Here is a 51,784-nt window from a genome sequence, read left to right on the forward strand (position 1 = left end):
CCTCGGCTCCCGGGTGCTTGACCTGCCCCGGCGGGGGACCGAGGATCATGAGTCATGACGCAGGGACAGGGCAGCACGGTTGACGGGGTGCTGCGGCGCAGCGCCCGGCGCACCCCGGCGCGGATCGCGGTCGAGTACGGCGACCGGGCCTGGACGTACGAGGAACTGGACGCGGCCGTCTCCCGCGCGGCGAGCGTCCTGCTCGCCCAGGGACTCGCCGCCGGCGACCGGGTCGGCTCCTACGGCCACAACTCCGACGCGTATCTGATCGGCTTCCTGGCCTGCGCCCGCGCCGGCCTCGTGCACGTGCCGGTCAACCAGAACCTGACCGGCGACGACCTCGCGTACATCGTGGGCCAGTCCGGCAGCTCCCTGGTCCTCGCCGACCCCGGTCTCGTGGACCGGCTCCCCGCCGGCGTCCGCACGCTGCCCCTGCGCGACGCCGAGGACTCGCTCCTGGCCCGGCTCGCGACGGCGCCCCCGTACGACGGCCCCGAGCCGCGCACCGAGGACCTGGTGCAGCTGCTCTACACCTCCGGGACGACCGCGCTCCCCAAGGGCGCGATGATGACGCACCGCTCCCTGGTCCACGAGTACCTGAGCGCGATCACCGCCCTCGACCTCAGCGCCGGCGACCGCCCCGCGCACTCCCTGCCGCTGTACCACTCCGCGCAGATGCACGTCTTCCTGCTGCCCTACCTCGCGGTCGGCGCCACCAACCTGATCCTGGACGGGCCCGACGGGGACCGGCTGTTCGACCTGATCGAGGCGGGACGCGTGGACAGCCTCTTCGCCCCGCCGACGGTCTGGATCGGCCTGTCCCACCGCCCCGACTTCACGACCCGGGACCTGTCCGGGCTGCGCAAGGCCTACTACGGCGCGTCGGTCATGCCGGTGCCGGTCCTGGAGCGCCTGCGCGAGCGGTTGCCGGGGCTCGGCTTCTACAACTGCTTCGGCCAGAGCGAGATCGGCCCGCTGGCCACCGTCCTGGCACCCGACGAACACGAGGGCCGGATGGACTCCTGCGGCCGTCCGGTGCTGTTCGTGGACGCCCGGGTGGTCGACGAGGACGGCAAGGACGTCCCCGCCGGCACGCCCGGCGAAATCGTCTACCGCTCACCGCAGTTGTGCGAGGGCTACTGGGACAAGCCCGAGGAGACCGCCGAGGCCTTCCGCGACGGCTGGTTCCACTCCGGGGACCTCGCGGTGCGGGACGCCGAGGGTTACTTCACCATCGTGGACCGGGTGAAGGACGTCATCAACTCCGGTGGTGTGCTGGTGGCTTCACGCCAGGTCGAGGACGCCCTGTACACCCATGAGGCGGTCGCGGAGGCCGCGGTGGTCGGCCTGCCCGACGAGCGGTGGATCGAGGCCGTCACGGCGGTCGTCGTCCCGCGCGGCGAGGTGACGGAGGACCAGCTCATCCGGCATGTGAAGGAGCGGCTCGCCCCGTTCAAGGCACCCAAACGCGTCCTGTTCGTCGGCGAGTTGCCGCGCAACGCCAGCGGCAAGATCCTCAAGCGCGAGCTGCGCGACCGCTTCAGCGGCTAGCCGGGGCCCGCCCGGGCAGCAGCGCGTCGGCGAGCAACCGCCAGTGCGGCAGCGCCGATTCACCGGGCCCGACCCCGATCACCTGGACGGCCACGTGGTCGGCACCCGCGTCGACGTGGCCCTGCAGCTTCCGTACGACGGTGTCCGGGTCGCCCCAGAACACCAGGTCGTCCACGAAGCGGTCGCTGCCGCCGCCGGAGAGGTCGTCGTCCGTGTAGCCGAGCCGGTGGAACTTCGCGAGGTTGTACGGCGTCGCGAGGTAGCCGCGCAGATGCTCGCGCGCGAGGGCGCGGGCGCGGACCGGGTCGGACTCGAACAGCACGGCGTGCTCCACGGCCAGGAAGGCGTCCGGGCCGAGGATCTCCCGCGCCTCGGCGGTGTGGGCCGTGCTCACGTGGTAGGTGTGGGCGCCCTCGGCGCGGTCACGGGCCAGCTCCAGCATCTTCGGCCCGTACGCGGCCAGCAGCCGCCGGACCGGGGTCTCCGGGTCGGGGTTGGGAGTCTCCAGGGTGTCCAGCTCGTCCAGGTAGGCCGACATGGCGGCCAGCGGCTTCACGCCCGGCCGGGGGTCGCCGCCGAAGCCGAGGCCGAGCACGTGCCGGCCCGGGTAGGCGTCCGCGAGCAGCGTGGCGGCACCCTTCGTCCAGCGGGCCTCGCGGGACCAGATCCGGGCGATGCCGTTGACGACGCTCAGCCGCCGGGTCGCGGCGAGCAGCAGCCCGGCGTGCGTGAACGCGTCCCGGCCGAGCGCCTCCGGAATCCACAGCGCCCGCCAGCCCAGGCCCTCCAGCCGCTGGACGGAGTCCCGGACCCGGGCGGCCGGCTGGTGCTCGAAGTCGAAGGTGTAGATCCCGTACGTGCCGAGGTCCATCGGTGTGCTCCCTTGTTTCGTCGATTCGGAATATCGCAGATTATCGATGTGAGGCGCAAGTGGGGACGCCCGCACCGGCTGGGCCGTTCGGGTGACGCAAGATCGATTCGGCGGCGGCCGGGCCGCACCGGACGGCCCGGCCTCGGGAAGGATGACGCCCGCACGTTGTCGCTCCTTGTGAAGGGACACCCGTTCCATGCGTCTTCGTACCGCCGCGGTCGCCGCCTTCGGCGCCCTCGCCCTGGTCCTGACCGTCCCCGCCTCCGCCTCCGCCGCGGAGGGAGAGTTCCAGTACACCTACACCGGCCTGGACGGCGCGCCGCGGATCGGGCTGCTGGAGGATCCGGAGAACGGGGAGTGCGTCACCCTTCCGGAGGTGGCCGACCCGGGCGCCGCCTCACCGGCCCACTCGCCGCGCAACCGCACGGACGCGCCCGCCGTCGTCTTCACGGAGCCGGACTGCGCGGGCGACTCGTTCACACTGCGCCCGCACACCGGCTACGGCAGCGAACGGCTCAAGCTGCGCTCCGTCCTGTTCCTCTGACGGGGGCCTGCTAGAGCGTCTGCCCCAGCTCCGTGACGAGGTCGGCGATGCGCTGCTCGTCCCGCTTGTAGTGGGTCCACTTGCCCACCCGGGTCGCGCGGACCAGACCCGCGCGCTGGAGTTCCGCCATGTAGGCCGACACCGTCGACTGTGCCAGCCCGGCCTTGGCCTGGATGTGGCTCACGCACACACCCACCTCGGCCGGGTCGGCGATGGCCGCCTCCATCGGGAAGTGCCGCTCCGGCTCGCGCAGCCAGCGCAGCATCTGCAGCCGCATCGGGTTGGACAGCGCCCGCAGCGCGTTGACCAGGTCCGGGTCCGGGGTGGGGGCGGTGTCCGTCATGGTTGCGGAGTATAGGCGCCGCCGACGTTTCGAGGTACGTCGATACGACCTGCCCGTCCGGGCCGACGCCGCGCGTCTCTCAGCCCGCCTCGCGCGGTCGCAGGTCCACGATGCGGCGGATCTTGCCCACCGACCGTTCCAGCGACTCCGGCTCCACGATCTCCACATCGACCGACACGCCGATGCCGTCCTTGACCGCGGCGACGATGGTCCGGGCCGCCGCCTCCCGCACCTCGGCCGGCGCGTCCGGGCGGGCCTCGGCCCGGACGGTCAGCGCGTCCAGCCGGCCCTCCCGGGTGAGGCGCAACTGGAAGTGCGGCGCCACACCGGGCGTGCGCAGCACGATCTCCTCGATCTGGGTCGGGAACAGGTTGACCCCGCGCAGGATCACCATGTCGTCACTGCGCCCGGTGATCTTCTCCATCCTCCGGAACACCCGGGCCGTGCCGGGCAGCAGCCGCGTCAGATCGCGCGTCCGGTACCGGACGACCGGCATGGCCTCCTTGGTCAGCGAGGTGAACACCAGCTCTCCCCGCTCGCCCTCCGGCAGCACCTCACCGGTGATCGGATCCACGACCTCCGGGTAGAAGTGGTCCTCCCACACATGGAGACCGTCCTTGGTCTCCACGCACTCCTGGGCCACACCCGGACCGATCACCTCGGACAGTCCGTAGATGTCGACGGCGTCGATCGCGAACCGCTCCTCGATCTCCCGCCGCATCTGCTCGGTCCAGGGCTCGGCCCCGAAGACGCCCACCCGAAGCGAGGTTCCGCGCGGGTCCACGCCCTGCCGCTCGAACTCGTCCAGCAGCGTGAGCATGTAGGAGGGGGTCACCATGATGACCGACGGCCGCAGGTCCTGGATCAGCTGCACCTGCCGGGCCGTCATGCCGCCGGACGCGGGGACGACCGTACAGCCGAGGCGCTCGGCGCCGTAGTGGGCACCCAGACCACCGGTGAACAGCCCATAGCCGTACGCCACATGGACGACGTCCCCCGGCCGGCCGCCGGCCGCCCTGATCGACCGCGCCACCATGTCGGCCCACATGGAAAGGTCGTTGTCGGTGTAGCCGACCACCGTGGGGCGGCCCGTGGTGCCGCTGGAGGCGTGCAGCCGGCGGATCCGCTCCCGGGGCACGGCGAACATGCCGTACGGATAGTTCTCCCGGAGGTCGGCCTTGGTGGTGAAGGGGAACCGGGCCAGGTCGGCGAGCGAACGGCAGTCCTCCGGGCGGACGCCGGCCTTGTCGAAGGACTCCCGGTAGAACGGCACGTTCTCGTACGCGTGCCGCAGTGTGGCGCGCAGCCGCTCCAGCTGCAGCGCCCGCAGCTCCTCGGGTCCGAGCCGTTCGCCCGCGTCGAGCAGGTCCGTCACATCCGCCATCGCGACGTCTCCCTCACCAGCAGCACCAGCCGGCCGACCGATCATTCGGTCGACCCGTTCGGGGTCAGTAATGCAGGCCACGCGGCCGGAAGCAAGAGGGCGGCGAGGATTTTCCCGGCCGTGTGATCTTCCCGCGGTGTGATCGCGCAGCGGCGTTGCGCGCCCGGGGCGTCCACCCCGATGATCACGGCATGCCGGCCTTCGCCACGACCGACGGCACCCGGCTCGCCTACCACCTGCGGGGTGAGGGCGAGCGCTCGCCGTGCTGCCCGGGGGCCCCATGCGCGCCTCCGCCTACCTCGGGGACCTCGGCGGGCTGACCGCCCACCGCCGGCTGGCCCTGCTCGACCTGCGGGGCACCGGCGACTCGGAGGCGCCGGCGGACCCGGCGACGTACCGCTGCGACCGGATGGTCGAGGACGTGGAGATATGGCGGGCCCACATGGGCCTGGAACACATGGATCTGCTCGCCCACTCGGCGGGTGCCGCACTGGCGATGCTCTACGCGGCCCGCCACCCGCACCGGATACGGCGGCTGCTGCTGATCACCCCGAACCCGTCCGCCCTCGGCATGCGGGCCACGCCCGAGGACCGGCTGGCCGCGGCCCGGCTGCGCGCGGACGAGCCGTGGTTCGCAGCGGCGTTCCCCGCCTTCCGGGCCTGGCTCACGGGGCAGGCGGAGTTCGACGACGTGTTCCTGCCGTTCTTCCACGGCCGCTGGGACGACACCGCCCGCGCCCACGCGGACGCCGAGCCGGCACAGACCAACGAGGAGGCGGGCGAGCGCTACTTCGCCGACGGCGCCTTCACCCCGGACGCGACCCGGACCGCCCTCGCCGCCCTGACCGCGCCGGTCCTCGTGTACGCCGGCGAAGTCGACGGCGGTCCGTGCCCCGCCCTCGCCCGCCGCACCGCGCAGGCCTTCCCGAACGCCGAGTGCGCCGTCCAGCCCGGCGCCGCCCACTACCCCTGGCTGGACGATCCCGAGCGCTTCGTGCGCCGGACGCTCGCCTTCCTCGACCGGTGACGGGCCTCAGCGCGGCAGCGGGCCGTACGCCCCGAGGAACCGGTCCCGGAACGCGTCCATCGCCCAGACGGGGGCGTCCGCGGCCGGCTTGAGCCCCTCCGTCCAGCCCCAGCCGGAGATCCGCTCCAGCACCTTCGGGTCGCGGGCGACGAGCGTCACCGGCACGTCCTTGCGGGGGTCGCCCCCGGTGACCGCCGGGACGGGCTGGTGGTCGCCGAGGAAGACCAGGACGGTGCGCTCGTCGCCGTACCGCTGGAGGAAGCCGATGACGCTGCGCAGCGAGTACGCGATCGCCTCCCGGTACCCGGCACGCACGCTCTCCGGGCCCTTCCGGACCCCCTCGGCCTGCTCGCCGTCCTTCCTCATACGGCGGAAGACCGAGCCGTCGCCCAGGCTCCGCCAGTCGGTCATGCGGGGCACCGGCGCCCACGGATGGTGGCTGGAGGTCAGGATGATCTCCGCCATCAGCGGGCCCCGGCCCCGCCGCCCGAACTCCAGCCGCCGGAAGGCCTCCAGGGTGAACTGGTCCGGCACCTGCGACCAGCCGAAGGCCGGGCCGTGGTAGCCGAGGCGGGCGCGGTCGTGGACGTGGTCCAGGCCGAAGAAGGTGCCCTCCGGCCAGGCCCGCCCCACCCCCGGCATGATGCCGGCCGTCCGCCAGGCGCCGGCCGTCCGGAAGGCGCCGGTGAGGGTGCTCCGGTCGCTGGAGGTGAGGGTGCGGAACCGCTGCTGGTTGCTGATCCACAGCCCGGACAGGAAGGTCGCGTGGGCCAGCCAGCTGCCGCCGCCCGTCACCGGCGAGCGCAGCCAGCCGCTGCGCGCCCCGAACCCGGCCGCCCGCAGGGCCGCGGTGCCCTCCCGCAGGACCGCGCCGATCCGCGGGGCCGTCGCCGGATCCTCGACCGCCGAACGGCCGTAGCTCTCGATGAAGGTGAACAGCACGTCCTTGCCGCGCAGCCCCGTCAGCAGCCGGCCGGGCGGGGTGTGCGCGAAGGCGTCGTGGGCGGCCTCGCGCCGGAAGACCCGCGCGTCCGCGAGGGAGGTACGGACCTGCCGGACGCGCTCGCCGACGAGGTCCGCGTCGATCGTGGCCGCGACCGGTACCCCGTCGGTGCGCAGCCCGAAGGTGACACAGGTGATCCACGCGAGGGCCAGCGCCAGGGTGACGCGGGCCGCGCGCCGCCGGTGACGGGTCATCACGGTCGTCAGCCGGACCGACGCCAGGGTGGTCAGGGTGAGGACGGCGAGCACGAGGACGACGGCCCCGGCGGCGGCCAGCAGTTCACCGGTCCGGCCGGAGGTCTCCCGCAGATAGTCCGCCGCGTTGCCCAGCAGCCCCCAGTCCAGCACCGGGTCGAACGGGCGCAGCAGCACCTCGTGGAAGCCCAGGTCGAGGCCCTTGAGCAGGGCGAGCAGCCCGGTCAGCAGGCCGCCGGCGGCGGCGCACAGGGGCCGCGCCCGGGCCGGCAGCGCGAGCAGCAGGGCGGCGAGCGCGATGCCCTCGGCCGGCAGGCGCAGGAACGCGCCCGGGGTGAGGCTGTCCAGCCGGTTCGGCAGCAGCAGCGCGCCGAGCAGGAGAGCGGCGGCGAGAACGGTCGCGCAGGCGGCCGCACAGCGGGCGAGACGGACGTTCCGGCGGCCGGGCCGGGCGCCGTCCGGCAGGTGACCAGGCGTGAGGTGGGACACCGGAGGTCCTTCCGTGCGGTCCGTCGGCCGTCACCGTGTGTCAGTGAACGGCGCGGTCGTGCGCACAGAGTAATCACCGTTGGCGGTGTCGACCGCCAGGGACACCACCGGGCTACGGCTGCTCCGCCGCCACCGCCACCTCGCGCGCCCACCGGTAGTCGGCCTTGCCGCTCGGCGACCGCTGGACGGCGTCCGTGATCACCAGCTGGCGGGGGACCTTGTACCCGGCCAGGCGGGTACGGCAGTGGCTCTGGATGTCGGCGAGCGAGGGGCTCGGCGCTCCCGGGCGCAGCTGCACCACGGCCGCCACATGGCTGCCCCACCTGCGGTCCGGCACACCGGCGACCAGTGCGTCGTACACATCCGGATGCGCCTTGAGCGCCTGCTCGACCTCCTCCGGGTACACCTTCTCGCCGCCCGTGTTGATGCACTGCGAGCCCCGGCCCAGGACGGTGACCACGCCGTCGGCGTCGACCGTCGCCATGTCGCCGAGCAGCACCCAGCGCTGCCCGTCCTTCTCGAAGAACGTCCCGGCTGTGGCCCCCGAGTCGTTGTAGTAGCCGAGGGGGACATGGCCGCACTGCGCGACCCGGCCCACCTCGCCGGGGGCCACCGGCTCGTGCGTCGCCGGGTCCACCACGCGGGTCCGGGAGTTCACCCGGATGCGGAAGCCGCGCTCGGGCCCCGCGTCCTCGGTCGCGGTGCCGTTGAAGCCGGACTCGGAGGAGCCGAAGTTGTTCAGCAGCACCGCGTTCGGGAGCAGCTCGCGGAACTGCCGGCGCACCGTCTCCGACATGATCGCGCCCGACGACGAGACGCTGAACAGCGACGAGCAGTCCGTCCCCTTCAACGGACCGGCGAGCGCGTCGATCAGCGGCCGGAGCATCGCGTCCCCGACCAGCGACATGCTGGTGACCCGCTCCCGCTCGACCGTCCGCAGCACCTCCTCCGGCACGAACTTGCGGTGCAGGACGACGCGTTGGCCGAAGTTGAAGCCGATGAACGCGGTGAGCGTCGACGTGCCGTGCATCAGCGGGGGAGTGGGGAAGAAAGTGATCCCGGCGCCGCCCGCGGCGACCCGCTGCGCCAGCTCCTGCGGTGCCTTCACCGGCTCCCCGGTCGGCGCCCCGCCGCCCAGCCCGGCGAAGAACAGGTCCTCCTGACGCCACATCACCCCCTTGGGCATGCCCGTCGTACCACCGGTGTAGATGATGAACAGGTCGTCCCCGGAGCGTGCGGGGAAGCCCCGCCCGGGCGCCCCGGCCGCCTCCGCCTCGGCGAACGGCACCGCCCCGGGCACCGCCTCAGCGGCCGGTGCGCCCACCCGCAGCAGATGCCGCAGTTCGGGCGCCCGCGGCAGCGCCCCCGCCACCCGGTCCTCGAACTCCGCGTCGTAGACCAGCGCGGCCAGGTCGGCGTCCCGGTAGAGGTACACCAACTCCTCTTCGACATAGCGGTAGTTGACGTTCACCGGGACGATCCTGGCCTTCAGGCAGGCCAGCACCGTCTGCAGGTACTCGACCCCGTTGTACAGGTGCAGGCCCAGGTGCTCGCCGGGGCGTATGCCGCTGTCGAGCAGGTGGTGTCCGATGCGGTTGGCGGCGGCGTCCAGCTCGGCGTAGGTCAGCCGGCGCTCCGCGCCCGTGCCGGGATGGTCGAGGTGGACGAGCGCCTCTCGGTCCGGGACCACGTCCACGACCGACTCGAACAGGTCGGCAAGGTTGTACTCCACCGCTCCTCCTGACCTCGACAGGGCCTGGCTCTCCGATGGTTCGCCGGTCATCAGAGCAAAGGGCGGCACAACTGTGAAGCCTCCGCGCGAAAGAATCTGACTGTCTGTCAGAAAACCCTTGAAGTGCCTCGACGCCTCCTGCAACCTGTTCTCGTTCTGGCAGAGGGGAGACGGGTCATGGGTGGGACGGAACACCTCACCGTGCGGCGCGAGGGCGCCACGCTGGTGCTCACGCTCAACAGGCCGGAGGCGAAGAACGCGCTCTCGTTGCCGATGCTGGTCGGTCTGTACGACGGCTGGATCGAGGCCGACGCGGACGACTCGGTCCGCTCGATCGTGTTCACGGGGGCGGGGGGTTGCTTCTGCGCGGGCATGGACCTCAAGGCGCTCGCCGGGAACGGCATGGAGGGGGAGCACTACCGCGACCGGCTCCAGGCCGATCCCGACCTGCACTGGAAGGCGATGCTCCGCCACCATCGCCCGCGCAAGCCGGTGATCGCCGCCGTCGAGGGGTACTGCGTCGCGGGGGGCACCGAGATGCTTCAGGGCACGGACATCCGGGTCGCGGGCGAGTCGGCGACATTCGGGCTCTTCGAAGTCGGACGAGGCCTGTTTCCGATCGGCGGCTCCACGGTCCGTCTGCAACGGCAGATCCCCCGCACACACGCCCTGGAGATGCTGCTCACCGGCCGCCCCTACAGCGCCCAGGAGGCCGCCGGCATCGGCCTGATCGGCCATGTCGTCCCCGACGGCACAGCCCTGGCCAAGGCCCTGGAGATCGCCGAACAGATCAACGCCTGCGGCCCGCTGGCCGTCGAGGCCGTCAAGGCGTCGGTCTACGACACCGCCGAGATGACCGAGACCGACGGCCTCGCCGCCGAACTCGAGCGCGGCTGGCCGATCTTCGACACCGCCGACGCCAAGGAAGGCGCCCGCGCCTTCGCGGAGAAACGGCCGCCCGTCTTCACACGTTCCTGACGAGGGAGTCACCGTGCCCGAAGTCCTCAAAGCCCCCCTGGTCGTCGAGTTCCCGTTCACCCGCTCCCTCGGCCCCGTCCAGAGCGCCTTCCTCACCGGACTGCGTGAACGCGTCGTCCTCGGTGTGCGCACCACCGACGGCCGCACCCTCGTCCCGCCCGTCGAGTACGACCCCGTCACCGCCGAGGAGATCCGCGAGATGGTGGAGGTCGCGCCCACGGGCACGGTCACCACCTGGGCCTGGAACCACGCCCCCCGCCGCGGGCAGCCCCTCGACACGCCCTTCGCCTGGGTCCTGGTACGGCTCGACGGCGCCGACACCGCTCTTCTGCACGCCCTCGACGCCCCCGGCCCCGGCGCCGTCCGCACCGGCATGCGCGTCCGCGTCCGCTGGGCCGCCGAGCGCACCGGCGCCATCACCGACATCGCCTGCTTCGAACCGTACGACGGACAGGCCGTCGAACCGGGCGGTCACAGCGGCGCGTTCGAGAACCCGCTCACCGGCATCGTCGCCCCCGCCCGCCTCGACTACACCTACTCGCCCGGCCGCGCCCAGTCCGCCTACATCACCGCCCTCTCCGAGCGGCGTACCGTCGGCGAACGCTGCCCGTCCTGCCGCAAGGTCTACGTCCCACCGAGGGGCGCCTGCCCCACATGTGGCGTCGCCACAGCAGAACAGGTGGAAGTAGGTCCCCGGGGCACGGTCACCACCTTCTGCATCGTCAACATCAAAGCGAAGAACCTCGACATCGAGGTGCCGTACGTCTACGCGCACATCGCCCTGGACGGCGCCGACCTGGCGCTGCACGCCCGCATCGGGGGCATCGCCTACGACCAGGTGCGCATGGGCCTGCGCGTCGAACCCGTGTGGACGGAAGGGGCCCGCTACCCCGACCACTACCGGCCCACCGGCGAACCCGACGCGGACTACGACACGTACAAGGAGCTGCTGTGACCAGCGAGGAAGCCCCCGGCCCCCGGGACATCGCCGTCGTCGCCTTCGCGCAGACCGACCACCGGCGCTCCACCCAGGAGTCCTCCGAGGTCGAGATGCTCATGCCGGTCCTGCACGACGTCCTGGCGCAGACCGGCCTGAGGACCTCCGACATCGGCTTCACCTGCTCCGGCTCCAGCGACTACCTCGCCGGCCGCGCCTTCTCCTTCACCCTCGCCCTCGACGGCGTCGGCGCCTGGCCGCCGATCTCCGAGTCGCACGTCGAGATGGACGGCGCCTGGGCGCTGTACGAGGCCTGGACCAAGCTGCTCACCGGAGACGCCGACACCGCGCTCGTCTACTCCTACGGCAAGTGCTCGCCCGGCTCCGTGCGGGATGTACTCACCCGCCAGCTCGACCCGTACTACGTCGCCCCCTTGTGGCCCGACGCCATAGCCCTCGCCGCCCTGCAGGCACAGGCCCTCATGGACGCCGGACACACCGACGAACCCGCGCTCGCCGCCGTCGCCGCCCGCAGCAGGGCCGACGCCACCGCCAACCCCCACGCCCAGCTCACCGGCCACGTACCGCAGGGCGACTACGTGGTACGGCCGCTGCGCACCGGCGACTGCCCGCCCGTCGGCGACGGCGCCGCCGCCGTGATCCTCGCGGCGGGGGAGCGGGCCCGCCGGCTGTGCGCGCGGCCCGCCTGGATCCGGGGCATCGACCACCGCATCGAGGCCCACGCCCTGGGCGTACGCGACCTCACCGACTCCCCTTCCACCCGGCTCGCCGCCGAGAAGGCGGGCGCCTTCGAACGGCCCGTCGACACCGCCGAGCTGCACGCGCCGTTCAGCGCGCAGGAGGTCGTCCTGCGCCGGGCGCTGCGCCTGGACGACAGCGTGTGCGTCAACCCCTCGGGCGGCGCCCTCGCCGCCAACCCCGTCATGGCCGCCGGACTCGTCCGCATCGGCGAGGCCGCCGCCCGCATCCACCGCGGCGCCTCCGACCGCGCCCTCGCCCACGCCACCTCCGGCCCCTGCCTGCAGCAGAACCTGGTCGCCATACTCGAAGGGGATCCGCGATGAGCAAGGAACCCGTGGCCGTCGTGGGGATCGGCCAGACCAGGCACGTCGCCGCCCGCCGGGACGTGTCGATCGCCGGCCTCGTCCGCGAGGCCGCACAACGCGCCCTGGACGACGCCGAGTCGACGTGGGCCGACATCGACGCCGTCGTCATCGGCAAGGCGCCCGACTTCTTCGAGGGCGTCATGATGCCCGAGCTGTACCTCGCCGACGCGCTCGGCGCCGTCGGCAAACCCATGCTGCGGGTGCACACCGCGGGCTCCGTCGGCGGGTCCACCGCGCTCGTCGCCGCGAACCTGGTCGCCGCCCGCGTCCACGGCACGGTCCTCACCCTCGCCTTCGAAAAACAGTCCGAGTCCAACGCCATGTGGGGCCTGTCCCTGCCCATCCCCTTCCAGCAGCCCCTGCTCGCCGGAGCCGGCGGCTTCTTCGCCCCCCATGTGCGCGCCTACATGCGACGCAGCGGCGCCCCCGACACCATCGGCGCCCTCGTCGCCTACAAGGACCGGCGCAACGCCCTGAAGAACCCCTACGCCCACCTGCACGAACACGACATCACCCTGGAAAAGGTGGTGGCGTCACCCATGTTGTGGGACCCCATTCGCTACTCGGAGACCTGTCCGTCCTCCGACGGCGCCTGCGCCATGGTCCTCACCGACCGCGCCGGAGCCGCCCGCGCCCCCCGGCCGCCCGCCTGGCTGCTCGGCGGCGCCATGCGCAGCGAACCCACCCTGTTCGCCGGCAAGGACTTCGTCTCCCCGCGGGCCGGCAAGGACTGCGCCGCCGACGTCTACCGGCAGGCCGGCATCGCCGACCCGCGCCGGGACATCGACGCCGCCGAGATCTACGTGCCGTTCTCCTGGTACGAGCCCATGTGGCTGGAGAACCTCGGCTTCGCCGAAGAGGGCGAGGGCTGGAAACTCACCGAGTCCGGCGTGACCGAACTCGACGGCGACCTGCCCGTCAACATGTCGGGCGGGGTGCTGTCCACCAACCCCATCGGCGCCTCCGGCATGATCCGCTTCGCCGAGGCCGCCCTCCAGGTGCGCGGCCAGGCCGGGGAGCACCAGCTGGACCGCGCCCGCCGGGTGCTCGGACACGCCTACGGCGGCGGCTCGCAGTTCTTCTCCATGTGGCTCGTGGGCTCCGCGCCCCCCGACTCCTGACCGCCCGGCCGGCCAGGCCCGCCCGGCCGGCCAGGCCCGTCCGGCCAGGCCCGGCCGCAGAGGCAGGTCCGGACTCCGGGAAGGTCGTCCCCACGTGCCCTGTCCGCGGTAGCAACCGGTCGCTAGGCTGGCCCGCGGACGACGAACCGGGAGGAGCACGGACGTGGCCGAGAGCATCACCCAGCAGCAGCCGCTCATGGGCTGGGACAAGCCGGAGCTGGACCTCAGCAGGGCCGAGTGGCAGTCCAGCAGCCGAGGTCTGGGCGATGTCCAGATCGCCTTCGTCGAGGGCTTCATCGCGATGCGCAACAGCGGCCGGCCGGAGAGCCCGTCCCTGATCTTCACCCCCGCCGAATGGGGCGCCTTCGTCTCCGGCGCGCGCGAGGGCGAGTTCGACCTCACCTGAACCGGGGGTGTTGCGACCGGATTCCCGGACACGCGACCGACAGCGCCCTGCCGGGGACCAGACCTGAGCGAGGCTGGCCACAGTAAGGGGAAGGTCGTGTTCCGGAGGTGAGGAAGGATGAGCGCTGCGCCGGTCATCGCCGCGGTCGACGGGTCCGCGGACAGCCTGCGCGCCCTGGACTGGGCCCTGGACGCCGCCCGCCGCCGCGCGGCACCGTTGCGGGTGGTGCACGTACGGCAGTACGCCGCCTGGGGCCAGGCCGACGTCCTGGTCGCCGGGCCGCCCGACGCGGAGGGCGACCCGGTCCTCGACGAGGTCCGCACCCGGCTCGCGGACCGTGCCGGGGACCAGGCCGTGGAGTACGTCGCCCTGGAGGGCGTACCGGGGGCCGTCCTGCCCGAACTGGGCAGCGACGCCCAGCTGTTGGTGCTCGGCTCGCGGGGCCGCGGCGGTTTCGCCAGCCTGCTGCTCGGCTCCAACGGCCTCGCCGCCGCCCGGGACGCCGAGTGCCCGGTGGTGGTCGTGCCCCGGCCCGGCCGCGAGGTGCACGGGGAAGGGCCCGCCGAGCCCGGGCCCCGGGTGGTCGCCGGCCTGCACGCCGACAGCCCCGACGAGGGCGTCCTCTCCTTCGCCTGCGCCGAGGCCGCCCGGCGCGACGCCCGGCTGCAGGTGATCGCCGCCTACCCGTGGCCGCTGCAGACGTGGTCCGCCCCCGGCCAACTGGTGCCGCCCCTGGTCGACCAGGACGCCGTGGAGCACGAGACCCGCGTCCTCGCCGAGGGCTTCCTCGCCCCGCACCTGGAGCGCCACCCCGAGGTCCGTGCCTACGTCGAGGCGCTGCCCGGCGACGCGGCCGGCCACCTGGTCGCCGCCTCGAAGGACGCCGACCTGGTCGTGGTCGGCCGGCACCGGCGGAGGCTGCTCGCCCCGGCCCGCATGATGGGCTCGGTCACCCAGGCCGTGCTGCTCCACGCGGCCAGTCCGGTCGCGGTGGTGCCGCCGGCCCCGCCGGAGGAGTGAGGCCGGCGTCTCCTAGCAGAGCGCATGGCTGCCCGCAATCCGTCCGGCGCCGCCCGGGACACCGACGGCTGTGGTGCGCGGCGCCATGGTGGCCGGACACACCCGAACCTATGGTTCCGCCACCCCCGGTGCTCCAGGCGCCGTCCCCGCGCGGGAGCGGCCGGGATCCGTGTGTCCACCGAAGGAGCCGCCATGCCCCTGCCCACGTCCAGCACGGCACCCGGAGCGCCACCCCGCGCCCGCCTCCTGCTCCGCCTCCTCGCCGTCCTCGCCGTCGTCCTCGGCACCGCACTCGCCGCCCCCGCACCCGAGGCCCGCGCCGCCGTCACGCTCACCCGGGTGACCGGCTTCGGAACCAACCCGGGCGCCCTCACCATGTACGTCTACCGGCCCGCCACCCTGCCGGCCCACCCACCAGTCGTGGTCGCCCTGCACGGCTGCACCCAGAACGCCCAGGTCTACGCCGACAACTCCGGCCTCCCCCGGCTCGCCGACCAGGACGGCTTCCTGCTGGTGCTCGCCGAGACCGGCACCGCCAACAACCCGAGCAAGTGCTTCAACTGGTTCCAGTCCGGCGACAACCGGCGCGGCCAGGGCGAGGCCCTGTCCGTCCGGCAGATGGTGAGCCACGCCGTCACCGCCTACGGCGCCGACCCCCAACGCGTCCACGTCACCGGACTGTCCGCCGGCGGCGCCATGACCGCCGTCCTGCTCGCCACCTACCCCGACGTGTTCTCGGCGGGCGCCGTCGTCGCCGGCCTGCCCTACGACTGCACCCGGGACAACAGCCCCTACACCTGCATGAACCCCGGCGTCGACCTGAGCCCTGCCGACTGGGCCCAGCGGGTGCGCGACGCCTACCCGTCGTACACCGGACCCTGGCCGCGCACGGCCATCTGGTACGGCGACCAGGACACCACCGTCGTACCGCGCAACGCCACCGAACTGCGCGACCAGTGGACGGCCCTGCACGGCCTGACCCAGACACCCACCAGGACCACGGTCATAGGGCCCGACGCCACCCGGCAGGACCAGTACCTGGCCGCCGACGGCACGGTCGCCGTCGAGGTCGACCGGGTCCCGGGCATCGGGCACGGCACCCCGGTGGACCCCGGCACCGGCAGCGAACAGTGCGGGAGCACCGGCGCCCCCTACTTCCTCGACTCGATCTGCTCCAGCCGCTGGATCGCCCGGTTCTTCGGCCTGGACACCACCGACCCGAGCGACCCGGGCCCCGGCGACCCGGGGGACGACGGCACCGCCGTCTGCTGGACGGCGAGCAACTACGCCCAGGTACAGGCGGGACGGGCCACCACCAGCGGCGGCTCCACCTACGCCAAGGGATCCGGCCAGAACATGGGCCTGTACAACACGTACGTCACCCACACCCTGAAGGAGTCACCCACGGGCTACTTCACCCTCGCCGACAGCGGCTGCCCCTGACGGGGAGCCGGGCACCGAAACAGCAGCCGCCATGGTGGCCGACGCCCCCTAACGGGCCGTCATCATGGCGGCTCCACACATGTCGTGAACCCCCACACCAGCCCTAGCCTCCAGCGCGTCCCCAACCGCCGGAGGAACCGCATGCTTCCCCACCCCACCCCACCGCTCGTCCGCCGCCCACGGCCCGCCCGCCGTACCCGCCGTACCGCCCTGGGCGCGCTCTCCCTCGCCGCCGCCTGCTCCCTCCCGGTCACCCCCGCCACCGCGGCCCCGGCCGGCCCGGGGACACCGGTCGCCCACTGTGCGGAGCAGGCCCGGCTGCACGTGCCCGGCGCCGCCCGCCAGCAGGCCGACTGCCTGGACGAGCTGACCACCGCCGGGACCGTGGCCACCGGCCACACCGACCCCGCCGACTACGCGGGCCTCACCCCCAGGGACCTGCCGACCCCCACGGGCGTCCCGGGCATCCAGATCGACGGCTACTTCCCGGACCGCTCCACCACCAACACCAACCACGGCTGGCACCACGACTCCCAGTTCGTCATCCGCCTGCCCGACCACTGGAACGGCGGCCTGGTCGTCGCCGGCACCCCGGGCAACCGCGAGCAGTACGCGAACGACCGGGCGATCGCCGACTGGGTGCTCGCCCGCGGCTACGCCTACGCCGCCATCGACAAGGGCAACACCGGAACCGCCTTCTTCCGCGACGGCCGCCGGCCCGGCGACGCCATCGCCGAATGGAACACCCGCCTCACCCAACTCACCCACGCCGCCCGCACCGTCGTCACGCAGCGCTACCACCGGCCCCCGGCCCGCACCCTCGCCACCGGCCTGTCCAACGGCGGCTACCTGGTGCGCTGGCAGCTGGAGAACCACCCCGAGCTGTACGACGGCGGAGTCGACTGGGAGGGCACCCTCTGGCGCGCCGACGGCCCCAACCCGCTCACCTCCCTGCCGGCCGCACTGCGCCACTACCCCGCCCACGCCGCCGGCGGACCCGGCGCCGCCGAGGCCCGGGCGGCCATGCACCGGGCCGGCTTCCCGGCCGGCTCCGAGTTCCTGTGGCCGTACCACCACCAGGTCTACTGGGACCTCACCCAGCGCATCTACCGCGAGGAACTCGACCCCGGCTACGACGGCGCCACCGAGGCGGGCACCCCGTTCTGCGCCTCCGGCACCCCCGGCTGCGACGCCGACTACGACTACGCGGCCCGGCCCGCCGCCGTCCACCGGGCGGTCGGCCGCATCGCCCTCACCGGCCGCATCGGCAAGCCCCTGATCACCGTCCAGGGCACCCTCGACGTGCTGCTGCCGATCAGCGAGGACGCCGACTCCTACGCGCGCATGGTCCACGAAGCCGGGCGCGGCTCACTGCTGCGCTCCTACCGCATCGAGGACGGCACCCACACCGACGCCCTGGCCGACGCCTTCCCCGGCCGGCTCCGCCCGATGGTGCCCTGCCACCGCTCGGCCTTCGAGGCCCTGGAACGCTGGATCGCGGGGACCGGCGTCCCGCCGGCCGACCACACGGTCCCGCGCCCGCCCGACGCGGCACCGGCCACGCTGCTGACCAGCTGCCCCTTGAGCTGAGCGGACCCGCACATGATCGACGACCCCGTCACGGCACTTCCCGCGGAGCCCACGTACCATGGCCGCATGTCGTTCCTCCGCCGCCGCAGCGCGACCCCTGCCGGACCCGACTTCGACGTGCTGGCCATGGACCCGGGCGACTGGCCGGGCAACCTCGGCGCGGGCCTGCTGCCCGCCCCCGACGGCACCTGCCAGGGCGTCTTCCTGCGCTACGACCTGTTCGGCGGACGCGGCCCCGCCATGATCATCGGCAATCTGCCGGAGGGCTCCCCGGCCCGCGACGTCGCCGAGGGGGAGATCCCCTTCGAGGTGGGCCAGCTGCTGCTGGCGCTGGAGAACGACGAGGAGGTCACCGTCGTCGGCGTCGAGGACACCCCGGTGCTCCAGGGCGACAACCTCCTCATCGTGCGGCGGCTGAAGCTCTCCGAGAGCCGGATCTCCTGCGTCCAGTTCGACCGCAGCGACGGTGTCCTGGTGACCATCGCCGCCTGGGACCGCCCCATCACCGACGACCTGTACGCCCTGCTGAAGCCGCTCCCGGCGGAGCTTTTCCAGCAGGGCTGAGACACGGCAGGGCTGAGAGCAGGACCGGGAAGCCGCCGTTCGGGCTAGCGGGCGGCGGCTTCGAGCGTCACGTCCGCGGCCCGGACGAACCCGACCCGGTGGCCGTACTGGATCTCGTAGTACAGGTCCTTGCCCACGACGACCCGGTGCGAGTCGGGGGTGAAGGTGACCGCGTAGTAGTACTCGCCCGGCACCTCGTCACCGACCACGTACCTCTGCCCGGCCGGGATCGTGTACGGCAGCGGCACCACCGACTGCGCGGGCACGCCCGCCGGATAGGCCTCCTTCTCCGGATAGGCGCGCCCGTACACCGGAACGCTCGCCAGGCCTTCCCTCGGCGTCACCACGAGGCCGTGCGCGGGCACGGCCGCCGGGTCCTTGAGCGGGTTGCGGAACCAGGCCTTCTGCCCCAGGTACCAGATGGCCGTCCAGTCGCCCCAGCGGTCCGCCACCGCGTAACTCTGGCCGGTGGAGACCCGCGAGGACAGATCGTTCACCCCGTCCGTCGGGTCCGTCTTCAGACCGATGTCCTTGACCAGCGGGGCGGTCACGTCGTGGTCCGTGTACAGCCGCACCTCGCTGGAGCCGTGCGCCGCGCACGGCTCGCCCTTGGTGGTGCAGCCGGTGTAGACGGGCCGGTTGGAGGCGTAGTCCGGCAGGATCGTCACCACCCCGGAGCGGGGGCCGGCCGTGCGCCGGAACGGGTGGCCCAGCAGCTGGAAGTAGTGCCGCCAGTCCCAGTACGGGCCGGGGTCCGTGTGCATCCCCGGGATGGTGGACGCGGTCGGCCCGGGCACGTTGTCGTGGCCCAGGATGTGCTGCCGGTCCAGCGGGATGTCGTACGTCCGGGCCAGGTACCGCACCAGCCGTGCCGAGGACCGGTACATCGCCTCCGTGTACCAGGCGTCCGGCGCGGCGAGGAAGCCCTCGTGCTCGATGCCGATCGACTTGGCGTTGACGAACCAGTTGCCCGCGTGCCAGGCGACGTCCTTCGCCTTGACATGCTGGGCGATCAAGCCGTCGGTCGAGCGAATCGTGTAGTTCCACGACACATAGGTGGGATCCTGGATCAGCTTCATGACCCCGTCCCAGGCACCTTCAGTGTCATGGATGACGATGTACCTGATGCTCTGCGAGGCCGGGCGGTCGCCCAGGTCGTGGTTGCCGTAGTCGTTGTCGCCGAACTCCTCGTACGGCGCCGGGACCGACGCGCAGGACACCGACTTCGGGCACTCGGTGCCGTCCGCCGGCAGCGTGCGCAGCCCGGCCCGCCGCAGCGGGGCGGTGTCGGCGGTCAGCTCCGGCCGCGGGGCCAGAGCCACCAGCTGGCCGTCGTCCGTGGTGCGCTCCTCGCCCGTGCGCAGCACGTCGTACACATCGTCGGCGTACGCGGCGGCGGTCGCCGTGTCGTCGGCGCCGGAGAACCGGGCCACCGCGCCGTACCAGTCGGCCGGGTCGGCGCTCAACGGCTCGCCCAGCTCCTTCTGCGCGTCGGCGAGCAGGGCGGCGCCGCCCGCCACGTTCGCCGCCGGGTCGGTGCGCAGCTCCTCGGCCGGGATGCCGGCCAGCTCCGCGGCCCTCGGCAGCGTCTCCAGGCGGGCCGGTAGCGCCGACTCGGCCGACGCCCCGGCGGTGGGGTGCAGCGCGGCCCGGGCGGAGTCGCCCCGGGCGTCCTCCGTCCCCTCGGCGAAGTGTTCCGTGGTGGCGATCGCGGTGCGGGCGTCGGTGAGGTGCATCGGCCCGTAGCCGCCGGTCACACTCGGCGCGCCGCCGTGCGAGTCCCAGCGGGACTGGAGATAGGAGACGGCCAGCAGAACGCTCTGCGGTACGTGGTACTCGGCCGCCGCGGTGGCGAACGCGTGCTGCAGCCGGTGCGTGGAGGAGTCCGTGGCGGTGTGGGCCGGGGTCGCGCCGAGCAGGGGCAGCAGCAGGGCCGCGGAGGCGAACGGGACGGCGGTGAGCCGCAGACGTCTGTGGCCGGGTGTGGATGTGGGGTCGGTGGCGGATCCTCGCAATGCGGCCTCCTGTGACGGGCGGAGCGTGGCGGGGCGTGCGGCGCCGAGCTGGGTCAGTGGTACCGGCTTGCCGACGATCCGTCAATGATGCCCACAGAAAGGCGATTTCCCACGTCACGGAGGGTTTCCGGCGAGTTTCGCGGCGGCGGTGCGCGGGCCTGCGGGGCGTCACTGGCATACACCAGTGGCCACCCGCTCCGCCGCGGATACGAAGGCCCGCGGTGCGCCGCCGCTCAGGGCGCACCGCGGAGCCGTCGCCCCCGTCAGCGAGTGCCGACCGCCGCGCGGACGGCCCGGCGGGCCATCTGGCAGTCGTCGTGCAGCCGCCTGAGCAGCAGCCGCTGTTCCTCGCCGGACGGCGCGGCACCCGGGTGGGCCGCGCCCGGTGCCGCCGGGGCCGTGTCGTGCATCGAACGCTGCACGGCCGTCTCGTACGTACGGATCTCCCGGGTCAGCAGGAGCATCAGGTTCACCAGGAAGGCGTCCCGGGAGGCCGGGCCCGCCGACTGGGCGATCTGGCTGATCTGACGCCGGGCCACCGGCGCGTCCCCGAGGACCAGCCACAGCGTCGCCAGGTCGTACCCCGGCAGATACCAGCCCGCGTGCTCCCAGTCCACCAGCACTGGACCGGCCGGTGACAGAAGGATGTTCGAGAGCAGGGCGTCGCCGTGGCAGAACTGGAGCATGCCGTGCCGGCCCACCTCGTGGGCGATGCCGTGCAGCAGCTTCTGCAGGTCGCCGAGGTCCCGGTCGGTGAGCAGGCCCAGCTCGTGGAACCGGGAGATCCGGGCCGCATAGTCCAGCGGCATGTCGAAGGTGCCCGCCGGGGGCCGCCAGGCGTTCACCCGGCAGATCGCGCCGAGCGCGGCCCGGATGTCCGCCCGGGGCGGCGCCTCCGTGGGGTGCCGCTGGAACGCCGCCGTCCGGCCCGGCATGCGCTCGATCACCAGCGTGCAGTTGTCCGGGTCCGCCGCGATCAGCCTCGGCACCCGGACCGGCGGCCGGTGCCGGACGAACGAGCGGTATGCGGCTATTTCCTGGCGGCTCCGCTCCACCCATGCCGGCGAGTGGTCCAGGAGACACTTGGCCACGGCCGTGCTGCGCCCCGTCGTCCCGACGAGAAGGACGGACCGTCCGCTGCGCCGCAGGACCTGCACCGGGGCGAACTCCGGGCAGATCCGGTGCACCGCGGCGAGCGCGGTGCGCAGCTGCGCGCCCTGGGGGCCGGACAGGTCGAGCCTCCCGCTGAGCGGCTGGGTCCCGGGCTGGCCCGGAATCCGCCGGGGGCGGCCCGCGACCGGTACGGGACCGCTGGGGCGCGCCACCGGATCGAGGTACGGCCCGCCGCCCGCCGGGCGGGGGCGCAGCGGCCGGGGCGGGGCGGACACGGAGGACGATGCTGCGTACATGGGAAAACAGATCCCTTCGTGTGCCTGCGGTGCCTGCCTGTGCGTCTCACGCGCAACCCGTCCCGGCCGCCCGGGCACACCCTGGGGAATGTGCCCGGCAGCTGCCGTCCTTGCCGTCACGCGCCCTCGGGTGGAAGGCGGCGACCGGGTCGGGGTGGCGCTTTCCTACCTGACACCCGATGCCCAGTGGCACACCATCTGGCGGACCCTGGCGAACCGTGGCGAATAGTCGCCCGGCAACCTCCACCGGGCTACTGTCAACTCAGCCGAGAACCTGGGGGCTTGACGTGAGCGGACAACCCAACACCCGACTGGCGGACCTGTTCGGCCTGGCCGGCTGGTCGAAGGGCGAACTCGCGAGACTGGTCAACCGGCAGGCGGCGGCCATGGGCCACCCCCAGCTGGCGACCGACACCTCCCGGGTGCGGCGGTGGATCGACATGGGAGAGATCCCGCGCGATCCGGTGCCGCGGGTGCTGGCGGCTCTGTTCACCGAGCGTCTCGGCCGTGTCGTGACCATCGAGGACCTCGGTCTGGTGCGGCACGGGCGTACGGGGAAGCGGCAGACCGACGGGATCGAGGAACATCCCGAAGGAGTGCCGTGGGCGCCCGAACGGACCGCCGCGGTCCTCACCGAATTCACGGGAATGGACCTCATGCTCAACCGACGCGGCTTGGTGGGCGCGGGCGCCGCGCTCGCCGCGGGATCCACACTCAGCAGCGCCATGTACGACTGGCTGCACACCGACCCGGCCCTGAAGGCCGACGCCCCTGTCCTCGACGACCCCCTGCACGCCGACCCCGCCGGGTTCGACCGGTACGAGGCCGCCCCCATCGGGTCCCAGGAGATCGAGGAACTGGAGCGCTCGGTCGAGGTGTTCCGCGCCTGGGACGCGGCCCGTGGCGGCGGGCTGCAGCGCAAGGCGGTCGTGGGACAGCTCAACGAGGTGGGCGGCATGCTCGCCTACCACCATCCACCCCATCTCCAGCGGCGCCTGTGGGGCGTCGCCGCCAACCTCGCCGTCCTCGCGGGCTGGATGTCGCACGACGTCGGCCTGGAGCCCACGGCGCAGAAGTACTTCGTCATCGCCGCCCACGCCGCGAGAGAGGGCGGGGACCGCCCGCGCGCGGGTGAGGCACTGTCCCGGGCGGCCCGGCAGATGGTGCACCTGGGCCGGCCGGACGACGCCCTGGACCTGATGAAGCTCGCCCAGTCGGGTGCCGGCGACCGCCTGCAGCCGCGGACGAAGGCGATGTTCCACACCATCGAGGCCTGGGCGCAGGCGTCGATGGGCAAGGGCCAGGCGATGCGCCGCACGCTCGGGCATGCGGAGGACCTCTTCGTCTCCGACCGGCAGGACGTGGAACCGCCGGACTGGATGCAGACGTTCAAGGACGAGGACCTGTACGGCATGCAGGCGCTCGCCTACCGCACCCTGGCGGAGTTCGACCCGGGCGCGGCCGCGCACGCCCAGTACTACGCGGAGAAGGCCCTCGCGCTGCGCGTCGACGGCCGGGAGCGCTCGAAGATCTTCGACCATCTGTCCATGGCGTCGGCCTGCTTCATCGCCGACGACCCCGAACAGGCCGACCGCTACGCACGGCTGGCCCTGATGTCGATGGGCTCGAACTCCTCCCGCCGTACCTGGGACCGGCTGCGGCAGATGTACCGGCTGACCGCGGAGTACGCCGGCTACCCCAAGATCCACCAGTTGAGGGAGGAGATCAGGCTCGCCCTGCCCAAGCCGAGGGCCAAGGGAGACGGCAACAGCGCACAGGCATAGGGGGCCTGTGCGCTGTCCGGTCCGACGGGCCGGTTGCCGTTACGCGGTGACCTTCTTTACACGGTGACCTTGGCGACGAGCACGCACGCGTCGTCCTCGCGCCCGGCTCCGCCGAACTCCTCGACGATCGTCCGCACACAGTCCTGCGCGGTGCGCGCCGCGCCGAACCGTGGGGCGAGGCCGAGCAGCCGGTCCACAGCCGCTGTCCTGCTGTGGCCCGACATCAGCCCGTCGGTGTGCAGGAGGAGCAGGTCGCCCGGGTGCAGGGTGACGGTGGCCTCCCCGTAGACGGCGCCCGAGGAAGCGCCGAGGAGGACGCCGTCCGGTGCGTTCAGCGGGCGCCCCGTCCCGTCGCGGTACAGCAGCGGGGCGGGGTGTCCGGCCTGTGCCCAGACCAGCGTGCGGGTCTCCGGCTGGTAGCGGCAGCAGACGGCGCTGCCGAGGGCGGGCTGCACGGTGGTGTCGAGTAACTGGTTGACCATGGTGAGCAGTTGACCCGGCTCCGTGCCGGCCAGTGCCATGCCGCGTACGGCGCCGAGCAGCATCGCCATGCCGGAGGCGACGGCCACGCCCTGTCCGGTGAGGTCGCCGACGGTGAGCAGGGTCTGGCCGTCCGACAGTTCCAGCGCGTCGTACCAGTCCCCGCCGATCAGCGTGGGGGTGGCGGCCGGGAGGCGGTGGGCGGCCAAGTCCAGGGCGGCCGGTCCCTGGTGCGGGAGCCGCAGGGAGCCGCGCCATGGCGGTAGCACGGCTTCCTGCAGCTCTGCCGCGATCCGGTGCTCGGTCTGCTCCTGCCGGCGGTGGCGGTGCAGCGAGTCACGGGTCTCGCGCACCGTCAGCTGGCTGCGGCGCAGTTCGCTGACGTCGCGCAGCACGGCCCACATGGAGGTCGTGCCGCCGTCGGCGCCGAGCACGGGTTCGCCCATCATGTGCACGGTCCGCACGGAGGCGTCGGGCCGTACGACACGGAACTCGCCGTCGATCGGCTTGGCGTCGACCAGGCAGTCCGTGACCATCGCGGTCAGCTTCGGCCGGTCCTCCTCCAGGACCAGGCTGGGCAGCTCGTCCAGGGTGAGGGCGGGGCGGGCCGGGTCGAGGCCGAGGATCTGGTACAGCTCCCCGGACCAGGTGGCCTCGTCGGTCAGCAGGTTCCACTCGGCGCTGCCGACGCGGCTGAGCAGCGAGCCGCTCGGGGCGCCGGCCGGGGCGGTCTGGCCGGCGGGCGGCCCGTCGGGCTCGTCCGGTGCGGGGGAGGGGCCGTCCCGCAGCTGCGCCAAGTGGGCGTCCAGATCGTCCAGTTGGTGCAGGGCGAGGTCGTACAGGGCGCGCTGCCAGCGCTCCTCGGGGTCCGCACCGTCGCTCCGGGTGTCCCGCCGTACGGCGTCCACGTCGCCCTTGAGCCGCCGCGCCTGCGTTATCAGCGCCTCGACCGAGCCGCGCCCGGGCGGCTGGGCGGCTGAGCGGTCCGCGGAGACTGGGGACGGCATGACGCACTCCGATGGGGGACGAAACGGCGGGGACTACGGGGGACCGCTACGACTGTTGCACAGCCCGCGACTCCCTGTAAGGGATTTGGCAACACACGATACGGTGGTGCTTCTGGCATATGCCAGAGTCTTCCCGGGGGGTTCCGGAGGGACGAATGACGTACGCGCGGCGGCGGTCAAGTCGTAGCGGCCTTACGCGAGTTGAGTCAGTCGAGCGGCTCCGGTGCCGGTGTTCAAGCGCGTGTTCGTCGCTCCTGTGTTCCATGGTGCCGCCAAGCGGCCGGTACCCGCCGAAGTCTGACCGGAATTGGCGGCATGTGGCGGGCCTTCGCGGACTCCTAAAGGGCATGGACATCACCGTCGAACAGCTCGCCGAAGCCCGGCTCATCACTGCCCAGGACCGGGAGGTCCCGGTGCCGGCCACCCTTCGCTACACCGCCGACGACCCCCTCGCCGTGTTCGTGGATTTCCCCGCCGAGGCCGCGCTGCACGGTGAGGAGGTCACCTGGATCTTCGCGCGCACCCTGCTCGACCAGGGGCTGCGGGCCCCCGCCGGCCACGGGGACGTGCAGATATGGCCGTACGGCCGGACCCGCACGGTCCTGGAGTTCCACTCGCCGCACGGCATGGCCCTGCTGCTCTTCCAGGCCTCGGCGCTGCGGCGCTTCCTGGTGAACACGTACGAGGTGGTGGCGTGCGGGCAGGAGGACGTGGCCGGGGTGGTGGAGCGGGGGCTGAGCGCGCTGTTCGGCGGTGTGTGAGCAGCACATGTGTGCCCGGCACGCCTTCTGACATTTGTTCATCCCCGCCGGCCACGGCGACGGCGAGACCCTCGCCCGGTGCGGCGGCGACCTGCCCACTCCTGGTCCTCGCAGCCGGACCGCTCCGAATCCCGTTCCACCGCGCGCTCGCCGACCACTCGCACCGTCTGCGACGCCTGCTTCCGCTCCGCCCCCGGCGCGACCGGCCCCCACCGCACCTACGGCGGCGAGCGTCAGCGGCCGGCGGCGTACAGGTCCGGGCGCGGGGCGAGGTCGACGGTCACCCGGCCGCCCGTCCGCAGCGCCCGGACCCCCGCCTCGGCGACGACGGACGCCGCGTAGCCGTCCCAGACGTCCGGGCCGGTGACCCCGCCGCGGCGGGCCGCGTCGACCCACGCCTGCACCTCACGGTCGTAGGCGTCGGCGAAGCGGACGAGATAGTCCTGGGCCACCTCCTCGCGGGCGGTGCCCCCGCTGGTGACCACCATGGTGTGCTCGTCGCCGATCCGGGCGCTGCCCGCCTCGCACACCGCCTCGCAGCGCACCTGGTAGCCGAAGCCGCAGTTCACGAAGACCTCCACGTCCACGAGGACGCCCCGCTCGGTCTCGAACAGCACGAACTGCGGGTCGAGCAGACCCTCGGGGGCGCCGGGGGACGGTGTGGGCCGCAGCACGGTGACCGCCGTCAGCTCCTGCCCGAGCAGCCAGCGGGCCGCGTCGATCTCGTGCGACACCGAGCTGTTGATCAGCATGGCGCTGGTGAAACCGGAGGGGGAGGAGACGTTGCGGTGCGTGCAGTGCAGCATCAGGGGCCGGCCCAGGCTGCCCCCGTCCAGCAGGGCCTTCAGTCGCCGGTACTCGGCGTCGTAGCGGCGCATGAAGCCGATCTGGGCCAGTCGGCGGCCGATCCGCGCCTCGGCCTCCACGACCCGCAGGGCGCCCGTGGAGTCCGGAACCATGGGTTTCTCGCACAGTACCGGCAGCCGGCGGGCGAAGGCGGCGAGCAGCGCCTCCTCGTGCGCGGGGCCCGGGGAGGCGATCAGAACCGCCGCCACGCCGGGCGCGTCGAGAGCGGCCACCGGGTCCGTGTGCACGGTGACCCCGGCCAGGCCGGCCGCGGCCTCCTTCGCCCGGTCGAGGTCGGGATCGGCCACCGCCGCGACCCTGGCTCCGCTGACCACTCGGTCGAGACGCCGTATGTGATCGGCCCCCATGTGTCCGGCACCCAGTACCGCCACACCCAGCAGGTCACCCACGCGCGCGCTCCCTTACGCCGACGATCACGCCGTAGCGTACGCCGACGCAAGGGACGCCTCCTCAGGGGCGCCACCGGCCCGTATCGGGGCAGTGCGGCGGTCCGGGTACGGGGGTCCGTACCGGGTCAGTACCGCAGTACTCCGGCGATCCCGGCGGCGTCGCCCAGCGCGCCGTCGGGCACGAAGCGGACCTCGGCGCCGGTCTCCAGGCACTGCTCGACGATCTCGTCCACGATGTCGTCGCGGGCGTCCAGATCACCGGGTTCGGCCGGCACCAGGTGCTCGCCGAGATCGCGGACCGTGGCCCGGAAGTTCTCCTCCACGGCCAGCAGCCGGACCCGGCCCTCGCGGGCGCTCTGCCACAGCTCGTCCAGCCCGGCCGCGTACGTCCGGTGACCGCGTGCCGAGGTCAGCTCCCGGATCACGGCCGTGGTGTCCTTGCGGGACTCCTCCGCCAGCACCGGCCGCAGCGCCCGCCAGACCGCGTCGGGACCGGCGTGCCCGACGCCGCCGCGCGGTACGTGGACGGCCGCCTTGACGACACTGCCGACCTCGTCCAGCAGGGACAGGGCCGCCTGGTCGCCCATGACGTACAGCGGCCGGGGCTGCTCGCGCAGGACCGTGGCCATGGCGGTGTCCGCCTCGCGCAGGAACTGGCGGGTGCCTTCGTCGCTGAAGGTGCTGGGCAGGCCGCCCGTGCGCATCTGGCGTTCGGGGTCGAAGTTCTCCTGCCGGCGCTCCAGCGGGAAGCCGCCCGAGCGGTCCTGCACCACACGCTCCTCGCCGCCGCTCCACAGGGTGACGCGGTCGGCGGAGACCGACAGCACCCAGAAGGGCCGCTCGGCGGCCTGTGCGGCCACCAGGTTGCGGGTGAGGAAGGTGTCGGACAGCACCACCCGCTCGGGGACGGCGCGCGCCAGGGACCACACCTGGTGCTCGCCGGGGGCGGCGAAGATGACCAGGCCGTCCTCGGCGTGCGCCAGGTCCACTTCCGCCAGCGCCCGGTCGAGCTGCGCGACGACCTCGTTGCGCCGCTCACGGGTGACGGCGGGATCGGCCTCCAGACGTCGGCGGGCCTCGGTGACCACGTTGCGCAGCCGGACGGGATCCTGGCCGTTCTCGGGTTCCCGGCGGTGCGTCGGGGTCAGCACGGACACCGCGGGATACGGGCGCGGGCGCCGCAGTTCGGCGAGGGTCGCGGGACTCAGTGCGTGCTCCATGACACGACGATAGGGCCGATTCACCTGTACGGCATTCGGGGTAATCCGGACCCGGGCGACTCCGGCGTCCGCCGCGGAAGTCACCGTCGGACACCGGTGACGCGGGGCGGTGCGGCCGGTTACCGTACCCGTCAGTAACCGGACCGTGCCGCACCCCAGGAGGCCTCCATGCCGCAGCTCGACGTCGACGGAGCGAGACTGACGTACGACGACGAGGGCCCCCGCGACGCGGCGGACGTGCCCCTGGTGTTCGTGCACGGCTGGACCGCGAACCGGCACCGCTGGGACCACCAGACGGCGCACTTCTCCGCACGGCGCCGGGTGATCCGGCTGGACCTGCGCGGGCACGGGGAGAGCACCGGGGCCGGGGTGCCGACCGTCGCCCACCTGGCGGCGGACGTCGTCGCCCTCCTCGACCATCTCGGGGTGGAGCGGTGCGTGCTGGTCGGCCACTCGATGGGCGGGATGATCGCGCAGACCGTCGCCCTCGCGCACCCGGCCCGGGTGGAGCGGATGGTGCTGGTCAACTCCATCGGCCGGATGAGCTACAGCCGTGGCCGGGGCCTGCTGATGGCGGCCTCCACCCTGGTGCCGTTCAGGCTGTTCGTGGCCGCCAACATCCAGCGGGCCTTCGCCCCGGGCTATCCGCGCGAGGAGATCCGGGCGCACATCCGCGCCTCCGCCGCCACCCCGCGCGAGGTCGTCATGACGCTCTACGGCGCGATGCGGGCCTTCGACGTCCTGGACCGGGCCGGTGAGATCTTTGTGCCCACCCTGATGGTGCACGGCTACCACGACGTCCAGCTGCCGGTGCGGCAGATGCTCCGGCTGGCCAAGGCCTACCCCGACGCGGTCGTCCGCATCCTGGACGCGGGCCACGAGCTGCCGCTGGAGAAGCCGGCCGAACTGACCCGGGCGCTCGACTCGTTTCTGACCGCGAAGCCGTAACGCACCGGCAACTTGAGGAAGTTTTTGCCTGTGGCCGGTTCCTGTCGCCCCCTGTGCGGTAGCACGCCCATCCGCTGATTTTGCTGAGGCAAAACGCGGCCGAAATCGGGGGGCGGCCGGCCGGACCGTGTTACGGCCGCGTTGACGCACCCGGGTGCCTGACGGAGGCTCGTCATATAGGTGCTCGATACAACTGGTTTGCCGGCCGGCCCTCCGTCCCCGCGAAACCGCAGGTGGGGTAGGGGCCACCGGGCAGCCGGAGGCAGGAGGTAGCGCATGTGCGGCATCACCGGGTGGGTCTCCTTCGACCGTGACCTGACGGCCGAGGCCACCACATTGGATGCGATGACCGAGACGATGGCCTGCCGGGGCCCGGACGACCGCGGCACCTGGGCGGAGGGCCCCGCCGCCCTCGGCCACCGCCGGCTCGCCATCATCGACCTGCCCGGCGGCCGCCAGCCGATGACCGTGCGCACCCCCGAGGGCACCCTCGCCCTCGTCTACTCCGGCGAGGCCTACAACTTCACCGAGCTGCGCCGTGAACTGACCGACCGGGGCCACCGGTTCACCACCGACTCCGACACCGAGGTCGTCCTGCACGGCTATCTGGAGTGGGGCGACGCGGTCGCCGAACGCCTCAACGGCATGTACGCGTTCGCCGTGTGGGACGGCCGGCACGACAAGCTGGTGATGATCCGCGACCGCATGGGCATCAAGCCCTTCTACTGCTACCCGACCCCCGACGGCGTCCTGTTCGGTTCCGAACCCAAGGCGATCCTCGCCAACCCGCTGGCCCGGAGCCGCGTCACGCTGGACGGCCTGCGCGAACTGTTCGTCATGGTCAAGACGCCCGGCCACGCCATCTGGGACGGCATGCGCGAGGTGGAGCCCGGCACGGTCGTCACCGTCGACCGGTCCGGCCTGTCCACCCGCGTCTACTGGCGCCTTCAGACCCGCCCGCACACCGACGACCGCGACACCACCATCGCCACCGTCCGCTCGCTCCTCGACGACATCGTGCGCCGTCAGCTCGTCGCCGACGTGCCGCGCTGCACCCTGCTCTCCGGCGGACTCGACTCCTCCGCCATGACCGTGCTCGCCGCCCGCCAGCTCGCCGTGCACGGCGAGAAGGTGCGCAGCTTCGCCGTCGACTTCGCCGGCCAGGCCGAGAACTTCGTCGCCGACGAACTCCGCGGCACCCCCGACACCCCCTTCGTGCACGACGTCGCCCGGCTCGCCGGCACCGACCACCAGGACATCGTGCTCGACGCCGAGGCCCTCGCCGACCCCGCCGTGCGCGCCCAGGTGATCCGCGCCCGCGACCTGCCCTCGGGCCTCGGCGACATGGACAGCTCGCTGCTGCTGCTCTTCCGCGCCGTCCGGGAGAAGTCCACGGTGGCCCTGTCCGGCGAGTCCGCCGACGAGGTCTTCGGCGGCTACCTGCAGTTCTTCGACGAGGAGGCGCGCCGCGCCGACACCTTCCCGTGGCTGGCGATGATGGGCCGCCACTTCGGCGAGGACGCCGGTGTGGTGCGCGCCGACCTCGCCAAGTCCCTCGACCTGCAGGCCTACATAAACGACGGCTACCGCACCGCCGTCGCCGGCATCGACCGGCTGGACGGCGAGAGCGACTTCGAGTACCGGATGCGGCAGATCAGCCACCTGCACCTGACCCGCTTCGTGCGCGTGCTGCTCGACCGCAAGGACCGGATGAGCATGGCCGTCGGCCTGGAGGTCCGGGTGCCGTTCTGCGACCATCGGCTGGTCGAGTACGTCTACAACGCCCCGTGGGCGCTGAAGTCCTTCGACGGCCGGGAGAAGAGCCTGCTCCGGGAGGCGGCGGCGGACGTCCTGCCGCGCTCGGTGTACGAGCGCGTCAAGAGCCCGTACCCGTCCACGCAGGACCCCCGGTACGCCCGCGCCCTCCAGGAACAGACCAGGGAACTGCTCGCCCGGCCCGCCCACCCCGTCTTCGACCTGGTCGACCGGGACCGGGTCAAGGTGGCCGCCGAGCGCGAGGCGCCGGTCAGCACCCAGGCCGCCCGGCGCGATCTGGAGCGCACCCTGGACCTGGCGGGGTGGCTGGACCTCTACTCGCCCGAGCTGGTCCTCAGCTGAGCCCGATGGCACGGTCCGCGGCCGCCGCGGACCGCTGCCACCACGTCGTCACCGGCTCCCACACCAGGACCCGCCGGCCGGTGCCGAGCTGCGCGGCGGTGAAGGAGCGGCCCCAGTGCGCGGCCGACGCCGCCACCGTGACCGCGTCCACCCGGCGGGCCTCGGGATCGCGCGGGTCCTTGATGGTCCGGACGTCGGCGTAGGCCGTGCCGCGCACCGCGAGCCGGTACGTCCCCGTGCCGCCCTCCGGCACGGGCAGCGCGGCCCCGTCCAGGTCCCCGAAGGTCACCGTGGGCACACGGTCCACGACGCACGCGCGCGTGCCGTGGTTGGTGACGCTGACCCGCAGCACGGTCGGGTGGCCGGGCACGGCCTTCGCCCGGACCGTCAGCGCCTTGTCGGCGCAGCGGGCGGTCCGGTCGGGTCCGGCGGCGGCCTGGCTCTGCGGCGCGGTGAGCAGCAGGCCTGCCACGGCGGCGGAGGCGGCGGGTGCGGCGATGGCGGCGCGGATGCGCATGACGGTGTCCCCCTGTCGCGGTCACGTACGGGATACGGCGGCCTGGGCGCGCCTTACCCGGTCTGACGACCGGGGTTGCCGGAAGGTTGCCCCGGTTCGCGGCTGTTACCCGGTTGCACCCCTCCTGTCACCGTCCGGCGGGACAGTCGGCCGCCGGCCGGCGACAGGAGGGGCCGTCAACCGGTGCTGTCCGAGGTGATGTGCGCGCGCGGCGCGTCCGCCGGGCAGGAACTGCCGCTCGGGGGCAGCGAGCCGTACAGCAGGAAGTCGTTGATCTTGCGGTGTGCGCACTTGGAGGAGGAGTACCCGGTGTGGCCCTCGCCCTTGTTGTCGAGCACCACCGCCGACGGGCCGAGCCGGCGGGCCGTCTCCACGGTCCACCGGTACGGCGTCGCCGGGTCGCCGCGCGTGCCGATGAGCAGCATCTTCGCCGAGTGCACGTTCTTCACCCGGTCGCGGATGAAGTCGGTGCCCCGGGGCCGGCCGTAGCACATCAGCAGCTGGGTCAGCCGGTAGCGGCCGAACACCGGCGAGGCCTGGTCGTACGCGGCCCGCAGGTTCTCCAGGTCCTTGGTGAGCCGGGCCGCGGTGGGCCGGTCGGGGTCGTCCGCGCAGTTGATCGCCATCAGCGCGGCCGGCAGGTTGTCCGCCGGGACCTCGGAGGCGTCGACCAGCCCGCCGTCCGTCCGGTGCCGGACCGGGGGCAGGCCGATGCCGCCCGTGGAGAAGGCCAGGACGCGCCGGGTGTCGCCGTCCTCGATCAGCGAGGCCAGCGCGCGCTCCAGCGAGGGCCACAGCTCCCTGCTGTACAGGGCCTGCCCGATGGCGCCCACCAGGTCCTGGCCGGAGAACGAGCCGCCGAAGTCGGTGGGCACCGGGTTCTCGTCGAGCGAGCGCACCAGCCGCAGCACCTGGGCGCCGGCCGTCCGCCCGTCCTGCCCGAACGGACAGCCGACATCCGTCGTACACCAGTCCAGGAAGTCGTCCAGAGCCGTCTGCTGCCCCTCGGCGCCCGCGATGCCCTGCTCGGCCAGCGGCTCGGTCAGCGTGTCCACGCCGTCCAGGGCGAGCCGGCCCACCTTACCCGGGAACTGCGCCGCGTACACCGCGCCGAGCCGGGTGCCGTAGGAGAAGCCGAGGTAGTTGAGCTGCTTGTCGCCGAGCGCCTGGCGGATGACGTCCAGGTCGCGGGAGGCGTTCACGGTGCCGATGTGCGGCAGTACCGGGCCGGAGTTCCGGGCGCACTGGTCGGCGGCCGACTGCAGCCGCTTCAGCAGCGCCTGCGGGCGGCCGAGGTCGACGTCCTCCTCCGTCACGGCCGAGGCCACGTCGCTGCCCTCCCCGCAGCTGACGGGGGAGGACCGGCCGACGCCGCGCGGGTCGAAGGTGACCACGTCGTAGCCGTTCGTCAGGTCCATGAACTGCTTGCCCTCGGCGGCCAGCTCGGGGATGCCGGCCCCGCCCGGGCCGCCGAAGTTCAGCACCACCGAGCCGCGCGACTTCCCCGTGGCGCGGTAGCGGGCCAGCGCGATGTCGAGGGTGCCCGCCCGCGGCCGGGCGTAGTCGAGCGGGACGGTGACCTTGGCGCACTGCAGGTCCTTCGGCATGTCCGGGCCCTCGCAGGCACCCCAGGCCGGCTTCTGCCGGTAGAAGCGGGACAGGTCGGGCTGCGGCGGGTCGGCGGCAGCCGCGGGCAGCCCGGCTCCGAGCAGCGCCAGGGCGAGAGCCGAGGCACCCGCGCAGCGCCGCACGGCGGGCCGTGTGGACAGCTTGGCCAGCATGGATCGCCTCCCGGGCGCCCACCGGCGCCCTCGGATCACCATAAGCGGGCCCCGGACGGGCCGCCTCCGGACGAGCGGGCCGCCGGCTCCCGCCGTACACTGCGCGCCCTCCATGCCCCATTGGTGATCATTCTGTGGCTTTACATCCCGTTCGATAACAGTGCCGCTCGATGGGGTGAAAGACCGATAAGCCATCACTCCGATGGTTCGCCTGCGTTTTAGTGAGGTGCGGGTGACCACCCGCGACGACGTCTGGAAGGCAGGGAACCTATGAGACGGGCTACCCGAAACGGTGTGATCGCCGTCGCCGCCGCGTCCGGCGCGATGGCCGTGGCGCTGCCGGTGTCCGCCGCCTTCGCGGCCGGCGGAGCCGACGCCGACGGTACGGCGGCCGGCTCGCCCGGGCTGGTCTCCGGCAACGGCATCCAGCTCCCGGTGCACGTACCGGTCAACGTCTGCGGCAACACGGTGAACGTCGTGGGTCTGCTCAACCCGGCCGCGGGCAACGCGTGCGCGAACCGGAGCGCCGGGAAGAGCGGCACGGGGCAGGGCGGCGCGTCGACCGCGTCCGGCGGGGCCTCCGCTCACGGCCGTACCACCGACTCGCCCGGGGTGATCTCCGGCAACGGCATCCAGCTCCCGGTCGACGTGCCGGTGAACGTCACCGGCAACAGCGTCGACGTGGTCGGCGTGGGCAACCCCGCCACCGGCAACCACTCGGCCAACGAGCCCGGCGACACCCCCCGCACCCCGAAGCCCCCCACCGCGACGCCCCCGGCCCCGAAGCCCCCGGCCCCCGCCCGCTCCCACCCCGCCCCGCACACCCCGCGCCCGGCGGCGTCCTCGCTGGCCCACACCGGAGCGGACCTGGCCGCCCCGGCCGTCGCCGGCAGCGCCGCGCTCCTCGTGGCGGGCGCGATCCTGTACCGCCGCTTCCGCCCGGACCGCCCCTGCTGACCCGCCCGCGCACGGCCCCACCGGACGCCGGGCCGGTGGGGCCGTGACACCGGCGAGCGACAGCGACTCGCACCCGAACTCCCTTGTTCCGCCCCGTCAACGGCCGATCTCCCCGTGGCGCTGCCCGGTGTTGATCGGGAAGGATGCTGCGGGCGGCGCGGCCGAGCCCCGTGCCGTACGACAGCCGACCCCGACGGAAACGGAGCGCACGATGACCTCTGCGGCCCCCCACGACCTCGTCGTCACCCAGGCCACCCTCGCCGACTGGCCGGTGATCAGCGGGTGGGCGGCGGCGGAGGGCTGGAACCCGGGGCTGTCCGACGGGCCCGCGTTCTTCGCCCAGGACCCCGAGGGGTTCTTCCTCGGCCGGATCGACGGGGAGCCGGTGTCGGCCATCTCCGTCGTCAACCACGGCCCCGACTACGCCTTCCTCGGCTGCTATCTCGTCCGCCCGGACCTGCGCGGCCACGGACACGGGCTCACCACCTGGAAGACGGCCCTGGCCCACGCGGGCAACCGGACCATCGGCCTGGACGGAGTCGTCGCCCAGCAGGACAACTACCGGCAGTCCGGCTTCCGGCTCGCCCACCGCACCATCCGGTACACCGGCACCGCCCCCGAGAGCGCGACGCCCGCCGGTGTGCGTCCGGCCGGGCCCGCCGACCTGGCAGCGCTCACCGCCTACGACAGCGCCTGCCACCCGGCCGACCGCCCCCGCTTCGTCGCCGAGTGGCTCACCACCCCCGGCCACCGTGCCGTCGTCCGTGAGGACGGCGGGCGCCCGACCGGCTACGGCGTGATCCGCCCCGGCCACGACACCCTGCGCATCGGACCCCTCTTCGCGGACACCGCCGACGACGCCCGGGCCCTGTTCGCCGCCCTCACCGACGGCGTGGCCGGCCGCGAGATCGCGATCGACGTGCCCGAGCCGAACACGGCCGGTGTCGCCCTCGCCGAAGCGGCGGGACTGCGGCCCTCGTTCGAGACCGCCCGCATGTACACCGGCCCGGTGCGCGCCCACGCCCGGGAGCGGGTGTTCGGCGTCACCACGCTCGAACTCGGCTGAGTCCCAGGCGGGGTGGGAGACCGTACGGTCCCCGTCCGCCATCAGGTTGCGGTCCTCGCCGGCACGGTGCCGTCCCCGGCGACGGGCACCGATCTGAAGGTCTCGTCACCGGCGTCCGGCGCCTCTGCCGCCGGCTCCGCACAGCGGCGCGGACGCCGCGGCTCACCGTCCGCCGTTATCGGCGCACCTCCGCGCCGCATGATCTCCGGCGGGGTGGGCCACGGCCACCGTGGCCGCGGGCCGCCGGGCCGGGAAGGCGTACCGGCGCCCCGCCGCGACCGTCGCGAGCGCCACCAGCACCGGCGGCAGCGCGGTCCACGGCAGGGCTGCGGCGCCCGCCGCGTCCAGCGCCAGGCCGCCGGTGAGGGAACCGGCGGCGATGCCCGCGTTGTACACCGTGGTCTGCAACGAGGTCGCCACATCGGCGTCGGCCGGACCCGACACCTCGACCAGCGCGGTCTGGATCAGCGTGGGCGCCCCGCCGAAGGCCACGCCCCACAGCGCGACCGCACCGACCAGCAGGGAGGACACCCCGGCGCCCAGGCCCAGGACCGTCAGCACGGCCGCGATCAGCGCGAGCGCCGCGAGCAGCGTGGGCCGCGGCCACCGGTCGACCAGCACACCCGTGAGCCAGATCCCGGCCACCGTGGCGGCCCCGAACACCCCGAGCAGCACGCCCGTACGGCCGTACCCGGCCCGCGCGGCGAACGGGGCCACGTACGTGTACATCACCTGGTGCCCCAGCAGCAGGAACAGCGTCACGCACAGCACCGGGCGGATCCCGGGGCGTACGGCGACCCGGCCGAGGGGCACGCGCGCGTGCGGCGGTTCGCCGGGGAAGCCGGGTACCCGGAGCCGCACCCAGCCCACGAGCGGTACGGCGAGCACGGCGAGCGTACCGAACGCGGCCCGCCAGCCCACCGCACCGGCCAGCGCGGTACCGGCGGGCACGCCCAGCGCCAGGGCGAGCGTGATCCCGGCCAGCACCACCGCGATGGCCCGGCCGCGCCGCTCGGCCGGCACCATCCGGGCCGCGTGACCGGCGAGCATCGCCCACAGCGTGCCGCCCATCGTCCCGGCCAGCAGCCGGGCCGCGACGGTGAGCGGGTACGACGACGACAGCGCGACCAGCGCGTTGCCCGCGGCGAACCCCAGCAGCGTGCCGCACAGCACCGCCCGCCGGGGCAGTCCGCGCAGCGCCGCGGTGACCGGGACCGCGGCCACGAAGGAAGCGGCCGCGTACGCGGTGACGAGGAAACCGATCCGGGACTCGGCGACACCCAACCCGGGCGCCATCACGGGCAGCAGGCCCGCCGGGAGGAGTTCGGTCAGTACGGCGGTGAACGCGGCGCAGGACAGGGCCAGCAGCCCCGACCACGGCAGGCGACCGCCCTTGACCTGGGAGGACAGGGTCATGCGACCATGGTCGAAGTCTGACATCAGTGTGAAGGTCAAGCACGGACCCCGGAGACCGCTATGCGGATCGGTGAACTGTCCCGCCGCACGGGCGTGCCCACCCGGCTGTTGCGCTACTACGAGGAACAGCACCTGCTCCACCCGGAGCGCACCGGGAACGGCTACCGCAGTTACCCGGACTCCGCGGTCGCCCAGGTACAGCAGATCCGGGGTCTGCTGGACTCCGGGCTCACCACCGAGATGATCCGGGCGATCCTGCCGTACCTCTGCGGCCCCGGCCGTCTCGTGCCGGCCCCCGAGAGCCTGCCGCCGGAGACGGCCGCCCTGCTGCAGGGCCACATCGACCGCATCCAGGCCCGCATCGACTGCCTGGCCCGCAACCGCGACCGGCTCACCGCCTACCTGGCGGCGGTACGGCCGCCCGCCCGGTAACTCCTTTGAACCTGCCCGGCTTCCGTGCTGAAGTGACGTCATGGATCACGCCGCGGTGCTCGCCCTGTACGACCGGGAGATGCGCGAGGGTGCCCGGCCCGACGGGCCCGGGGCGCGGATCGAGCGGGCCGGCGGGGTGGTGCGGCAGGTCGCGGACCCGACCGCCTGGAACGGCGTCCTCTGGTCCGCCCTGGACGCGGCGGGCGCGGACCGCGCGATCCAGGACCAGATCACCCGCTTCACCGGCCTGGACCGGGAGTTCGAGTGGAAGCTCTACGCCCACGACGAGCCGGCGGACCTGGCCGCCCGGCTGCTCGCCGCCGGGTTCCGGGCCGAGCCCGCGGAGACGCTGATGGTCGCCGAGGTCGCCGGACTCGCCCTGGAGATCGAGCCCCCGGCCGGTGTCCGCTTCGTGCGGGCCACCGGTCCGGCCGGCGTCGACCTCGTCGTGGACGTGCACGAGAAGGCCTTCGGCACCGACGGCACCCGGCTGCGGCACCGGTTGCTCGCCCGGCTGGCCGCCGACCCCGGCACGGTCGTCGCCGTGGTCGCCCTCGCCGACGGCGAACCCGTCTCCGCCGCCCGCATGGAACTGGTGCCGGGCACCGCGTTCGCCGGACTGTGGGGCGGCGGCACCGTCCCGGACTGGCGGGGCCGGGGCATCTACCAGGCCCTGGTCGCGCACCGCGCCCGTGCCGCCGCCGCCCACGGCTACCGCTACCTGCATGTCGACGCCCTGCCCACGAGCCGCCCGATCCTGGAGCGCCTCGGCTTCCACGCACTGAGCACCACCACGCCGTACCTGTACGGCAACTGACTCAGCGCCGGGCCAAGGCCCGGTCCAGTGCGGCCACGCCCACGGCCGCCAGGGCTATCTGGATGAGCCACTCGATCCAGTCCGGCCCCTTGGTGTCGGCGACCCCGACCCCGGCGGCGATCGCCGAGCCCAGCAGCGCGGCCACGATGCCCACGACGATCGTCCAGAGGACACCGATGTGCTGCCGCCCGGGGACGACCAGCCGGCCCAGTACACCGATGACGATGCCGATGACGAGGGCGCTGAGGATGCCCGAGACCTCCATGACCGTCCCTCCTCGCGGTTTCCGGTCGTTCAACCCGCTGATGTGGCATGTGCCCGCTGTAAGCGGACCCACTCCGCTCCGGTTGCCCCCGGACGCCTCTGTTCACCGGCCCTTCATGCCATGTACCTTTCAACCAATCGACGCGTGGAGAAACCTCAAACGGGTTCTACGCGCGCAGACTTGGGCGCCCGCACCGCCTCTCCCCACCCCTCATGGAGGTTCGACGGATGCTTGGATCGAGGAGATCCCGCCACAGACGCACCACCGCCCTGGCCGGCCTGGGGCTGCTGCTCACCGGAGCCGCTCTCCAGCTCGGGACCGGCACCCCCGCCCACGCGGCGACCACCCACCGCATCCTGTTCGACAACGCCCACGCCGAGACGGCCGGCAACGCCGACTGGATCATCTCCACCAGCCAGCCCGACCCGCTCGGCCAGGACTCCTCCCCGTCCGCCGAGACGGACTGGACCGGCGCCCTCTCCTCCTGGGGCGTCGCGCTGCAAAAGACCGGGAACTACAGCCAGAAGACACTGCCGTCGGGGGCCGGCCTCAGCTACGGCGGCAGCTCCGCGACGGACCTGTCGAACTTCGACACGCTCGTCCTGCCGGAGCCCAACGCCCCGTACAGCAGCGCGGAGAAGACTGCCATCATGACGTTCGTCAAGAACGGCGGCGGTCTGTTCATGATCTCCGACCACACCGGAGCCGACCGCAACAACGACGGCTACGACGCGGTCGAGATCTTCAACGACCTGATGACGAACAACAGCGTCGACTCCACCGACCCGTTCGGTTTCTCCATCGACTCGCTGAGCATCAGCTCCGACCACCCCGCCGCCATCAGCGACAGTACCGACCCGGTGCTGCACGGCTCCTTCGGCACCGTCAGCAAGAGCCTCATCGCCAGCGGTACGACCGCCACGCTGAAGCCCGCCGACAACCCCAGTGTCAAGGGCCTGCTCTACCGCACCGGTTACTCCGGCAACACCGGCGCGTTCTTCGCCACCAGCACCTTCGGCAGCGGCCGGGTCGCCTTCTGGGGCGACAGCTCCCCGGTCGACGACGGCACCGGCCAGTCCGGCAACACCCTGTACGACGGCTGGAACGACTCCGGCGCCACCAACGCGGCCCTCGCCCTCAACGCCACCGCATGGCTGGCCGGCGCGAGCGGCAGCAGCGGGGGCGGTGGCGGGGGCGGCGGCACCTGCACGGCCGCTCAGTTGCTGGCCAACCCCGGCTTCGAGTCCGGCGCCACCTCCTGGACCGCCTCCAGCGGCGTCATCACCAACGACACCGGCGAGGCCGCCCGCACCGGCTCCTACAAGGCCTGGCTGAACGGCTACGGCTCGGCGCACACCGACACCCTCGCCCAGTCGGTGACCGTCCCGGCCGGGTGCACGAGCGCCACCCTGAGCTTCCACCTCCACGTCGACACCGCCGAGACGACCACCTCGACGGCCTACGACACCCTGAAGGCACAGGTCCTCAACAGCAGCGGAACTGTGCTGACCACGCTGGCGACGTACTCGAACCTGAACGCCGCGAGCGGCTACACCCCGCGCAGTTTCAACCTCGCGAGCTACGCGGGCCAGACGGTGACGATCAAGTTCACCGGCACCGAGGGGTCCACTCTCCAGACGTCGTTCGTCATCGACGACGCCGCGCTCGACGTGAGCTGAGCCGGAAAGGAAAGGGGGTGGGCCGCTGTGGTCCACCCCCTCTTCTCAGGGGCGCGTCAGCCCGCCGGTACCGTCCGCTCCGGCGTGTTCCACCCGGAGACCCGCACACTCGGTGCCGAGCCGTGCAGGTCGGCCGTGCGGTAGGTGGCGGTCAGCGTCACCGACTCGCCCGGCCACAGGCTCACCTCGTTGTCCGACCAGCGCACCGGCAGCACCGGCCTGCCCTGCGCGTCCACGAGGTGGGCGTCCGTCAGCAGCGCGGGCGTGGTCCCGCTCCCGCTGTGGCGCAGGGTCACCGTCGTGGTCGACGTTCCGTCCGAGGAGCGGGTGGCCGCCGACGCCGACACGGGGACCCGCGCCATCGAGCCGAGCCCCTTGAGGTCGGCGTAGCCCGTCGTCGGCGTGTAGTACCAGGTGGTGCCGCTCCAGTCGAGGGTGTCGGCCCGGGTGGAGAGCCAGTACACGTTCCGGCTGACCTCCGTGCCGTCCGCGTCCGTCAGCACCAGCCGGAGCAGATACGTCCGCGCCAGCCCGCTCACCGAGGACGGCAGGGTGAGCGGAGTGCCGTGCGCGCCGTCCCCGTTCACCGCCACCCCGCTGACGGTCTTGTCGTACCGCTGGGTGCCGTCGGGGTTGAACAGCGTGGCCCGGGCGGTGAGGCCCTCGGCCGGGGCGTGCCGGTTGTTGACCACGACGACCGAGCGGTTGTCGTACGAGTACTGGATGTGCAGCGGTTCGTTGGCCTTCTTCGCGCCGAAGTAGGCGCCGTTCTGGTCGAGGAAACGGTCCGTCAGCTGCCAGTGCAGGGAGGTCCAGCCGCTGTTGAACATCCAGTGGATCACCCCGGTGGCGGGCCGGTCCGTGTCGGACGCGTTGCGTCCGTACGCCTCGAACTGGGCGCGGACGTTCTCGTACTGGGCGAGCTGCGCCTTGCGCACGTAGTCGGTGAGGCTCGCGGGGGCGCCGTAGCGGCCGGTGAGGGCGTTGTCGTAGATCTTGAGGGTGCCGAAGACGGAGGACGGCGAGCGGTGGTACTGCCGGGCGTCCGGGTTCCTCCACAGGGTGTCGAGTTCGGCCGGCGTCATCATGCGGCGCAGGGTGTCGAGGGTGGGGATGCTCGGGCCCGCGCTGGTTTCGGAGTTGAAGCCGGTGGCGCCGCCCTCGCGCTTGGCGTACCAGTAGCCGGGCGGCACCCAGTCGTAGGGCCCGGTCATCTTCATGCCGGAAGCGCCCAGCTGCGGTGCGGACGCCTCGGAGGCGGCGGGGACCACGGGGACGGGCCAGTCGGCGGCCCGCAGGGCGTCCAGATAGCCCCTCTCGATCTTCGCATCGGGGGCGGAGTCGCTGCCGATCAGGAAGGACAGCACACTCGGATGACCGCGCAGGCGGGCGGCCTCGGCGGCCATGGAGGCCTTCGCCACGGCATGGTCGCCGTCGCTCCACTTCTCCCCGGAGCCGCTGGGGTTGACCTCGCCCTCCCACTTGTCGCAGCACTCCCAGCCCGGCAGGGTGAGCAGGCCGTGGCGGTCGGCCAGGTCGAAGAACTCGTCCGGTTCCAGGTGGCCTTCCAGCCGGAGGGTGTTCAGGCCCAGGTCGCGGGCGTACTCCAGGCGGTCCTCGACGTAGGCGCGGTCCCAGCGCAGGAACTCGTCCGGGGACCAGCCACCGCCCTTGACCAGCAGCTTGCGGCCGTTGATCCGGAACTGGCGGGCCCCGTCGGAGTTCAGCGGGGCCTGGACGTCCCGGATACCGAAGGTCTCGTGCGCGGTGTCCGACACCGTACCGGCCACCCTGGCCGTGACGTGCAGGCCGTACAGCGGCTGTCCGCCCATCCCGGCCGGCCACCACACCTTCGGTTCGGTGAGGTGCAGGCCGGGGACGTCGGCGGGGGAGAACGTGACGGTCTTCGTCTCGTGCGCGGCGAGCGACACCGTCGTGCGGAACTCCGTCCCGCCGACGCTCCCGCCGACCTCCGCCGTGACCGGCGCGTCCGTGTCGTTGCGGGCCCGGGCCTTGACCGTGAGGTCGGCGGTGGCGAGCGAGGGGACGGCCAGCTTCGTGACCACGTGCGCGTCGCGCAGCGCGACCGGGCCGCCCCGGCGGACCAGGACGTCCCGGACGAGGCCCATGTTCCGGTCGGGCGGCGGCTGGAGCCAGTCGAGCCAGCCCATGGTGAGGTGCTTGTTCGGGTCGTTGGGCCGCACCCGGAAGGCGACCGTGTTCGTGCCCCGCCGGACCAGGGGGGTGATGTCCAGCTCGTGGTGGGTGTAGGCGCCGGTGACCTCCGAGGCCGGCGCCACCTGGCGGCCGTTGACGTAGACGTCGGCCGCCGAGACCACGCCGCTGAAGTCGAGGGCGGTGCGCGGGCCGGTGTCCTCGACCGTGAAGTCCGAGCGGTACCACCACGGGACCCTGAAGTCGGCCTGGGGGATCTTCCGCAGGTTCGTGGAGTGGAACGGGTCGGCGTACACGCCGTCGGCCAGGAGCGCAGCGAGGACCGTCGAGCGGGGGCCCGCCGGATACCAGCCGGTCGCCGGATAGCCGGGGGAGGAGACGGCGGTGGGGGAGTCGCTCACCTCGGCCGTGGACCGGATGGCGAAGCCGGAGAGCGGGGTGCTCGATCCGGCGGTGCCGGGGACCCGGGTGGCTTCGACGCGTCCGTGCGGTGCGGCAGGGCGCCGGTCACCGGCCCAGGCGCCGGAGGTCAGGCCGCCGAGCAGTCCGAGGACCAGGGCGGTCGTGGTGTACCGGCGTGCGAGGGCGGGGCGAGGGAACACGGCGGTCTCCAGCCTCGTAAAGTTAGGAAACTTTACTAACCAGGGTCACGGTAGGGCGCGGGGTGGGCCCTGTCAACGAGCCTCGCCGTGGTGGCCGTTGCACGGGTCGGCCATGGGGCCGTCGCGGCCCGTCGGCCGTGGTCACCGTTGCTCGGGTCGCGGTCGTGGTCGCCGTTGCCCGGGTCGGTCGTGGTCGCCGTTGCGCGGGTCGGTCGTGGGCGCCGTCGTGCGGTCAGGTTCCGGCCGTCCGGCGCTCGAACACCAGGTCCCGGGCGGTGTCCAGCGCCGTGGCCACCGCGCCCAGCAGGACGGCGTCCTCGCCGAGGCGGCTCGGCGCGACGCGGGGGCGCAGCGGGGTGAGCGCCTGCAACCGCTCCCGTACGGGCCGCAGCAGCAGGTCGACACTGTGGCCGACCCCGCCGCCCAGCACCACGAGGTCCGGGTCGAGCACGGCTGCCGCCGCCGCCACGGTGTGCGCGATCCGCTCTCCCTCCAGCTCCACCGCCCGCACGGCGGCCGGATGCCCCTGCCGGGCCGCGTCGAACACGGCCTTCGCCGTGAGCTGCCCGCGCATCCCGAACTCCCGGGCCGACTCCACCACCGCCCCTCCCGACACCGCGTCCTCCAGCCGCTCCGGCGTCCGCCCGCCGTGCCAGGGCAGGAAGCCGATCTCCCCGGCCAGGCCGTGCGCGCCCGTGAACAGCCGTCCCCCGACCACCACGCCCATTCCGAGGCCGGTGCCTATCAGGATGTACGCGAAGAGCCGGCTGCCCGCGCCGGCGCCGTACGTGTACTCGCCGAGCGCCGCCAGATTGGCGTCGTTGTGCACCTCCAGCGGCACGCCCAGCTCCGCCCGTATGCGGTCCACGAGCCCGGCCCGCCCCCAGCCGGGCAGATGCATCGCGTACCGCACCCGCCGCTGCTTCTCGTCGTACACCCCGGGCGCGCCGACCACGCCGTGCACCACCTCCGCCGGGTCCACGCCCGAGTTGGCGATCACCTGGCGGGCGGTGGTCACGACCAGGTCGGTCAGGGCGGCGGAGGCGCGGGCCCGGTTGCGTACGTCGGCCCGGGCGACGACCGTGCCGTCCAGGTCGACCACCGCCACCCGCAGCCAGCCCCGGCCGATGTCCACGCCGAGCGCGTACCCGGCGGCCGGATCGGGGGCGTACAGCACGGCGGTGCGTCCGCGTTCCGGGGCCTGGGTGCCGACCTCGTGCACCAGGCCGGCCGCTGCCAGCGAGGCCAGTGCGCTGGAGACCGTCGGCTTCGACAGGCCCGTCTCGCGGGCCAGCTGGGCGCGGGAGGCGGCACCGAGCGCGCGCAGCCGGTCCAGGAGCAACCGCTCGTTGGTGCTGCGCAGGCGACGGCGGCTCCAGGGCTGTTCCTGCTGCTCTTCGGCTTCGCTGGCGGGCATCGCACCATTCTCGTGCATGCGTGTCGCACACTTGACGACCTTAGTAAGGCTCCTTAACTTTGTCGGCCTGTCCGCCTCCGCCGGGTGCGTCGCGTGCCCGCCGCGTCAGGAGTCCCCATGTCCGGTAGCCCGCCGCCCCCGGGTGGTTTCGTCCGCCGCGTCGGCCTGTTCCAGGCCACCGCGATCAACATGAGCCAGATGTGCGGCATCGGGCCGTTCGTGACGATCCCGCTGATGGTGGCCGCGTTCGGCGGTCCACAGGCGGTCGTCGGGTTCGTCGCGGGCGCCGCGCTGGCGTTGTGCGACGGGCTGGTCTGGGCGGAGCTGGGGGCCTCGATGCCCGGCTCCGGCGGCAGTTACGTCTATCTGCGCCAGGCCTTCCGGTACCGCACCGGCCGCCTGATGCCGTTCCTGTTCGTGTGGACGGCGATGCTGTTCATCCCGCTGATCATGTCCACGGGCGTGGTCGGCTTCGTCCAGTACCTGGGCTATCTCGCCCCCGGCCTGGGGCGGACCGCCGGCGACCTGATCGGGCTCGGTGTCATCGCGCTGGTGGTGATCCTGCTGTGGCGCGGCATCGAGCACATCGCCCGGATCACCGCCGTGATGTGGGCCGTGATGATCGCCTCCGTGCTGCTGGTGATCGGTGCCGCCGCCACCCACTTCAGCCCACACATGGCCTTCACCTATCCGGCAGGCGCCTTCGATGTGATGAGCGGCCACTACTGGCCGGGCTTCGCCGCGGGTCTGACCATCGGCATCTACGACTACCTCGGCTACAACACGACCGCGTACATGGGTGCCGAGATCAAGGACCCCGGCCGTACGCTGCCGCGTTCCATCGTCTTCTCGATCCTCGGCATCATGGCGATCTACCTGCTGCTGCAGATCGGCACGCTCGGCGTCGTCGACTGGCACCGGATGACCGACCCGCACGACATCGCCTCCTCCTCGGTGGCCTCCGCCGTGCTGGAGGAGACCTGGGGGCGGGGCGCGGCCGACGCGGTGACCGTGTTGATCCTGGTCACCGCGTTCGCCTCCGTCTTCGCCGGCCTGCTCGGCGGCTCCCGGGTGCCCTACGACGCCGCCCGCGACCGGGTCTTCTTCCGCCCGTACGAGAAGCTGCACCCGAGGCACCGGTTCCCGGTGTTCGGCCTCGCCAGCATGGGCGCGATCACCGCCGTCGGTTTCCTGATCGGCCGCCACACCGACCTCGCGACCCTGATCCAGCTGCTCACCACGGTGATGGTCATCGTGCAGGCGCTGGCCCAGATCGTCGCGCTGACGGTGCTGCGCAGACGTCGGCCGGACCTGCCCCGCCCGTACCGGATGTGGCTGTACCCCCTGCCGAGCGTCGTCGCGTTCACCGGCTGGTGCGTCATCTACGGGTACGCCGACGACAACTCCCCGGGCCGCCGTCCCGTGGAGTGGTCCCTGGCCTGGCTGGCCCTCGGCTGTGTGGCCTTCCTGGTGTGGGCGCGGCGGGAGAAGGTGTGGCCGTTCGGCCCGAAGGAGACCGGCGAGGACATCGGCGGAGGCGTCGGCGATGAGCGCAACGCCCTTGAAGTGAGCTAGAGGCACGGACGTCGAAACGAACCTCCCCGGCCGGACCGCGATCCGCCGGGGAGGCTTTCGTTCCTGACCGGCATCATCACCGCGGACATCACCGTCCGCCCAGCGACCCCGAGGACCGGCCCGCCGTGGAACGGCTGTGGCTGATGTTCCGTCACGACCTGTCCGAGTGCGGCGGCGCCCTGCCCGCCGCCGACGGCCCCTTCCGCGGCGAGCGCGTGGCGTCCGCCTTCACCGGGCCCGGCTGGGCGCCGTACCTCCTCACCTGCGGCGAGCACCTCGCCGGGCTCGCCTTCGTACGCCGGTGCTCGCCCTGCACCCCGGGCCGGCCGGAGCTGTCGGCCACGGATCCCGGGGTGGTGCGTCGACAGGTCCGAGCGCCCGCGCCTCCTCGCGCACGGGCCGGGCACGCGCGGGCCGGTCCGCCCGGGCGGACCGGCCTCGCCGTTCTCTCCCTTCTTCTCCTCGATCTTCTCTTCTAGAGCTCTTCTACGGCCTGGGGGTGCTCTTCGCCGCCGTAACGGCGCATATCAGTCCGAGGACGAGGGCCAGGGCTCCGATGACGATGTTGTTGACGATCACACCCGCGTCCGGGCCGCTGCCCACGACCCATGGGGCGATGATCATCCAGATGCCCATGGCGCACATGGCCCAGCTGAGGCCGTACATACGTTCGGGCGCCCGGCTGAATCCCAGTGCCAGCAGGCCGATGGCCACGCCCATGATCAGGTTGTGCGTCACGAGGGCGGGCTGGCTCGCCGTGTAGTGCACGATCCACGGGGAGGCAGCGCAGTAGAGGCCGAGCAGGAAGACCGGCCCGTCCACGAGCGCCACATCACGACCGCCGAGCATGCGGGCGTAGCGTTCCCGCATTTCGGAGACATCGGGGTGGCTCGCTATGTCACCTCTGTGCAAGTTGGCCATGAGTCGTCTCCTTTGACTTTGCAGGCCAGACCGCTTCTGGTGCAGTGTGCGGTAAACGCCGCATAGTCCAGTTTGCCCTTATTTCATCTTTATGTGTAGGGGTGGGTGGGGGTGCGCGGCCGAAAGGGGGTGACATGTTCGCGCTGATCGGGGGCAGGCGGGTCGGTACAACACGTACATTCCGTCCGGGTCAGCTACGCAGGAGGTGGCCGCCGTCATGAGTGCGAGGGTGCTGGAGCGTTTTCCCGCCGGGGCTCCGCGTGGTTCGTGGCCCGCTGAGGAGTACGCGGCCGCCCGACGCGCCGAGGGAGAACCGGCGACCGTGGTGATGGATCTGAAGTCGGACGCCTTCCTCGTGGTGGTCGAGGGGCGGAAGGAGGACGGCGAGTCCTGAGGGGCGTCCGCTGTTGCGCCTTCGTGAAATCAAGGGTTCCTGACGCCGGACCGGTCCGGATCTCCTTGACTGCCGTCGCCGGCCGCTGCCACGATCGGCGGCATGACGATGCGACTGGACCTCACGCGGCGACGCCATGTCGACCTCGCGCGTGTCTCCAGCGCGTCCTGTCGCCGCGCGGTCTGATCCGCCCGCCGCGTTCCTTTTCCTCTTCCGGTTTCCCCCGGCGCGCCTGAGTTCCGGCTCCCCTTCTCCGCGCCCGGGATGCCGCGCGCCCGCGAATGCCGTCGTGTGCACGTCCTGTGGCAGGAGTCGGGAGAGGCCTGCTCTGATCGGAGACCCCACGTGTCCCTCACCTTCCACTGGTTCCTGCCCACCAACGGCGACAGCCGTGACGTCGTCGGCGGCGGTCACGGCACCCCGGCGACCGCCTCCGGCCGGGACCGGCCGCCGACCGTCGCCTATCTGAGCCAGATCGCCCGGGCCGCCGAGGATCTGGGGTTCGTCGGCGCGCTCACCCCGACCGGCGCCTGGTGCGAGGACGCGTGGCTCACCACCGCCATGGTCAGCCAGAACTCCGAGCGGCTGAAGTTCCTGGTCGCCTTCCGGCCCGGCTTCCTCTCGCCGACGCTCGCCGCCCAGATGGCGTCCACCTTCCAGCGGCACACCGGCGGACGGCTGCTGCTCAACGTCGTCACCGGCGGTGAGAGCCAGGAGCAGCGGGCCTACGGCGACTTCCTCGACAAGGACGCCCGGTACCGCCGTACCGGCGAATTCCTGGAGATCGTGCGGCAGTTGTGGGACGGCAAGAGCGTCGACCTGCACGGGGAGCACCTGCGGGTCGAGGAGGCGAGGCTCGCCCGGTTGCCCGAGCCGGTCCCCGAGGTGTACTTCGGCGGTTCCTCGCCGGCCGCGGGCGAGGTCGCGGCCCGGTACGCCGACGTGTACCTCACCTGGGGAGAGCCGCCCGTGCAGGTCGCCGAGAAGATCGCCCGGATCCGGAAGCTCGCCGCGGAGCACGGCCGTACCCCGCGCTTCGGCATACGGCTGCACGTCATCACCCGGGACACGTCCGCGCAGGCCTGGGCGGAGGCGGACCGGCTGCTCGCCGGCTTCGACGCGGAGACCGTACGGGCCGTACAGGCGGGCCTCGCCCGCAGCGAGTCGGAGGGGCAGCAGCGGATGCTCGCCCTGCACGGCGGCAGCCGGGAGAGCCTGGAGATCCACCCCAACCTGTGGGCCGGAGTCGGGCTGGTGCGCGGCGGTGCGGGCACGGCCCTGGTCGGCAGTCACGACGACGTCGCCGAGCGCATCAAGGAGTACCACGCCCTGGGCATCGACGAGTTCGTCCTCTCCGGCTATCCGCACCTGGAGGAGGCCTACTGGTTCGGCGAGGGAGTCCTGCCCCGCCTCGCCGCGCAGGGACTGTGGACCCACCCCGACGGCAGCCGGAGCGCTGCGGCCACGGCGGTGCCGTTCGCGGGCTGAGCGGAGCCGGTCCGACCGGTGAGGAACGGAGGCCGTGGACCACCGCCGGTTCGGCACGGCGTCCGGCGGCCGGCCCAGGGACCGTGGTTCCGCTGCTCACCGGCCGGCCCACGGACCGTCGTTGCGGCCCACCGCGTGCCGCACCCGCGCCGGCCGGGACGGCTGGCGGGTCTCTTGCAGCGGGGCGCCCAGGGCTCGCAGGTGTGCCGCACGGACTCGGCTGTCCGGCCCTGTACCAGCAGGAACAATCCCCTCCCGGGCGTGACGCCGGGCGCGGCTCGTCAGCGCCGTCGCCCGGTCGCCGCCGGCCACCACCGCCGCCGTGGTGGCCGCACGCAGCACCTCGTACGCCTCCGCCCGCACCGCCAGCCCCCCCCGGCCCGTACCTCGGGCGCCGGAAGGTTCGGCCAGGGCGTAGGCCCGGTCGCGGACGTCGGCTAGATGAATGAGTCCGATGTTTGTGCTGGCCGCGACCATGGCGAAGGGCGCCCGTTGGCTCGTGTGTGACTACCAGCCTGGACGCCCTTCTCGCGGCACTGTACGTGTTCATCGACGACCATGTGGCCCCCCGTCGCCGGATCGGGCGACCCCCGAAACTGACGGACGCCGAACTGCTGTGCCTCGCGGTCGCACAAGTGCTGCTGGGCTTCCCCTCGGCCCGGCACTGGATCCGCTTCGCCCACGCCCGGCTGGGACACCTCTTTCGCTACCTGCCCCAGCAGTCGGCCTACAACAAGCGCCTCAACGCCGCCGGACCGCTGATCAGCCGTGTGATCGAAGCTCTGGCCAGGCAGGTGCCGACTTGGAACGACGACCTGCGGCTGATCGACTCCACTCCGCTGCCTTGCGCCGCCTCCCGCGAGACGGTCAAACGCTCCGACCTGGCCGGCCACGCCGGATACGGCTACTGCCGAAGCCACTCCCGCTTCTTCTGGGGACTCCGGCTCTACCTCCTCACCACGGCCGAGGGCATGCCCGTGTCCTGGTGCCTGGCCCACCCGAAACTGGGCGAGCGGGAGGTGATGACCGCGCTGCTGGAGCGCGACCACCACCTCATCCGCAGCGGGCAGGTGATCCTCGCCGACAAGGGCTTCGCCGGGCGGGAGTTCGAAACGTTCCTCACCGAGCACCTGGGCGTCCACCCGGTGCGGCCGGACCGCAAGGACGAGCCGGTCCGGCACGGTCGCCTGGCCCGCGTCCGCCAGTGGATCGAGGCCGTGTTCGACACCCTCAAAGGCCAGCTCAGCCTGGAACAACACGGCGGCAGAACCCCGGCCGGAGTCTTTCGCCCGCACCGGCCAACGACTCCTCGCCCTCGCCACTGGCATCTGGCACAACTGGACCACCGGCGCCAAGATCAAACGATCTCTCATCGCCTACGACCACTGAGAACATCGGAGCGGCCCCACGGAGCCGCATGCGAAGCGGCTGGGCCGTCGAAGATCGCGCCTTTCCGATTCCGTCGAGTGGCCGCCAAAACGACTTCATGAGAGATTGAGAGCATGGTAGACACGCCGACTCTTCAATCATTCGGGCACGGGTCTATAACACAGAACGGTCGCAGCGCAATTGGCAATCGCATTGTGTCAATCATCCTCGCGGAATACAGTGACTTCCCGCCGCTGAGCAACACACATCCTAATTCCGCCGATTACTATTTCAAACTTACTACTGGTGGGCCAACATCACCACCCTTCTCGACTCGGGATCCGGTCAACCCGGCGAGTTTGTTTGAATACTTCCTAGAGAACAGCAACAACAGGTTTGTGCTAGGCCCTGCACTACTCGGCAATGTGCAGCTCGACCCTACCCCGTCAAACGATATCAGCGCAGAGCAGCAATTCGCTGACATACTGCGCCTCTTTTACGATGAGAGCAAAGTCAACGTTCTCGTCGGGAGTGACATCAACGAGGACGGCCAGGTCGGCCCCGACGAACAGTGTGCCCTGATAATCCGGAATATAACCGGGGCGTGGCCGTTAAATAGAGTCAACAATCCCGTGACGTTTGCTTTGCAGCCACGGGATGAGACTCTCGTGACGCGCTGTGCTGGCGTCGGACCTACCACGCCTTTCTATCAGATAGCCCATGAGATGTCTCACTCACTGGGCACGGTCGACCTCTACAATTCCGGAGTTCTGCCCTCCAACGCCAACAACATGCTTTTGACCCTGATGGGTGCTTACTCTTTTACGAGCGACGACCAGGGTACGGTGCACCTGGACATATGGCACAAGCTCGCGCTCGGGTGGGCTGAACCCCGCATATTCGATCTTTCGGTTCATGGCGAGACGCACGTGGACACCACGGCGGACGGCGCCGTGCTGCTATGGCACCCCACCCGCGAAGCGAGAGAGTACTTCCTGATCGAGCGCCGGGGGCCGGCTCTGCCGGGGCGGAAGTACGACGCGAGCTTCCCGGACGACGGCGTGCTGATCTGGCGTGTGCAGGGAGGGATGCCCACGCATCTGGGCGCGCCGTATCTCACTCCAGGTGGTCCCGGAGTGTGGCATGTCGGGCAGAAGACACCGCTGCTGATATGGAGCGACGGGGATCTGACCGGCGTCCAGATCTCCGTGACCGAAGCCGATGACGGCAAGCTACACGTGGCCTGGCATTCCCCGGTGACTCTGAGGAAGGATGCCGTGGGCCCGTTCGGCCCGTTCGTAAAGCAACTTCAGCGCTCCCTGAACGACCTCGTTCCTGGAGATCCGATCGCGATCGACGGAGTTTTTGGCCCGATTACGGAAAGTCGGGTTCGGGAATTCCAACGGCGCGCCGGAATCACCGATGATGGTGTCGTGGAAATGCAAACATGGGGGGCCATTACGAAGCTCGCTCCCAGGCCCGGTGACGCAGGCACACCGACGCTGCGGAAAGGTTCTCAGGGTGTGGCAGTGATGCGGCTTCAGCAGCTCCTCAACGAGCGCACTCCGGATTTGGCTCCGATCGCAGTCGAC

At 72.4% G+C, this 51,784-nt stretch carries 43 protein-coding genes and 2 pseudogenes; 28 read left to right on the top strand and 17 right to left on the bottom strand.

Features of this window, described 5'->3' with window-relative positions; genetic code table 11:
- Positions 1-54: 54 nt before the first annotated feature.
- Complete coding sequence (locus tag ACZ4U1_RS16045) at positions 55-1,551, top strand: acyl-CoA synthetase (protein ID WP_467903649.1); 1,497 nt, start codon at positions 55-57, stop codon at positions 1,549-1,551.
- On the opposite strand, the gene ACZ4U1_RS16050 is transcribed toward ACZ4U1_RS16045, so the two are convergent.
- A complete protein-coding gene (locus ACZ4U1_RS16050; protein WP_467903650.1) occupies positions 1,541-2,422 on the bottom strand; it encodes a TIGR03620 family F420-dependent LLM class oxidoreductase in 882 nt (293 codons plus the stop codon). The genes ACZ4U1_RS16045 and ACZ4U1_RS16050 overlap by 11 nt on opposite strands.
- Before the next feature lie 196 nt (positions 2,423-2,618).
- On the opposite strand from ACZ4U1_RS16050, the gene ACZ4U1_RS16055 reads away from it, so the two are divergent.
- Entirely contained in the window at positions 2,619-2,966 is a 348-nt protein-coding gene (locus ACZ4U1_RS16055; RefSeq protein WP_467903651.1) for a hypothetical protein, read from the top strand.
- Between the two features lie 10 nt (positions 2,967-2,976).
- Here the strand turns inward: ACZ4U1_RS16055 and ACZ4U1_RS16060 are convergent, their stop codons facing one another.
- A complete protein-coding gene (locus ACZ4U1_RS16060) occupies positions 2,977-3,309 on the bottom strand; it encodes an ArsR/SmtB family transcription factor (protein ID WP_467903652.1) in 333 nt (110 codons plus the stop codon).
- A gap of 79 nt (positions 3,310-3,388) precedes the next feature.
- On the bottom strand, positions 3,389-4,693 hold the full coding sequence (gene paaK, locus ACZ4U1_RS16065; protein ID WP_467903654.1) for a phenylacetate--CoA ligase PaaK: 1,305 nt from the start codon (positions 4,691-4,693) through the stop codon (positions 3,389-3,391).
- Between the two features lie 191 nt (positions 4,694-4,884).
- Here paaK and ACZ4U1_RS16070 point away from each other — a divergent pair.
- A pseudogene (locus ACZ4U1_RS16070) lies at positions 4,885-5,720 on the top strand (alpha/beta fold hydrolase).
- 6 nt (positions 5,721-5,726) lie between these two features.
- Here the strand turns inward: ACZ4U1_RS16070 and ACZ4U1_RS16075 are convergent.
- Both ACZ4U1_RS16075 and ACZ4U1_RS16080 read right to left on the bottom strand, forming a co-directional pair.
- Positions 5,727-7,406 carry an alkaline phosphatase family protein gene (locus ACZ4U1_RS16075; protein WP_467903655.1) on the bottom strand — a complete coding sequence of 560 codons (1,680 nt, stop codon included), beginning with the start codon at positions 7,404-7,406 and terminating at the stop codon, positions 5,727-5,729.
- Positions 7,407-7,518: 112 nt separating this feature from the next.
- Positions 7,519-9,138 (bottom strand): acyl-CoA synthetase, encoded by a 1,620-nt coding sequence (locus ACZ4U1_RS16080; RefSeq protein WP_467903656.1) that lies wholly within the window; start codon positions 9,136-9,138, stop codon positions 7,519-7,521.
- 177 nt (positions 9,139-9,315) lie between these two features.
- On the opposite strand from ACZ4U1_RS16080, the gene ACZ4U1_RS16085 reads away from it, so the two are divergent.
- From ACZ4U1_RS16085 to ACZ4U1_RS16125, 9 genes are all read left to right on the top strand, one after another.
- Positions 9,316-10,116: a crotonase/enoyl-CoA hydratase family protein gene (locus ACZ4U1_RS16085; RefSeq protein ID WP_467903657.1), complete on the top strand. Its 801-nt coding sequence runs from the start codon at positions 9,316-9,318 to the stop codon at positions 10,114-10,116.
- Between the two features lie 13 nt (positions 10,117-10,129).
- Entirely contained in the window at positions 10,130-11,071 is a 942-nt protein-coding gene (locus ACZ4U1_RS16090) for a Zn-ribbon domain-containing OB-fold protein (protein ID WP_467903658.1), read from the top strand.
- Positions 11,068-12,138 (top strand): thiolase domain-containing protein, encoded by a 1,071-nt coding sequence (locus ACZ4U1_RS16095; protein ID WP_467903659.1) that lies wholly within the window; start codon positions 11,068-11,070, stop codon positions 12,136-12,138. Before ACZ4U1_RS16090 ends, ACZ4U1_RS16095 begins: the two co-directional genes overlap by 4 nt.
- The gene (locus ACZ4U1_RS16100) at positions 12,135-13,301 is read left to right on the top strand and encodes a thiolase domain-containing protein (protein ID WP_467903661.1); all 1,167 of its coding nucleotides are present in this window, start codon (positions 12,135-12,137) and stop codon (positions 13,299-13,301) included. Before ACZ4U1_RS16095 ends, ACZ4U1_RS16100 begins: the two co-directional genes overlap by 4 nt.
- Before the next feature lie 163 nt (positions 13,302-13,464).
- Positions 13,465-13,707 carry a DUF397 domain-containing protein gene (locus ACZ4U1_RS16105; protein ID WP_467903663.1) on the top strand — a complete coding sequence of 81 codons (243 nt, stop codon included), beginning with the start codon at positions 13,465-13,467 and terminating at the stop codon, positions 13,705-13,707.
- 117 nt (positions 13,708-13,824) lie between these two features.
- The gene (locus tag ACZ4U1_RS16110) at positions 13,825-14,727 is read left to right on the top strand and encodes a universal stress protein (RefSeq protein WP_467903665.1); all 903 of its coding nucleotides are present in this window, start codon (positions 13,825-13,827) and stop codon (positions 14,725-14,727) included.
- 192 nt (positions 14,728-14,919) lie between these two features.
- Positions 14,920-16,170: an extracellular catalytic domain type 1 short-chain-length polyhydroxyalkanoate depolymerase gene (locus ACZ4U1_RS16115; RefSeq protein WP_467903667.1), complete on the top strand. Its 1,251-nt coding sequence runs from the start codon at positions 14,920-14,922 to the stop codon at positions 16,168-16,170.
- Positions 16,171-16,311: 141 nt separating this feature from the next.
- Complete coding sequence (locus ACZ4U1_RS16120) at positions 16,312-17,760, top strand: 3-hydroxybutyrate oligomer hydrolase family protein (protein ID WP_467903669.1); 1,449 nt, start codon at positions 16,312-16,314, stop codon at positions 17,758-17,760.
- Positions 17,761-17,826: 66 nt separating this feature from the next.
- Positions 17,827-18,324, top strand: a complete 498-nt coding sequence (locus tag ACZ4U1_RS16125) for a glycosyltransferase family protein (protein ID WP_014670824.1) — start codon at positions 17,827-17,829, stop codon at positions 18,322-18,324.
- 44 nt (positions 18,325-18,368) lie between these two features.
- Here the strand turns inward: ACZ4U1_RS16125 and ACZ4U1_RS16130 are convergent, their stop codons facing one another.
- Both ACZ4U1_RS16130 and ACZ4U1_RS16135 read right to left on the bottom strand, forming a co-directional pair.
- Positions 18,369-20,339 (bottom strand): N-acetylmuramoyl-L-alanine amidase, encoded by a 1,971-nt coding sequence (locus ACZ4U1_RS16130; protein ID WP_467903671.1) that lies wholly within the window; start codon positions 20,337-20,339, stop codon positions 18,369-18,371.
- A 263-nt stretch (positions 20,340-20,602) separates the two neighbouring features.
- Positions 20,603-21,748: an aminoglycoside phosphotransferase family protein gene (locus tag ACZ4U1_RS16135; RefSeq protein ID WP_467903673.1), complete on the bottom strand. Its 1,146-nt coding sequence runs from the start codon at positions 21,746-21,748 to the stop codon at positions 20,603-20,605.
- Positions 21,749-22,035: 287 nt separating this feature from the next.
- Here ACZ4U1_RS16135 and ACZ4U1_RS16140 point away from each other — a divergent pair, with 287 nt between their 5' ends.
- The gene (locus ACZ4U1_RS16140) at positions 22,036-23,532 is read left to right on the top strand and encodes a DNA-binding protein NsdB (protein WP_467903675.1); all 1,497 of its coding nucleotides are present in this window, start codon (positions 22,036-22,038) and stop codon (positions 23,530-23,532) included.
- Positions 23,533-23,588: 56 nt separating this feature from the next.
- On the opposite strand, the gene ACZ4U1_RS16145 is transcribed toward ACZ4U1_RS16140, so the two are convergent.
- A complete protein-coding gene (locus tag ACZ4U1_RS16145; RefSeq protein WP_467903677.1) occupies positions 23,589-25,019 on the bottom strand; it encodes a PP2C family protein-serine/threonine phosphatase in 1,431 nt (476 codons plus the stop codon).
- Between the two features lie 347 nt (positions 25,020-25,366).
- Between ACZ4U1_RS16145 and ACZ4U1_RS16150 the strand changes: the two genes are divergently transcribed.
- Positions 25,367-25,780 carry an SsgA family sporulation/cell division regulator gene (locus ACZ4U1_RS16150; protein WP_467903679.1) on the top strand — a complete coding sequence of 138 codons (414 nt, stop codon included), beginning with the start codon at positions 25,367-25,369 and terminating at the stop codon, positions 25,778-25,780.
- Between the two features lie 233 nt (positions 25,781-26,013).
- Here ACZ4U1_RS16150 and ACZ4U1_RS16155 read toward each other — a convergent pair whose 3' ends face one another.
- Together ACZ4U1_RS16155 and ACZ4U1_RS16160 are read right to left on the bottom strand one after the other, a co-directional pair.
- Positions 26,014-27,036, bottom strand: coding sequence for a Gfo/Idh/MocA family protein (locus tag ACZ4U1_RS16155; protein WP_467903681.1), 1,023 nt, complete (start codon positions 27,034-27,036; stop codon positions 26,014-26,016).
- Positions 27,037-27,161: 125 nt separating this feature from the next.
- Positions 27,162-28,256 carry a baeRF3 domain-containing protein gene (locus tag ACZ4U1_RS16160; protein ID WP_467903683.1) on the bottom strand — a complete coding sequence of 365 codons (1,095 nt, stop codon included), beginning with the start codon at positions 28,254-28,256 and terminating at the stop codon, positions 27,162-27,164.
- A 168-nt stretch (positions 28,257-28,424) separates the two neighbouring features.
- Here ACZ4U1_RS16160 and ACZ4U1_RS16165 point away from each other — a divergent pair, with 168 nt between their 5' ends.
- Entirely contained in the window at positions 28,425-29,204 is a 780-nt protein-coding gene (locus tag ACZ4U1_RS16165) for an alpha/beta fold hydrolase (RefSeq protein ID WP_467903684.1), read from the top strand.
- A gap of 276 nt (positions 29,205-29,480) precedes the next feature.
- Positions 29,481-31,322 (top strand): asparagine synthase (glutamine-hydrolyzing), encoded by a 1,842-nt coding sequence (gene asnB, locus ACZ4U1_RS16170; RefSeq protein ID WP_467903685.1) that lies wholly within the window; start codon positions 29,481-29,483, stop codon positions 31,320-31,322.
- Here asnB and ACZ4U1_RS16175 read toward each other — a convergent pair.
- Positions 31,315-31,839 (bottom strand): DUF4232 domain-containing protein, encoded by a 525-nt coding sequence (locus tag ACZ4U1_RS16175; RefSeq protein WP_467903687.1) that lies wholly within the window; start codon positions 31,837-31,839, stop codon positions 31,315-31,317. The genes asnB and ACZ4U1_RS16175 overlap by 8 nt on opposite strands.
- Before the next feature lie 176 nt (positions 31,840-32,015).
- Positions 32,016-33,620, bottom strand: a complete 1,605-nt coding sequence (locus ACZ4U1_RS16180; RefSeq protein WP_467903689.1) for an alpha/beta hydrolase — start codon at positions 33,618-33,620, stop codon at positions 32,016-32,018.
- Between the two features lie 270 nt (positions 33,621-33,890).
- Between ACZ4U1_RS16180 and ACZ4U1_RS16185 the strand changes: the two genes are divergently transcribed.
- Positions 33,891-34,577 carry a chaplin gene (locus tag ACZ4U1_RS16185; protein ID WP_467903690.1) on the top strand — a complete coding sequence of 229 codons (687 nt, stop codon included), beginning with the start codon at positions 33,891-33,893 and terminating at the stop codon, positions 34,575-34,577.
- A gap of 211 nt (positions 34,578-34,788) precedes the next feature.
- A complete protein-coding gene (locus tag ACZ4U1_RS16190; RefSeq protein WP_467903691.1) occupies positions 34,789-35,643 on the top strand; it encodes a GNAT family N-acetyltransferase in 855 nt (284 codons plus the stop codon).
- Between the two features lie 162 nt (positions 35,644-35,805).
- On the opposite strand, the gene ACZ4U1_RS16195 is transcribed toward ACZ4U1_RS16190, so the two are convergent.
- Complete coding sequence (locus ACZ4U1_RS16195) at positions 35,806-37,059, bottom strand: MFS transporter (RefSeq protein WP_467903692.1); 1,254 nt, start codon at positions 37,057-37,059, stop codon at positions 35,806-35,808.
- Between the two features lie 60 nt (positions 37,060-37,119).
- Between ACZ4U1_RS16195 and ACZ4U1_RS16200 the strand changes: the two genes are divergently transcribed.
- Both ACZ4U1_RS16200 and ACZ4U1_RS16205 read left to right on the top strand, forming a co-directional pair.
- Positions 37,120-37,491, top strand: a complete 372-nt coding sequence (locus ACZ4U1_RS16200; protein WP_467903694.1) for a MerR family transcriptional regulator — start codon at positions 37,120-37,122, stop codon at positions 37,489-37,491.
- Positions 37,492-37,531: 40 nt separating this feature from the next.
- Entirely contained in the window at positions 37,532-38,308 is a 777-nt protein-coding gene (locus tag ACZ4U1_RS16205) for a GNAT family N-acetyltransferase (protein ID WP_467903696.1), read from the top strand.
- A gap of 1 nt (position 38,309) precedes the next feature.
- Here ACZ4U1_RS16205 and ACZ4U1_RS16210 read toward each other — a convergent pair whose 3' ends face one another.
- The gene (locus ACZ4U1_RS16210; RefSeq protein WP_467903697.1) at positions 38,310-38,573 is read right to left on the bottom strand and encodes a GlsB/YeaQ/YmgE family stress response membrane protein; all 264 of its coding nucleotides are present in this window, start codon (positions 38,571-38,573) and stop codon (positions 38,310-38,312) included.
- A gap of 227 nt (positions 38,574-38,800) precedes the next feature.
- On the opposite strand from ACZ4U1_RS16210, the gene ACZ4U1_RS16215 reads away from it, so the two are divergent.
- A complete protein-coding gene (locus ACZ4U1_RS16215) occupies positions 38,801-40,252 on the top strand; it encodes a hydrolase (protein ID WP_467903699.1) in 1,452 nt (483 codons plus the stop codon).
- A 56-nt stretch (positions 40,253-40,308) separates the two neighbouring features.
- Here ACZ4U1_RS16215 and ACZ4U1_RS16220 read toward each other — a convergent pair whose 3' ends face one another.
- The gene (locus tag ACZ4U1_RS16220) at positions 40,309-43,029 is read right to left on the bottom strand and encodes a glycoside hydrolase family 2 protein (protein WP_467903701.1); all 2,721 of its coding nucleotides are present in this window, start codon (positions 43,027-43,029) and stop codon (positions 40,309-40,311) included.
- Positions 43,030-43,261: 232 nt separating this feature from the next.
- On the bottom strand, positions 43,262-44,446 hold the full coding sequence (locus ACZ4U1_RS16225; RefSeq protein ID WP_467903702.1) for an ROK family protein: 1,185 nt from the start codon (positions 44,444-44,446) through the stop codon (positions 43,262-43,264).
- Positions 44,447-44,563: 117 nt separating this feature from the next.
- On the opposite strand from ACZ4U1_RS16225, the gene ACZ4U1_RS16230 reads away from it, so the two are divergent.
- On the top strand, positions 44,564-46,021 hold the full coding sequence (locus ACZ4U1_RS16230; RefSeq protein WP_467903704.1) for an APC family permease: 1,458 nt from the start codon (positions 44,564-44,566) through the stop codon (positions 46,019-46,021).
- A 125-nt stretch (positions 46,022-46,146) separates the two neighbouring features.
- Positions 46,147-46,500 carry a hypothetical protein gene (locus ACZ4U1_RS16235; RefSeq protein WP_467903706.1) on the top strand — a complete coding sequence of 118 codons (354 nt, stop codon included), beginning with the start codon at positions 46,147-46,149 and terminating at the stop codon, positions 46,498-46,500.
- 7 nt (positions 46,501-46,507) lie between these two features.
- Here ACZ4U1_RS16235 and ACZ4U1_RS16240 read toward each other — a convergent pair whose 3' ends face one another.
- The gene (locus ACZ4U1_RS16240) at positions 46,508-46,942 is read right to left on the bottom strand and encodes an SPW repeat protein (protein WP_467903707.1); all 435 of its coding nucleotides are present in this window, start codon (positions 46,940-46,942) and stop codon (positions 46,508-46,510) included.
- 217 nt (positions 46,943-47,159) lie between these two features.
- Here ACZ4U1_RS16240 and ACZ4U1_RS16245 point away from each other — a divergent pair, with 217 nt between their 5' ends.
- The 5 genes and pseudogenes from ACZ4U1_RS16245 to ACZ4U1_RS16265 all read left to right on the top strand — a co-directional run.
- Positions 47,160-47,336, top strand: coding sequence for a hypothetical protein (locus ACZ4U1_RS16245; protein ID WP_467903709.1), 177 nt, complete (start codon positions 47,160-47,162; stop codon positions 47,334-47,336).
- A gap of 108 nt (positions 47,337-47,444) precedes the next feature.
- On the top strand, positions 47,445-47,522 hold the full coding sequence (locus ACZ4U1_RS16250; RefSeq protein WP_391140215.1) for a putative leader peptide: 78 nt from the start codon (positions 47,445-47,447) through the stop codon (positions 47,520-47,522).
- A gap of 159 nt (positions 47,523-47,681) precedes the next feature.
- Entirely contained in the window at positions 47,682-48,824 is a 1,143-nt protein-coding gene (locus ACZ4U1_RS16255) for an LLM class flavin-dependent oxidoreductase (protein WP_467903711.1), read from the top strand.
- A 503-nt stretch (positions 48,825-49,327) separates the two neighbouring features.
- Positions 49,328-50,213, top strand: a pseudogene (locus tag ACZ4U1_RS16260) (IS982 family transposase).
- 194 nt (positions 50,214-50,407) lie between these two features.
- The coding region (locus tag ACZ4U1_RS16265; RefSeq protein WP_467903713.1) for a peptidoglycan-binding protein at positions 50,408-51,784 on the top strand (1,377 nt) is incomplete at its 3' end.

This window comes from Streptomyces sp. NPDC028928 (genome assembly GCF_055564915.1).

Coding starts and splice junctions, on each gene's coding strand:
- ACZ4U1_RS16225 (WP_467903702.1), bottom strand. CDS start 44,446: ATGCCCGCCAGCGAAGCCGAAGAGCAGCAGGAACAGCCCTGGAGCCGC.
- ACZ4U1_RS16215 (WP_467903699.1), top strand. CDS start 38,801: ATGCTTGGATCGAGGAGATCCCGCCACAGACGCACCACCGCCCTGGCC.
- ACZ4U1_RS16110 (WP_467903665.1), top strand. CDS start 13,825: ATGAGCGCTGCGCCGGTCATCGCCGCGGTCGACGGGTCCGCGGACAGC.
- ACZ4U1_RS16195 (WP_467903692.1), bottom strand. CDS start 37,059: ATGACCCTGTCCTCCCAGGTCAAGGGCGGTCGCCTGCCGTGGTCGGGG.
- paaK (WP_467903654.1), bottom strand. CDS start 4,693: ATGGCGGATGTGACGGACCTGCTCGACGCGGGCGAACGGCTCGGACCC.
- ACZ4U1_RS16200 (WP_467903694.1), top strand. CDS start 37,120: ATGCGGATCGGTGAACTGTCCCGCCGCACGGGCGTGCCCACCCGGCTG.
- ACZ4U1_RS16180 (WP_467903689.1), bottom strand. CDS start 33,620: ATGCTGGCCAAGCTGTCCACACGGCCCGCCGTGCGGCGCTGCGCGGGT.
- ACZ4U1_RS16115 (WP_467903667.1), top strand. CDS start 14,920: ATGCCCCTGCCCACGTCCAGCACGGCACCCGGAGCGCCACCCCGCGCC.
- ACZ4U1_RS16145 (WP_467903677.1), bottom strand. CDS start 25,019: ATGCCGTCCCCAGTCTCCGCGGACCGCTCAGCCGCCCAGCCGCCCGGG.
- ACZ4U1_RS16165 (WP_467903684.1), top strand. CDS start 28,425: ATGCCGCAGCTCGACGTCGACGGAGCGAGACTGACGTACGACGACGAG.
- ACZ4U1_RS16055 (WP_467903651.1), top strand. CDS start 2,619: ATGCGTCTTCGTACCGCCGCGGTCGCCGCCTTCGGCGCCCTCGCCCTG.
- ACZ4U1_RS16150 (WP_467903679.1), top strand. CDS start 25,367: ATGGACATCACCGTCGAACAGCTCGCCGAAGCCCGGCTCATCACTGCC.
- ACZ4U1_RS16190 (WP_467903691.1), top strand. CDS start 34,789: ATGACCTCTGCGGCCCCCCACGACCTCGTCGTCACCCAGGCCACCCTC.
- ACZ4U1_RS16120 (WP_467903669.1), top strand. CDS start 16,312: ATGCTTCCCCACCCCACCCCACCGCTCGTCCGCCGCCCACGGCCCGCC.
- ACZ4U1_RS16185 (WP_467903690.1), top strand. CDS start 33,891: ATGAGACGGGCTACCCGAAACGGTGTGATCGCCGTCGCCGCCGCGTCC.
- ACZ4U1_RS16160 (WP_467903683.1), bottom strand. CDS start 28,256: ATGGAGCACGCACTGAGTCCCGCGACCCTCGCCGAACTGCGGCGCCCG.
- ACZ4U1_RS16100 (WP_467903661.1), top strand. CDS start 12,135: ATGAGCAAGGAACCCGTGGCCGTCGTGGGGATCGGCCAGACCAGGCAC.
- ACZ4U1_RS16230 (WP_467903704.1), top strand. CDS start 44,564: ATGTCCGGTAGCCCGCCGCCCCCGGGTGGTTTCGTCCGCCGCGTCGGC.
- ACZ4U1_RS16050 (WP_467903650.1), bottom strand. CDS start 2,422: ATGGACCTCGGCACGTACGGGATCTACACCTTCGACTTCGAGCACCAG.
- ACZ4U1_RS16125 (WP_014670824.1), top strand. CDS start 17,827: ATGTCGTTCCTCCGCCGCCGCAGCGCGACCCCTGCCGGACCCGACTTC.
- ACZ4U1_RS16045 (WP_467903649.1), top strand. CDS start 55: ATGACGCAGGGACAGGGCAGCACGGTTGACGGGGTGCTGCGGCGCAGC.
- ACZ4U1_RS16240 (WP_467903707.1), bottom strand. CDS start 46,942: ATGGCCAACTTGCACAGAGGTGACATAGCGAGCCACCCCGATGTCTCC.
- ACZ4U1_RS16060 (WP_467903652.1), bottom strand. CDS start 3,309: ATGACGGACACCGCCCCCACCCCGGACCCGGACCTGGTCAACGCGCTG.
- ACZ4U1_RS16250 (WP_391140215.1), top strand. CDS start 47,445: ATGCGACTGGACCTCACGCGGCGACGCCATGTCGACCTCGCGCGTGTC.
- ACZ4U1_RS16085 (WP_467903657.1), top strand. CDS start 9,316: ATGGGTGGGACGGAACACCTCACCGTGCGGCGCGAGGGCGCCACGCTG.
- asnB (WP_467903685.1), top strand. CDS start 29,481: ATGTGCGGCATCACCGGGTGGGTCTCCTTCGACCGTGACCTGACGGCC.
- ACZ4U1_RS16175 (WP_467903687.1), bottom strand. CDS start 31,839: ATGCGCATCCGCGCCGCCATCGCCGCACCCGCCGCCTCCGCCGCCGTG.
- ACZ4U1_RS16210 (WP_467903697.1), bottom strand. CDS start 38,573: ATGGAGGTCTCGGGCATCCTCAGCGCCCTCGTCATCGGCATCGTCATC.
- ACZ4U1_RS16205 (WP_467903696.1), top strand. CDS start 37,532: ATGGATCACGCCGCGGTGCTCGCCCTGTACGACCGGGAGATGCGCGAG.
- ACZ4U1_RS16245 (WP_467903709.1), top strand. CDS start 47,160: ATGAGTGCGAGGGTGCTGGAGCGTTTTCCCGCCGGGGCTCCGCGTGGT.
- ACZ4U1_RS16135 (WP_467903673.1), bottom strand. CDS start 21,748: ATGTACGCAGCATCGTCCTCCGTGTCCGCCCCGCCCCGGCCGCTGCGC.